General features: G+C 52.0%; 51 protein-coding genes and 1 pseudogene (1 of these 52 running past the window's edge). 32 read left to right on the forward strand and 20 right to left on the reverse strand.

What is annotated here, in order from left to right; genetic code table 11:
• The first annotated feature begins 271 nt into the window (after positions 1-271).
• Positions 272-1570 (forward strand): MFS transporter, encoded by a 1299-nt coding sequence (locus OGX98_RS06160; protein WP_286594981.1) that lies wholly within the window; start codon positions 272-274, stop codon positions 1568-1570.
• Here the strand turns inward: OGX98_RS06160 and OGX98_RS06165 are convergent.
• The 5 genes from OGX98_RS06165 to trxC form a co-directional block, all read right to left on the reverse strand.
• Complete coding sequence (locus OGX98_RS06165) at positions 1567-1890, reverse strand: YfiM family lipoprotein (RefSeq protein WP_045446332.1); 324 nt, start codon at positions 1888-1890, stop codon at positions 1567-1569. The two genes, OGX98_RS06160 and OGX98_RS06165, sit on opposite strands and share 4 nt — an antisense overlap.
• Before the next feature lie 44 nt (positions 1891-1934).
• Positions 1935-3290 (reverse strand): CDP-diacylglycerol--serine O-phosphatidyltransferase, encoded by a 1356-nt coding sequence (pssA, locus tag OGX98_RS06170; RefSeq protein WP_048220784.1) that lies wholly within the window; start codon positions 3288-3290, stop codon positions 1935-1937.
• A gap of 114 nt (positions 3291-3404) precedes the next feature.
• Positions 3405-6065 (reverse strand): peptidyl-lysine N-acetyltransferase PatZ, encoded by a 2661-nt coding sequence (patZ, locus tag OGX98_RS06180; RefSeq protein ID WP_225761279.1) that lies wholly within the window; start codon positions 6063-6065, stop codon positions 3405-3407.
• A gap of 36 nt (positions 6066-6101) precedes the next feature.
• Positions 6102-6800 (reverse strand): tRNA-uridine aminocarboxypropyltransferase, encoded by a 699-nt coding sequence (gene tapT / locus OGX98_RS06185; protein ID WP_286594982.1) that lies wholly within the window; start codon positions 6798-6800, stop codon positions 6102-6104.
• A gap of 69 nt (positions 6801-6869) precedes the next feature.
• Positions 6870-7289, reverse strand: coding sequence for a thioredoxin TrxC (gene trxC, locus OGX98_RS06190; protein ID WP_045446319.1), 420 nt, complete (start codon positions 7287-7289; stop codon positions 6870-6872).
• 207 nt (positions 7290-7496) lie between these two features.
• Between trxC and OGX98_RS06195 the strand changes: the two genes are divergently transcribed.
• On the forward strand, positions 7497-8552 hold the full coding sequence (locus OGX98_RS06195) for a tRNA/rRNA methyltransferase (RefSeq protein ID WP_286594983.1): 1056 nt from the start codon (positions 7497-7499) through the stop codon (positions 8550-8552).
• Between the two features lie 33 nt (positions 8553-8585).
• On the opposite strand, the gene ung is transcribed toward OGX98_RS06195, so the two are convergent.
• A complete protein-coding gene (gene ung / locus OGX98_RS06200) occupies positions 8586-9275 on the reverse strand; it encodes a uracil-DNA glycosylase (protein ID WP_045446313.1) in 690 nt (229 codons plus the stop codon).
• A gap of 319 nt (positions 9276-9594) precedes the next feature.
• On the opposite strand from ung, the gene grcA reads away from it, so the two are divergent.
• Positions 9595-9978 carry an autonomous glycyl radical cofactor GrcA gene (grcA, locus tag OGX98_RS06205; RefSeq protein WP_003037563.1) on the forward strand — a complete coding sequence of 128 codons (384 nt, stop codon included), beginning with the start codon at positions 9595-9597 and terminating at the stop codon, positions 9976-9978.
• Between the two features lie 80 nt (positions 9979-10058).
• Here the strand turns inward: grcA and eamB are convergent, their stop codons facing one another.
• Positions 10059-10646: a cysteine/O-acetylserine transporter gene (gene eamB / locus OGX98_RS06210; protein WP_286594984.1), complete on the reverse strand. Its 588-nt coding sequence runs from the start codon at positions 10644-10646 to the stop codon at positions 10059-10061.
• Positions 10647-10748: 102 nt separating this feature from the next.
• Here eamB and OGX98_RS06215 point away from each other — a divergent pair, with 102 nt between their 5' ends.
• Positions 10749-11645 (forward strand): LysR family transcriptional regulator, encoded by an 897-nt coding sequence (locus tag OGX98_RS06215; protein ID WP_144243081.1) that lies wholly within the window; start codon positions 10749-10751, stop codon positions 11643-11645.
• Positions 11646-11662: 17 nt separating this feature from the next.
• Here the strand turns inward: OGX98_RS06215 and srmB are convergent, their stop codons facing one another.
• Positions 11663-12991 carry an ATP-dependent RNA helicase SrmB gene (gene srmB / locus OGX98_RS06220; protein WP_136345496.1) on the reverse strand — a complete coding sequence of 443 codons (1329 nt, stop codon included), beginning with the start codon at positions 12989-12991 and terminating at the stop codon, positions 11663-11665.
• Positions 12992-13121: 130 nt separating this feature from the next.
• Between srmB and trmN the strand changes: the two genes are divergently transcribed.
• On the forward strand, positions 13122-13859 hold the full coding sequence (gene trmN / locus OGX98_RS06225) for a tRNA(1)(Val) (adenine(37)-N(6))-methyltransferase TrmN (RefSeq protein WP_045446293.1): 738 nt from the start codon (positions 13122-13124) through the stop codon (positions 13857-13859).
• Here the strand turns inward: trmN and nadB are convergent.
• The gene (nadB, locus tag OGX98_RS06230) at positions 13844-15466 is read right to left on the reverse strand and encodes an L-aspartate oxidase (protein ID WP_284097355.1); all 1623 of its coding nucleotides are present in this window, start codon (positions 15464-15466) and stop codon (positions 13844-13846) included. The two genes, trmN and nadB, sit on opposite strands and share 16 nt — an antisense overlap.
• Before the next feature lie 263 nt (positions 15467-15729).
• On the opposite strand from nadB, the gene rseD reads away from it, so the two are divergent.
• The 12 genes from rseD (at position 15730) to acpS (ending at position 25379) form a co-directional block, all read left to right on the forward strand.
• On the forward strand, positions 15730-15894 hold the full coding sequence (gene rseD / locus OGX98_RS06235; RefSeq protein ID WP_136345495.1) for a rpoE leader peptide RseD: 165 nt from the start codon (positions 15730-15732) through the stop codon (positions 15892-15894).
• The gene (gene rpoE, locus OGX98_RS06240) at positions 15891-16466 is read left to right on the forward strand and encodes an RNA polymerase sigma factor RpoE (RefSeq protein ID WP_045446287.1); all 576 of its coding nucleotides are present in this window, start codon (positions 15891-15893) and stop codon (positions 16464-16466) included. The genes rseD and rpoE overlap by 4 nt, the downstream gene beginning before the upstream one ends.
• Positions 16467-16497: 31 nt before the next feature.
• Entirely contained in the window at positions 16498-17148 is a 651-nt protein-coding gene (rseA, locus tag OGX98_RS06245) for an anti-sigma-E factor RseA (protein ID WP_045446284.1), read from the forward strand.
• Positions 17148-18104, forward strand: a complete 957-nt coding sequence (gene rseB / locus OGX98_RS06250) for a sigma-E factor regulatory protein RseB (protein WP_045446281.1) — start codon at positions 17148-17150, stop codon at positions 18102-18104. Before rseA ends, rseB begins: the two co-directional genes overlap by 1 nt.
• On the forward strand, positions 18101-18580 hold the full coding sequence (gene rseC, locus OGX98_RS06255) for a SoxR-reducing system protein RseC (RefSeq protein ID WP_045446278.1): 480 nt from the start codon (positions 18101-18103) through the stop codon (positions 18578-18580). The genes rseB and rseC overlap by 4 nt, the downstream gene beginning before the upstream one ends.
• 275 nt (positions 18581-18855) lie before the next feature.
• Positions 18856-20655 (forward strand): translation elongation factor 4, encoded by a 1800-nt coding sequence (gene lepA / locus OGX98_RS06260; protein ID WP_048220792.1) that lies wholly within the window; start codon positions 18856-18858, stop codon positions 20653-20655.
• Positions 20656-20670: 15 nt separating this feature from the next.
• Positions 20671-21645 carry a signal peptidase I gene (gene lepB / locus OGX98_RS06265; RefSeq protein WP_048220793.1) on the forward strand — a complete coding sequence of 325 codons (975 nt, stop codon included), beginning with the start codon at positions 20671-20673 and terminating at the stop codon, positions 21643-21645.
• 270 nt (positions 21646-21915) lie between these two features.
• Positions 21916-22596: a ribonuclease III gene (gene rnc, locus OGX98_RS06270; protein ID WP_003037579.1), complete on the forward strand. Its 681-nt coding sequence runs from the start codon at positions 21916-21918 to the stop codon at positions 22594-22596.
• Positions 22593-23498 (forward strand): GTPase Era, encoded by a 906-nt coding sequence (gene era, locus OGX98_RS06275; protein WP_045446265.1) that lies wholly within the window; start codon positions 22593-22595, stop codon positions 23496-23498. The genes rnc and era overlap by 4 nt, the downstream gene beginning before the upstream one ends.
• 29 nt (positions 23499-23527) lie before the next feature.
• On the forward strand, positions 23528-24256 hold the full coding sequence (gene recO / locus OGX98_RS06280) for a DNA repair protein RecO (protein ID WP_045449747.1): 729 nt from the start codon (positions 23528-23530) through the stop codon (positions 24254-24256).
• 11 nt (positions 24257-24267) lie between these two features.
• Entirely contained in the window at positions 24268-24999 is a 732-nt protein-coding gene (gene pdxJ, locus OGX98_RS06285) for a pyridoxine 5'-phosphate synthase (RefSeq protein ID WP_048220795.1), read from the forward strand.
• Positions 24999-25379 (forward strand): holo-ACP synthase, encoded by a 381-nt coding sequence (gene acpS / locus OGX98_RS06290; RefSeq protein WP_045446261.1) that lies wholly within the window; start codon positions 24999-25001, stop codon positions 25377-25379. Before pdxJ ends, acpS begins: the two co-directional genes overlap by 1 nt.
• Here acpS and OGX98_RS06295 read toward each other — a convergent pair.
• Both OGX98_RS06295 and OGX98_RS06300 read right to left on the reverse strand, forming a co-directional pair.
• On the reverse strand, positions 25376-25636 hold the full coding sequence (locus tag OGX98_RS06295; RefSeq protein WP_003037590.1) for a YfhL family 4Fe-4S dicluster ferredoxin: 261 nt from the start codon (positions 25634-25636) through the stop codon (positions 25376-25378). The two genes, acpS and OGX98_RS06295, sit on opposite strands and share 4 nt — an antisense overlap.
• A 55-nt stretch (positions 25637-25691) precedes the next feature.
• Positions 25692-26540 carry a MurR/RpiR family transcriptional regulator gene (locus tag OGX98_RS06300; RefSeq protein ID WP_045446258.1) on the reverse strand — a complete coding sequence of 283 codons (849 nt, stop codon included), beginning with the start codon at positions 26538-26540 and terminating at the stop codon, positions 25692-25694.
• Between the two features lie 117 nt (positions 26541-26657).
• On the opposite strand from OGX98_RS06300, the gene murQ reads away from it, so the two are divergent.
• From murQ to tadA, 4 genes are read left to right on the forward strand one after another with little or no spacing between them, the layout of a single operon-like run.
• Positions 26658-27551 carry an N-acetylmuramic acid 6-phosphate etherase gene (gene murQ, locus OGX98_RS06305; RefSeq protein ID WP_286594986.1) on the forward strand — a complete coding sequence of 298 codons (894 nt, stop codon included), beginning with the start codon at positions 26658-26660 and terminating at the stop codon, positions 27549-27551.
• A gap of 8 nt (positions 27552-27559) precedes the next feature.
• Positions 27560-28924 carry a PTS transporter subunit EIIC gene (locus OGX98_RS06310; protein WP_045446252.1) on the forward strand — a complete coding sequence of 455 codons (1365 nt, stop codon included), beginning with the start codon at positions 27560-27562 and terminating at the stop codon, positions 28922-28924.
• A gap of 3 nt (positions 28925-28927) precedes the next feature.
• Complete coding sequence (yfhb, locus tag OGX98_RS06315) at positions 28928-29563, forward strand: phosphatidylglycerophosphatase C (protein ID WP_200010344.1); 636 nt, start codon at positions 28928-28930, stop codon at positions 29561-29563.
• 17 nt (positions 29564-29580) lie between these two features.
• Positions 29581-30117, forward strand: a complete 537-nt coding sequence (gene tadA, locus OGX98_RS06320) for a tRNA adenosine(34) deaminase TadA (RefSeq protein WP_075261753.1) — start codon at positions 29581-29583, stop codon at positions 30115-30117.
• A 27-nt stretch (positions 30118-30144) separates the two neighbouring features.
• On the opposite strand, the gene mltF is transcribed toward tadA, so the two are convergent.
• The gene (gene mltF, locus OGX98_RS06325) at positions 30145-31695 is read right to left on the reverse strand and encodes a membrane-bound lytic murein transglycosylase MltF (protein WP_048220800.1); all 1551 of its coding nucleotides are present in this window, start codon (positions 31693-31695) and stop codon (positions 30145-30147) included.
• Positions 31696-31963: 268 nt separating this feature from the next.
• Here mltF and purL point away from each other — a divergent pair, with 268 nt between their 5' ends.
• From purL to glnB, 5 genes are all read left to right on the forward strand, one after another.
• Entirely contained in the window at positions 31964-35851 is a 3888-nt protein-coding gene (gene purL, locus OGX98_RS06335; protein ID WP_286594987.1) for a phosphoribosylformylglycinamidine synthase, read from the forward strand.
• A gap of 577 nt (positions 35852-36428) precedes the next feature.
• On the forward strand, positions 36429-37859 hold the full coding sequence (qseE, locus tag OGX98_RS06340; RefSeq protein WP_286594988.1) for a two component system sensor histidine kinase QseE/GlrK: 1431 nt from the start codon (positions 36429-36431) through the stop codon (positions 37857-37859).
• Between the two features lie 22 nt (positions 37860-37881).
• Positions 37882-38625, forward strand: coding sequence for a two-component system QseEF-associated lipoprotein QseG (gene qseG / locus OGX98_RS06345; protein ID WP_200010336.1), 744 nt, complete (start codon positions 37882-37884; stop codon positions 38623-38625).
• Complete coding sequence (gene glrR / locus OGX98_RS06350; RefSeq protein ID WP_304413159.1) at positions 38625-39959, forward strand: two-component system response regulator GlrR; 1335 nt, start codon at positions 38625-38627, stop codon at positions 39957-39959. The genes qseG and glrR overlap by 1 nt, the downstream gene beginning before the upstream one ends.
• Positions 39960-40071: 112 nt before the next feature.
• Positions 40072-40410, forward strand: coding sequence for a nitrogen regulatory protein P-II (gene glnB / locus OGX98_RS06355; protein WP_002914032.1), 339 nt, complete (start codon positions 40072-40074; stop codon positions 40408-40410).
• 59 nt (positions 40411-40469) lie between these two features.
• Here glnB and hmpA read toward each other — a convergent pair whose 3' ends face one another.
• Positions 40470-41660, reverse strand: a complete 1191-nt coding sequence (gene hmpA / locus OGX98_RS06360) for an NO-inducible flavohemoprotein (RefSeq protein ID WP_045446225.1) — start codon at positions 41658-41660, stop codon at positions 40470-40472.
• A gap of 326 nt (positions 41661-41986) precedes the next feature.
• On the opposite strand from hmpA, the gene glyA reads away from it, so the two are divergent.
• Together glyA and OGX98_RS06370 are read left to right on the forward strand one after the other, a co-directional pair.
• Positions 41987-43240, forward strand: a complete 1254-nt coding sequence (gene glyA / locus OGX98_RS06365) for a serine hydroxymethyltransferase (RefSeq protein WP_045446222.1) — start codon at positions 41987-41989, stop codon at positions 43238-43240.
• A 150-nt stretch (positions 43241-43390) separates the two neighbouring features.
• Positions 43391-43712: pseudogene (locus OGX98_RS06370) on the forward strand (hypothetical protein); the annotation flags it as partial.
• Here OGX98_RS06370 and OGX98_RS06375 read toward each other — a convergent pair.
• Positions 43676-44869 (reverse strand): ROK family transcriptional regulator, encoded by a 1194-nt coding sequence (locus OGX98_RS06375; protein ID WP_045446219.1) that lies wholly within the window; start codon positions 44867-44869, stop codon positions 43676-43678. The pseudogene OGX98_RS06370 and the gene OGX98_RS06375 overlap by 37 nt on opposite strands.
• A 114-nt stretch (positions 44870-44983) precedes the next feature.
• Between OGX98_RS06375 and OGX98_RS06380 the strand changes: the two genes are divergently transcribed.
• The 4 genes from OGX98_RS06380 to OGX98_RS06395 all read left to right on the forward strand — a co-directional run bounded on the left by OGX98_RS06380 (position 44984) and on the right by OGX98_RS06395 (position 51841).
• The gene (locus tag OGX98_RS06380; RefSeq protein ID WP_286594989.1) at positions 44984-48250 is read left to right on the forward strand and encodes a DUF5107 domain-containing protein; all 3267 of its coding nucleotides are present in this window, start codon (positions 44984-44986) and stop codon (positions 48248-48250) included.
• 72 nt (positions 48251-48322) lie between these two features.
• Complete coding sequence (locus OGX98_RS06385) at positions 48323-49762, forward strand: sugar porter family MFS transporter (protein WP_045446211.1); 1440 nt, start codon at positions 48323-48325, stop codon at positions 49760-49762.
• The gene (locus OGX98_RS06390) at positions 49762-50604 is read left to right on the forward strand and encodes an aldose 1-epimerase (protein ID WP_286594990.1); all 843 of its coding nucleotides are present in this window, start codon (positions 49762-49764) and stop codon (positions 50602-50604) included. Before OGX98_RS06385 ends, OGX98_RS06390 begins: the two co-directional genes overlap by 1 nt.
• A gap of 88 nt (positions 50605-50692) precedes the next feature.
• Positions 50693-51841 (forward strand): 3-phenylpropionate MFS transporter, encoded by a 1149-nt coding sequence (locus tag OGX98_RS06395; RefSeq protein ID WP_286594991.1) that lies wholly within the window; start codon positions 50693-50695, stop codon positions 51839-51841.
• Here OGX98_RS06395 and csiE read toward each other — a convergent pair.
• The 6 genes from csiE to OGX98_RS06425 form a co-directional block, all read right to left on the reverse strand.
• Positions 51836-53113, reverse strand: coding sequence for a stationary phase inducible protein CsiE (gene csiE / locus OGX98_RS06400; protein WP_045446202.1), 1278 nt, complete (start codon positions 53111-53113; stop codon positions 51836-51838). The genes OGX98_RS06395 and csiE overlap by 6 nt on opposite strands.
• 241 nt (positions 53114-53354) lie before the next feature.
• Positions 53355-53960: a KpsF/GutQ family sugar-phosphate isomerase gene (locus tag OGX98_RS06405; RefSeq protein ID WP_045446199.1), complete on the reverse strand. Its 606-nt coding sequence runs from the start codon at positions 53958-53960 to the stop codon at positions 53355-53357.
• Positions 53957-55594, reverse strand: a complete 1638-nt coding sequence (locus OGX98_RS06410; RefSeq protein ID WP_048220814.1) for an FGGY-family carbohydrate kinase — start codon at positions 55592-55594, stop codon at positions 53957-53959. Before OGX98_RS06410 ends, OGX98_RS06405 begins: the two co-directional genes overlap by 4 nt.
• Positions 55595-55611: 17 nt before the next feature.
• Positions 55612-56565, reverse strand: coding sequence for an ABC transporter permease (locus OGX98_RS06415; protein WP_045446193.1), 954 nt, complete (start codon positions 56563-56565; stop codon positions 55612-55614).
• 1 nt (position 56566) lies between these two features.
• Positions 56567-57556, reverse strand: coding sequence for an ABC transporter permease (locus OGX98_RS06420; RefSeq protein WP_225761267.1), 990 nt, complete (start codon positions 57554-57556; stop codon positions 56567-56569).
• Positions 57549-57671 carry the final stretch of a sugar ABC transporter ATP-binding protein gene (locus OGX98_RS06425; protein ID WP_045446187.1) on the reverse strand. 1386 nt of this gene lie beyond the right edge of the window, so 123 of the gene's 1509 nt are visible here — the last part of the coding sequence; its start codon lies off the right edge, out of view; it ends in the stop codon at positions 57549-57551. The genes OGX98_RS06420 and OGX98_RS06425 overlap by 8 nt, the downstream gene beginning before the upstream one ends.

A 57671-nucleotide genomic window follows, 5' to 3' on the forward strand; every position in this document is an offset into this window, starting at 1 on the left:
GAGTAGGGAACTGCCAGGCATCAAACCAGTGAAGAAGCCCATCCTGCCGGATGGGCTTTTTTGCGTCTGCGGACTGCAGGTCTGACAAGCGTAGTTCTATCAGACTCAGGCTTCTTACCCTCCATCATATAAATCTGATTCCTTTCTCTGCTAATTAAAATCGTGATCTAACTCTCGCAATGATGTATAACAATTATGTAACATATTTTTCACTAAAAACACGATACATCATTGTAAGATTCAACAGATCCTTGGCAGGGGCACAATTCTAATGGCTGATAGCAGTGTAACTGAGAATGGGGCGCTGACCGACAGCGATACCCGTCGTCGTATATGGGCAATTGTAGGGGCGTCATCAGGGAATCTTGTCGAATGGTTTGATTTTTACATCTATTCTTTCTGTTCTCTTTATTTTGCTCATATCTTTTTTCCTTCCGGAAATACCACAACACAACTCCTACAAACCGCCGGCGTTTTTGCTGCGGGCTTCCTGATGCGGCCGATAGGCGGATGGCTTTTTGGCCGGATCGCAGATAAACATGGGCGTAAAAAATCCATGCTGTTGTCAGTGTGCATGATGTGTATGGGGTCGTTGGTGATCGCGTGTCTGCCGGGGTATGAAACTATCGGTACATGGGCACCCGCACTGCTGTTGCTTGCCAGATTATTCCAGGGACTGTCGGTTGGGGGAGAGTATGGAACTAGCGCAACCTACATGAGTGAGGTGGCAGTTGAAGGTAAGAAAGGATTTTATGCTTCATTCCAGTACGTTACGTTGATAGGCGGACAATTACTGGCATTACTGGTTGTGGTGATACTGCAGCAAACGTTAGAAGACTCTGCACTCAGAGCGTGGGGATGGCGTATCCCATTTGCGCTGGGGGCAGTGCTGGCGATTGTCGCATTATGGTTACGTCGTCAGTTGGATGAAACATCGAAACAGGATGTTCGTGCGTTGAAAGAAGCGGGCTCCCTGAAAGGATTATGGCGCAACCGTAAAGCTTTTATTATGGTGCTTGGCTTTACCGCCGCTGGCTCACTTTGCTTTTATACGTTTACTACCTATATGCAAAAATACCTGGTAAATACAGCAGGTATGCATGCCAATGTAGCCAGCGGTATTATGACGGCAGCGCTGTGTGTCTTTATGCTGGTGCAACCTATATTTGGTGCTTTGTCAGATAAAATTGGTCGACGTACTTCGATGTTGTGCTTTGGGGTGCTGGCTACGCTGTTCACCGTTCCTATTTTGTCGGCGCTACAGAATGTGACGTCTCCGTATATGGCATTTGGTCTGGTGATGTGTGCTTTGCTAATTGTGAGTTTTTACACTTCTATCAGTGGGATCCTGAAGGCCGAAATGTTCCCGGCACAAGTTCGTGCTCTAGGGGTTGGGTTATCTTATGCAGTGGCAAATGCTTTGTTTGGTGGTTCTGCGGAATATGTTGCGCTGTCGCTAAAGTCGGTCGGGATGGAAACGACATTCTTCTGGTACGTTACCGCTATGGCGGTGGTCGCTTTTTTTGTCTCGCTAATGCTACACCGTAAAGGGAAAGGGCTGCGCCTCTAGCGATGGGCCATTTGCCAGACAGCGTAGCCGGTGGATGCTCCGGCTATATCCCAGGCAAAATCTTTCCAACTCCAGCCGCTTCCTGAGGGGCGGCTGTCCAACAGTTCTTTTGATGCACCGAGGCTGACTGAGAACATAAAACCGATAGCAGCGCTGCGGTCGTTACTATTTCCCTGGTGCTGCGCATACTCGTTTCCGGCTGCAGCCAGCATGGCGGAGGCAATGAAGTGTTGGGCTTTGTCTTGTCCACTCCAGCTATCGTTCGCCATATGGCTACAGCCAGAAAGTGTCAGGATACAGGCAAGGATAAACAGGCGCACCGTTACCTCCACAGGAAAAACCCCGTCACTGGACGGGGTTTTGGTTACAGAATACGGCTGATTAATCTGTCGATTCGAATACGGCGTAGTCGACGGATAAGCTTACGTACTTTTACCGGATAGTCGGCAATACTCTGTAAGTCGCGATAGTGTTTAACGACGGTAGTATGCGTACGGATGAGCTCAAGCTCTTTTTCGCGCTGAAGGGTTAGCTCCTGCTTAGGATCGTGGATAAGAATGGCATTTTCCAGATCCAGGCGCCAGGCTCGGGGGTTAAGGTTGTTGCCGGTTAGCAACATCCATTTGTCATCAACCCACATACCCTTCAGATGATAGGTATTGTCATCATCTTTCCATAAGCGAACGACTAGCTGATCGGTATTAACGTAATACTGTAGACGGCTCAGGAAGCGGCGCAGGTTAATTTCATAAAGGTAGGGAAGTGCCCCGATGATCTTAAACGGCTCATTTTCAGGTATGAAAAAGTCGTTGGCGGTTTTATCGCCCACGATGATTTCTACTTTTTTCCCTTCCCGTAGTAGCTGGATGATATTGCGAACCAGCACAGCAGGCAGGTTGAAATAAGGGGTGCAGATCGTAAGCTTTTGCTCCGCACAAGGCATGAGGTGGAAAATGGTCTTATTTAGCAGACTGGATTTTCCTAGCCCAACCAGAGGAGTAACAGAAAGCTGTTCGTTATCAGCATTCCCCTGGAAATGGAACGAGGCATCACGCAGTTCCTGACGGTACAGACGGATGTCGTTTTTAATTTCCGGGCTTTTAGGACGATGGATATCATCAAGGCGATTAACACCGCGACCGTTCATCAGGTTCTGCGTTACCCAGTCGAACATGATATCGGCCATTTGCGCGTTGCGAATCAGCTGGTAGCGGTCATAGCGGTATTTATCATGCTGGTGCAAGTAAACATCGTTCAGGCTTGCTCCGCTATACAGGACGCTATCATCGATGATAAAGCCTTTGAAGTGCAGGACGCCAAGCGCTTCACGAGTATTAATCGGTACGCCGTAGACCGGAATATCGATCCCTGGGTTTTCTTGCGCCATTCGGCAATACCAGTCAGCGTTGGTATTGGAGGCCGCTGCGCCAATACGCCCTCGCTGGGCACGATGCCAGTCAACAAGTACCCGAATATCCAGTTCGGGACGCTGCCGCTTAGCCGCATAGAGCGCGTCGAGTATGCCTTTGCCACCGTCATCCTGCTCCAGGTACAGAGCTATGATGCAGATCCGTTGCGTCGCGCTGGCTATTTTCTCCAGCAGAGTCTCCCTGAAATTAGCGGGAGCATAAAAGAAATCTACATCATCAACTGACTGAGAAATCTTAGGTAGTTGGGCAAGGTGTTGTTGATGTTTATTACGCTTAAATTTTGACAACATCACAGTGCATTTCTTCTCTGTTCATTGAAGGGTCCTCTGTGCTATGCAGACGACATAAGCGAGCAATGATACCACCAGTACCCATTAATGTGGTCAACATTTCCAGTACCTTACTCACGATTCCTCAAATTGGGCCAGATTAAGCGTTAGCCCAACAATCCCCTCTTCGAGCTGGACGTCAACATCAAACCCGAGCTTCCGGGCCAGGGCGACCATCCCACGATTGTTTGGCATCGTAATACCATTCAGGCGCCTGAGTCCGTGATCTCGGGTATACGTAATTAACTTTTCCATCAATCGACGGCCGAGTCCCAGTCCTTTGAGATCGGATCGAACCAGTACAGCAAACTCTGCATCTACGTTATCAGGATCCGAGATAGCTCGCGTAACACCGAGGATCTCTTCATGGTTATCTCGACAACGTACGGCGACAAAGGCCATTTCCCGATCGTAGTCGATCTGCGTCATATTGGCTAAATCTTCATGGGTAAATTCGTTGATCTCACTGAAGTAGCGGTAATAAAGATCTTCTTTCGTTACCTGTGAAATGAACTGCTGCAGTTGAGGCTCATCCTCCGGCAAAATAGGGCGGAACAGGCAGCGTTCGCCGTTTTTCATCTCAACCCACTCTTCCAGTTGATGGGGGTAGGGGCGTACAGCCAGTCTGCTTTCGTTGTCGCCAGTGAAAGGGGCAATATCCAGCGTGACGTCCAGTGCAGTAAATTCACCGGCAGAGGCCAGAAGCGGATGGATATCCAGACGCTGAATCTCCGGACAGTCGACGATCAGGTTGGATACCTGGACCAGAAGCTGACTTAAACCGGCGATATCTAATGGTCGTAGTGCGCTGCGGGCGCGGATCTTTTTATTTTTGATCCCCTGAATCACCAGATAACGTGCCAGATTCATGTTCAATGGCGGTAATGCCACCACGGCTTGTTCTTCAGGCCTCCACTCAACTCCACCTTCGCCCAGCATAATCAATGGCCCAAATACCGGATCGTGTTCAACAACTACGCGAAGCTCCTGAGCACCAGCGCGGTTGGCCATACTTTGTACCAATAAACCGTGGATACGCGCCTGCGGCCAGGCCATTTTCACCCGATCAAAAATCGCATTAGCGGCCTGCTGCACCTCTGTTGCTGTACGCAGATATAACATTACCCCCTGAACTTCCGATTTATGCGGAATATCAGGGGAACGCAGTTTTAATGCCACCGGGTAGCCGATTTGTTCTGCGATGTGCACGGCCTCTGCGCTGTCACTGGCAATCCAGGTCGGCAGTGTGTGTAAGCCATAGGCTTGCAAAATTGGCTGTACTTCATGTGTATCGAGAGATGTCGCCCCGTCAGCGATCGCCCGCTGCAAAAGATTATGTGCTTCGGCGGTATTGGCGGTCAGGCTGTCGGGCAACGCTGGTGTTTCTCGCAATTGCTTCTGGTTACGCCGATACTCGACCATATGCATAAACGCGGTGATGGTTCCCTCCGGTGTGCGATAGGTGGGTAATCCAGCCTCACTAAACAGCCTGCGTGCCTCCTGGGATGAAAATTCTCCGCACCAGTTCGTCAGCAAGGAAATGAATTTCCCTCTGGGGTGGTGTTTAACTGCTTCGATCAGTGCATGTGCGCTCTCGGTGCCTGGAGCCGCAGCGCTGGGCGAGTGAATCACCATCAGGGCGTCGAAATCCTGGCTGGAGAGTAAAATATCCAGTGTTTTGATGTAGTGTTCGCTGCTGGCGTCGTCACGCAGATCCAGTGGATTTGCGATATCAACATGGACAGGTAAGGCATCGCGTAATTTCTGACAGGTCTCTTCACTCAGCGTGGCCAGCTTGCCGTTTCGTGACCACAACTCATCTAATGCCAGAGCAGCGGGAGCGGCACCGTTGCTGATAATCATTAACCTGTCGCCCCGTAGCGGGCGCATATGGCTCAGGGTTTCTACTGCAGAAAAAAGCTCGTGAGTATCCTGTACGCGTAACAGACCGGCACGCTGGATGGCGGCATCCCAGGCAGGGTCCATTCCCGCACTGGTATGAAGTAAACGCTGGGCTGCCGGACTTCGACCACTTTTAATCACCAAAATAGGTTTATTGCGCGATGCGCTACGTGCCGCAGAGACAAAGCGTCGGGCATCACTCAAATGTTCGAGATAGAGCAAAATTGCGCTGGTTTTACTGTCACGGGCCAGGTAATCAAGTAGCTCATCAACGTCAATATCCAGGCTGTCGCCCAGCGCGATGAAATAGGAAAATCCCATTTCCCGCTGCTGCGCCCAGTCGAGAATAGTATTGGATACAGCGGCAGACTGAGAGATAAAAGCAAGCTTACCGCGCTTAATCGGTACCGGTGAAAAACTGGCGTTGAGTCCCTGCCAGGGGGCGAGAAGTCCCAAACTGTTGGGACCGAGCAGACGTATTTTATGGCGTGATGCGCAAGCTAACAGTTCAGCGTGCTGTGCTGCGGGCGCCGAGAGAATAATGCAGGTTTTACAGCCTTTTTCACCTAACGCTTCAAGCAATGCCAGATTGCGGCTCGCATTGGTGCACAAAACGGCAAGATCGGGAGTAAAAGGCAGGCTGGCGATATCGGGCCAGGCAAGAACACCTAAAACCGCTTTCCAGGCAGGTGTCACCGGTAAAACCGGCCCATTGAAACCTCCAGCCAGTAAGTTACGCATCATCAGGTAACCTGCACGATTGGGTTTCATTGATGCCCCAATCACCGCAATGGATTTCGGTCGCAGCAGTGCTTCCAGACCACGTTGACTCATATCGGCTTCCTTAATGACACCAGTGACCGAATGATTTTAAACGCTTTCTGTTGAATCTGCTGTGACGCTTCCCTGATGTTGAGTTTTTCCTGCCAGATAGCGTGTTTTAAAGCGTGTGAAGTGCCCACCTAATGCTTCTGCTGCTTGCCTGTCACCAGCCAGATCCAGTAAGGCTATCGCCACTTCGGCAGTGCAATACTGCCCCTCAGCATGCGCTTCGCGCAGATGGTAGGCGGAAAGGCGCGATAAATCGACGGAAATCACCGGCAGGTTATCCAGGTACGGACTTTTACGGAACATCTTGCGTGCTTCCGGCCAGGTACCATCGAGCATAATAAACAACGGCGGTTTATCTGCTGGTGGCGTGAAAATTACTTCACGTTCCTCACCTGCATATGAAGCGGGGAACACTACCATGGGGTGATAATCTGGATTTCGTGCCAGCTCAAGTAATGCCTGCGGCGGTTCGGTTCGTGACCACTGAAAGGCAACGGTATCTGGCAAAATATCGGCAATTAAACGCCCCGTATTGCTGGGCTTCATAGGTTCGGTATCAAACATCACCAGACAAAAGCGACTTTTTGCCTGAGAGGGCGCGAGCGTTTCGCAAAGGCAGAACTTTAGTGGCAGCAGGCAACGCTGGCAGCGACGGATGCGATTACCTCTGGCAAGAAAAGGGCGCGTGGCGCGCGCAAGGCGCTCGGCACGTAACTGAAGAACGGCGTTATCTGTCATGGGGAAGCACGTTGAAAAACGCTATTGTCGCAGAGGACAAAACGGGACACAAGACGTGCCCCGGAGAGATTATAATGATTCGTTAAGCCAGCTATCAAATGGGGCTTTTGGTACGGCGCCATTTAACATATCGACGACTTCACCTTTCTTGAAAATCATGATTGTCGGGATGCTGCGGATGCCGAAACGTGCGCTGAGTTCGCGTTCAGCTTCCGTATTCACTTTAACAAAGCGTACTTTACCGCTACGCTCTTCGGCAACATCTTCAAAAATTGGGGCGAAGTTACGGCATGGGCCACACCATGGTGCCCAGAAGTCGACTACCACCGGAAGATCGTCTTTTAATAACTTATCCAGTGTAGCTCCGGTCGCATTGATCACCTCACCATCAAACAGATCGTGACCACAGCGTCCGCATTTGGCCGTATCCTGAACGCGATCTTCAGGGATGCGGTTGATAGCCTGGCAGCTGGTACAAACGGTATTCATAACTAACCTCTGGATGAGTAGGATGGACTTCGCGGCAATGACGCCGGTATGTTTCTATTATGTTACATATTATCGGAGAGACTGTTTTAAACAACAATGCGTTTTATTCAATGAGTACAATAGTCATAAGCTTTTAAATGAAATAATGGCTAACGACGTGCACATCGGGTAATCTGCGCGCTTCGCGCAGCGCTGGTGGAGAAAAGCATGAACGATGAATTGAAGAATAAAAGCGGCAAGGTCAAAGTGATGTATGTCCGCAGTGATGATGATTCTGAAAAACGTACCCAGAACCCGCGTACAGGGAAAGGGGGAGGACGTCCAGGAAAGTCTCGTGCAGACGGTGGCCGTCGCCCCGCCCGCGATGAAAGAAATAATCAGAGCCGCGACCGCGACCGCGATCGTGACCGCAAACGTGAAGACTCACCATGGCGTACTGTATCCCGCGCGCCGAGTGATGATGTCGCGGAAAAGGCCGATCACGGTGGTATTAGCGGCAAGAGTTTTATCGATCCTGAAGTATTACGTCGTCAGCGTGCGGAAGAAACCCGCGTTTACGGTGAAAATGCCTGTCAGGCTCTGTTCCAGAGCCGTCCGGATGCAATTGTCCGTGCCTGGTTTATTCAGAGCGTGACACCACGATTCAAAGAAGCGTTACGCTGGATGGCGGCAAATCGCAAAGCCTACCACGTGGTTGACGAGGCCGAACTGGCGAAAGCTTCTGGTACCGAGCACCATGGCGGCGTTTGCTTCCTGATTAAGAAACGTAATGGTACTACCGTTAAGCAATGGGTCGGTCAGGCGGGCGCGCAGGATTGCGTACTGGCGCTGGAAGATATCGCTAACCCGCATAACCTGGGCGGTATGATGCGTAGCTGTGCGCACTTCGGTGTGAAAGGCGTGGTAGTGCAGGACGCAGCTCTGCTGGAATCTGGTGCAGCGATTCGCACCGCGGAAGGTGGGGCAGAGCACGTTCAACCAATTACTGGTGACAGTATTGTCGATGTGCTGGATGATTTCCGCCAGGCAGGTTATACCGTCGTCATGACCTCCAGCGACAAAGGTAAGCCGTTGTTTAACACAACGCTGCCGGAAAAAATGGTGCTGGTATTAGGCCGCGAACGCGAAGCTCTGCCGGAAGCGGCATGCTCAGCAGACGACCTGTGCGTCGCGATTGACGGCACAGGCAACGTAGAGACACTCAACGTCTCCGTGGCGACAGGCGTACTGCTTGCGGAGTGGTGGCGTCAGAACAAAGCCTGATAATAAAAATGCCAGCGAATCGCTGGCATTTTTTTACTCACTCTCAGCCGGCAGTACCGGCATCCAGTCAATTGTTTTTTCACCTCGTTGTTCCAGCCACGTATTTGCCTGTACAAAGTGATTGCAGCCAAAGAAACCTCGATGTGCCGAGAGCGGTGAAGGGTGCGGCGCTTTCAGGATATGGTGACGCTGCGCATCAATAATTGCCCCTTTCTTCTGCGCGTGCGCGCCCCAGAGCAAAAATACCACCCCTTCACGATGTTCATTGATCAGGCTAATGACTTTATCGGTAAAGGTTTCCCAGCCGAGACTCGCATGTGAATGCGCCTGACCAGCCCTAACGGTAAGGACGGTGTTAAGTAACAGAACACCCTGGCGTGCCCAGCTTTCCAGATATCCGTGTGCAGGTCGCGTAAAACCTGGAATTGTGGCTTCCAGCTCTTTATACATGTTCAGTAATGATGGCGGAATGGCAATGCCAGGACGGACAGAAAAGGCGAGACCATGTGCCTGACCTGGCCCATGGTAAGGATCCTGCCCCAGAATGACGACCTTAACATCGCCCAGCTCGGTAAAACGAAATGCGTTAAACACATCTTTTTGTGGTGGGTAAATTGTCATACCCGACTGGCGTTCGCCGGCGACAGTATGCAGTGTATTAACAAAGTAGGGCTGTTGTTTCTCTTCAGCCAGCACATCGTGCCAGGTTAATTCGGTGGCCATCTCGCTCTCCTGCGAATTTGCAATCGCTATAGCTTAACTGCTTCTTTATGAGGCGCAAAATTCTGTACGTTTCTCAATGAGCTACCCCTTAAAGATAGTTGAAAATTTATGTAAAAAGTTTACCTGAGCACTTGGCGTAAGTTGATGTAAAACAATAAAATCCACCCATCACCACTTTTGATGTGTGGTTTTTGTTGATTTAAATCAAAGATTCAAGGGTGTGTGAGGGGTATATATACACTCAAGCAACAATGGTTTTACCAATTGGCCGGAGAAACGGCCAACCGAAATCAAATAATTTTGCCGGGGAGGCATCAACATGATTACAGGTATCCAGATTACTAAAGCTGCAAATGACGACCTGCTGAACTCTTTCTGGCTGCTGGACAGCGAAAAAGGTGAAGCACGCTGCATCGTTGCGAAAGCAGGTTTCAATGCCGATGAAGTCGTTGCCGTCAGCAAACTGGGTGAAATTGAATACCGTGAAGTTCCAGTAGACGTGCAACCAGAAGTGCGCGTGGAAGGCGGTCAGCACCTGAACGTTAACGTTCTGCGTCGCGAAACGCTGGAAGATGCGGTTAAGCACCCGGAAAAATATCCGCAGCTGACTATTCGTGTTTCTGGTTATGCAGTGCGTTTCAACTCACTGACACCAGAACAGCAGCGCGACGTTATTGCTCGTACCTTTACTGAGAGCCTGTAAGGCTTACGGGGAATCAACCCCGCTAAATCAATAATCAAAAAGCGGAAGATGTCAGTGCATCTTCCGCTTTTTTACATCATTTAATAAAAGATCCTCACAGCGCAGTACACCAGCAGTAATGCCAGAATGACATTCAATTGCCGCCCATAGCTGCGAAAGACGCGTTGGAAAAGATGGCCAGCCAGCGCCCAGCAGGCATTGCCGAATGTTCCTATCAATGCCAGTAATACGCTAACACCAATTATCCAACTCAGCTCTTTTGTATGCGGCAAAACAAACGTGGATAACGCGGTAATGCCGTACAAAATGATTTTGACATTAACAAACTGCAAGCCAAAACTTGCCCAAAAGCTAATCGGTTTTGCCTCAAGGCTATCATTTGAGGTCGGGCTGGTGGCGATTTTTATGGCCAGCCATAAGATATATGCTGCCCCCGCCCAACTGAGCCAGTGGACGATAGCCGGATCAATGACTGCAAGCGAGAATGAAATCCCGGCGCACAGCAACATGACTATCAAAAAGCCCAGGCTCATTCCCGCCAGAACACGCGTACTCTGACGAAAGCCATGTGATGTCGCTGCACTAAGCGCGAGGATATTGTTCGGGCCGGGGGTTAGCGCAGTAATCAGTGTATAGGTCCAGAATGCACTTAAAAGCGTGGGGGTCACTTGTTATCTCCTCTGTTTTAGCAGACAGTACCCGACACAGAACATTTAAAAAAATGAATGTTTTTGCATTCTAAGTTCGATAATTTCGATAGGTTGGTGAAGATGGATTTACGTCGGTTTATTACGCTAAAAACGGTGGTAGAAGAGGGCTCATTTCTTCGGGCTTCGCAAAAACTTTGTTGTACGCAGTCAACCGTTACGTTTCATATTCAACAGCTTGAACAAGAACTCTCGGTGCAGTTGTTCGAAAAAATTGGTCGCCGGATGTGCCTGACCAGTGAAGGGAAGCGGCTGATGCCGCATATACATGACTTGACGCGCGTGATGGCATCGATCCGGCAAACGGCACAACAAGATGCACAACCGAGCGGCGATCTCCGCGTCGCAACCGGAGAAACGCTGTTGGCTTATAAAATGCCTCAGGTTTTACAACGGTTTAAACAACGTGCGCCCAATGTTCGCTTATTCTTACAGTCACTCAATTGTTATGTCATTCGTGATGCTTTGCTGAGTGATGATGTTGATCTGGGAGTATTTTATCGGGTTGGTAATGACGATGCTCTTGAGATGCTGCCATTAGGCGAACAACCTCTTGTCCTGGTTGCTTCTCCGGTTCTTCAGCACGTTAATTTCACCCAGCATAACCAGCACATACCCTGCAGCTTTATCATTAATGAACCGCAATGTATCTTCAGGCAACGCTTTGAAAGTCTGCTGCGAAAGCGACAGATTACACTGGAAAATACCATTGAACTCTGGAGTATTGAGAGCATCAAGCGGTGTGTATCTGCTAATCTTGGTGTTAGCTTTTTACCGCGATTTACCGTTGAGAAGGAGTTGCGTTCAGGAGAATTGATAGCGTTACCGTTTGGTGAAGATCCTGAGTTGATTACCGCATTGTGCGCGCATCATGCCGGAAAAGTCGTCAGCCCGGCTATGCGGGTTTTCATGGATTGTATTGTAGAGAGCTTTGCGAGGCATGAAAAAATGCCGGGCTGACTGGCCCGGCATTCGGTTTATTCTTTGTCGGACTGCTGTGAGGCAGATCCGCTCGGCTTACGACGCTTGCCGATATTCTTGGCATCGCGGTGACGTTTCTTCACACGCGGCTTCTCTTTATCCTTCGCCTTCTTCTCGGCGCGTTTTGCCAGCACTTTCTTGGATGGCTTGCCGTTAGATTTTTCACTTGGCGCACGGGTTGTTGGACGCAGTTCGTCAATAACTCGCGGCTTCAGTGGTTCATCTACATAACGGCTTGCTTTGCCGAGCAGCAGGTGGTCATGCGCTTCAACCAGAGAAATCGCGGTACCTTTACGGCCAGCACGACCGGTACGACCGATGCGGTGCAGATAGGCATCGCCACTGCGCGGCATGTCATAGTTAAACACGTGGCTGACGTCTGGGATATCAATACCACGTGCGGCCACGTCGGTCGCAACCAGTACGTTCACCCGACCATCGGTCAGTCGTTTGATCGCTTCGTTGCGTTTATTCTGTACCATCTCGCCTTCGAGATAGCAGTTATTAATCCCCGCCTGGCGCAGCCAGCCTGCCAGTTCGTGCACACGCTCGCGTTTGCGTACAAAGACAATTGAGCGGGTCGCTTCAGGCTGTTTTAACAGATGGATCAGCAGAGCTGTTTTATGCTCGATGTCATCGGCGCGGTAGTACCACTGATGGATCTTCTTGCGTTCGCGCGTTGACGGATCCGCTGAGACCTCAACCGGATCTTCCAGCAGACGCTCGGCAAAATCTTTAATCGCATCACCTTCCAGCGTGGCGGAGAACAGCATGGTCTGCTTGCGCCAGCGTGTTTCACCGGCGATGTGCTCGATGTCCTGGGCAAAGCCCATGTCCAGCATGCGATCGGCTTCATCGAGGATCAGTGTTTCGACTGCATGGCAGTCGAAGTTCTCTTCTTTAATATATTGCAGCAGGCGGCCTGTGGTTGCGACCACGATGTCCTGGTTTGCGCTGAAGACTTCCATGTGGTTCATGTAAGCCACGCCGCCGGTAATAGTGGCGATATCCAGATGCGTATTTTTGGCCAGTTCACGAGCGTGTTCGGCAACCTGCATCGCCAGTTCGCGCGTCGGCGTCAAAATTAAAATGCGCGGTGGACCGGATTTTTTGCGCGGGAAGTCGAGCAGGTGCTGCAACGCTGGCAGCAAGTATGCCGCCGTTTTACCGGTGCCTGTCGGCGCAGAACCGAGTACATCACGTCCATCGAGCGCAGGCGGAATGGCGGCAGCCTGAATGGCGGTCGGGCGAGTGAAACCTTTTTCCTGGAGGGCATCCAGCAGGCTTTCATCGAGTTCAAGTTCGGAAAAAGTCGTTACAGTCATGTTCTACCTCTGTGTGGGGCGCTGATTATAGACGTTACGGCTGCAATCTTCATCTGTTTGTATGGATATACCTTCTCAGGTATTGTTTTTATCCAATGTTATCGTTTTTTTTCCAGGAAGGTTGTTCTTCATGCCCCAGTCTACATCCGTACTTCGACGTAATGGATTTACTTTTAAGCAGTTTTTTGTGGCACACGATCGTTGTGCAATGAAAGTCGGAACGGACGGTATTTTATTAGGTGCCTGGGCGCCCGTCGCGGGTGTAAAACGGATCCTTGATATCGGTACCGGGAGTGGCCTGCTGGCGCTGATGCTGGCCCAGCGCACGGATGAAAGCGTCATTATTGATGCCGTGGAGCTTGATGTCGATGCCGCGCTGCAGGCTCAGGAAAACATTGTAAAATCTCCATGGATGCATCGTGTGACAGTGCATTCAGAAGATGCGCAGCTGTGGGTACCGCGCCAGACCGTGCGTTTCGATCTGATCATCAGTAACCCTCCCTATTATGAACAGGGGGTAGAGTGTGCCACGCCGCAACGTGAGCAGGCACGCTATACCACCACACTCGATCACGAAGCATTGTTAACACTGGCGGCGAACAGTATTACAGAAGAAGGCTTTTTTTGCGTGGTGCTGCCGGAGCAGATTGGTAACGCATTTACCCAGCAGGCTCTGGGTATGGGCTGGCATCTGCGTCTGCGTACGGATGTTGCAGAAACTGAGGCTCGTCTACCGCACAGGGTATTGCTGGCTTTCTCCCCGCAGGCCGGGGAGTGTTTTATTGACAGGCTGGTGATTCGTGGGCCAGACCAGCGCTATTCAGAAGGCTATACGGCGCTGACCCAGGCGTTTTATCTGTTTATGTGATGGCTTAACGGCGACAGGATAGAAGGGCCTGACTCGGGACGTTGTTCAGGATAATCCAGTGTGTAATGCAGGCCCCGACTCTCTTTACGCATCATCGCGCAGCGCACAATTAATTCGGCAACCTGCACCAGATTGCGCAGTTCCAGTAAATTGTTTGACACACGGAAATGGGCGTAATACTCATCAATTTCCTGTTGAAGCATGGTGATACGCCGCAGGGCGCGTTCCAGACGTTTTGTTGTACGTACAATGCCAACGTAATCCCACATAAAGAGCCGTAGCTCATGCCAGTTATGCTGGATAACAACCAGTTCATCAGGGTTTTCTACCCGGCTCTCGTCCCACCCTGGGAGCGTACTTACGCCGCGCGCGTAAGGCATTCTTCGATCAATATCTTCCGCCGCAGACCAGCCATACACCAGACACTCCAGCAGTGAGTTCGATGCCATGCGATTTGCGCCATGCAACCCGGTATAACTGACCTCTCCGATGGCATACAGACCGTCGACATCGGTACGGCCAAAGTCATCGACCATGACGCCACCGCAGGTATAGTGTGCAGCAGGCACAATCGGAACCGGCTCTTTTGTCAGATCGATCCCCAGGCCCAATAATTTTTCATAAATCATCGGAAAATGCTGGCGGACAAATTCTTCCGGCTTATGGCTGATGTCAAGGAACATGCAGTCCGCGCCAAGGCGTTTCATTTCATGGTCAATGGCGCGAGCAACAATATCTCGCGGAGCCAGTTCTCCACGCTCGTCGAAGTCGGGCATAAAGCGCGATCCATCCGGGCGCTTCAAATGTGCCCCCTCGCCACGTAACGCTTCAGTCAGTAGAAAATTACGCGCTTGCGGGTGATATAGCGCAGTTGGGTGGAACTGGTTAAATTCGAGGTTGGCAACGCGGCAACCTGCGCGCCAGGCCATCGCGATCCCATCGCCCGAAGAAATATCCGGATTAGTGGTGTATTGGTAAACTTTGGATGCGCCGCCGGTTGCCAGTACCACGGATTTAGCGTGGCAGGTTTCGACGGCTTCTTTATTACGGTTCCAGATCCAGGCACCGACAACGCGACGCGTACCCGGCAGGCCGATTTTATCGGAGATAATCAGGTCCACGGCGTTGCTACGCTCCAGAACCTGAATATTGGGATGATTTTGTGCCTGGCTGACCAGCGTGGTTTCGACCTCTTTGCCAGTAGCGTCGGCGGCATGCAGGATACGTCGGTGGCTATGGCCACCTTCTCGGGTCAGGTGATAGCTCTCTTCGCCGTTGGGCTGAACCTGGGTATCAAAAAGGACGCCCTGATCAATCAACCACTGGACGCACGTGCGGGCATTGCTGGCAACAAACTCAACCGCATGTCGATCGCAAAGACCAGCTCCTGCAATCAGCGTGTCTTCAACGTGGGAGTCGATACTGTCAGTTTCATCGAAAACAGCGGCGATGCCACCCTGAGCATAGAACGTTGAGCCTTCACTTACCGGCCCTTTACTCAGCACAATGACCTGATGTTTTTCAGCCAGGCGTAACGCCAGCGAGAGTCCGGCAGCTCCGCTGCCAATGATCAACACATCACAGGATAATTCAGGGGTCGTATTCATGATTTTTGTTTAATTTACTAAACAGTGTTTGGTCACCATAGCACCACATTGCGCGATACTGCACGTTTTATTTTTGATTGTGTTGCAATGACTAAACATTAAAGAAATGTACGATGAGGAGTAAAATACGAAAAATATTTTGCGAAGCAGGCCGTTAGCAACAGATTAGGTGATGAAATAAAGTAGCCGTTGGGTTACTCTGCAAGCGGTTTAATGGGCATTTCTGAACAGATAGTGCGTTGATCGGGTTATGTAGACTTATAATGATAGATAAGACCTGTCTACAACATGACAAACAAAAACAAATGCGTAACGGAACTTTACGAAACTTGAGCACTCTAACTCGTTGCTTGCTCATAGTGCAGCTGATGGAGTGGCGTTTCGAAAGCGCGTGGAAATTTGGTTTGGGGAGACTTTACCTCGGATGAGCGAGCAGTTAACGGACCAGGTCCTGGTTGAACGGGTCCAGAAGGGAGATCAGAAAGCCTTTAACTTACTGGTAGTACGCTATCAGCATAAGGTGGCGAGTCTGGTTTCTCGCTATGTACCATCGGGCGATGTTCCTGATGTGGTACAAGAAGCATTTATTAAGGCCTATCGTGCGCTGGATTCGTTCCGGGGAGATAGTGCTTTTTATACCTGGCTGTATCGTATTGCAGTCAATACAGCGAAGAATTACCTGGTCGCTCAGGGGCGTCGTCCACCTTCCAGTGATATAGATGCGATTGAAGCTGAAAACTACGAAAGTGGCGGAGCACTGAAAGAAATTTCGAACCCTGAGAACTTAATGTTGTCAGAAGAACTGAGACAGATAGTTTTCCGAACTATTGAGTCCCTCCCGGAAGATTTACGCATGGCAATAACCTTGCGGGAGCTAGATGGCCTGAGCTATGAAGATATAGCCGCTATCATGGATTGTCCGGTAGGTACGGTGCGTTCACGTATCTTCCGAGCGAGGGAAGCTATTGATAATAAAGTTCAACCGCTTATCAGGCGTTGACGATAGCGGGATACTGGAAAAGGTATTAGGCATGCAGAAAGAAAAACTTTCCGCTTTAATGGATGGCGAAACGCTGGACACTGAGTTACTCAAAGAGTTGACTCACAACCCGGAAATGCAAAAAACCTGGGAGAGTTATCACCTGATCCGCGATTCCATGCGAGGTGATACTGCCGACGTTCTCCATTTCGATATTTCCGCCCGCGTTATGGCTGCTATTGAAGCTGAGCCAGTACGCCAGACGGCGCCGTTGATCCCTGAGGCCCAGCCCGCACCGCATCAGTGGCAGAAAATGCCATTCTGGAAGAAAATGCGTCCGTGGGCCGCGCAGCTTACCCAAATGGGAGTGGCTGCGTGCGTATCGCTTGCAGTTATTGTTGGCGTCCAGCACTATAATGGACAATCTGAAATGTCCCAGCAGCCCGAAACGCCGGTATTTAATACATTACCGATGATGGGTAAAGCCAGTCCGGTGAGCTTGGGTGTACCTTCTGACGCGACGGCCAGCGGCGGTCAGCAACAGCAGGTACAGGAGCAGCGTCGTCGTATCAATGCCATGTTGCAGGATTACGAACTGCAACGCCGACTGCACTCCGAACAGCTTCAGTTTGAGCAGGCGCAAACACAGCAAGCCGCTGTACAGGTGCCAGGAATTCAAACTTTAGGAACGCAATCGCAGTAATGAAGCAACTTTGGTTTGCCATGTCACTTGTGGCTGGTAGCCTGTTCTTCTCTGTAAACGCCTCGGCCAATCCTGCGTCCGGGGCGTTGTTGCAGCAGATGAATCTGGCCAGCCAGTCGCTAACCTATGAGCTGTCATTTGTCAGCATCAATAAGCAGGGTGTTGAATCCCTACGTTATCGCCATGCACGCCTGGACAACCGTCCTCTTGCACAGTTGTTGCAAATGGATGGACCGCGCCGGGAAGTGGTGCAGCGTGGGAACGAAATCAGCTATTTTGAGCCTGGGCTGGAGCCGTTCACGCTGAACGGTGACTATATCGTCGATTCCCTGCCGTCTCTGATTTATACCGACTTTAAACGCCTTTCGCCCTACTATGATTTTATTTCAGTAGGTCGCACCCGTATTGCCGACAGACTCTGTGAAGTGATCCGCGTGGTGGCGCGTGACGGTACTCGTTATAGCTACATTGTCTGGATGGACACCGAAACCAAGTTGCCGATGCGTGTCGATCTGCTCGATCGTGATGGTGAAACGCTCGAACAGTTTCGTGTTATCTCCTTTACCGTGAATAGCGGTGTCGGTGACAGTATGCAGACGCTGGCGAAAGCGAACCTGCCACCGCTGCTGTCCGTTCCTGCGGGCGAGAAAACGAATTTTAACTGGAGCCCGTCGTGGTTGCCGCAAGGATTCAGTGAAGTATCCAGCAGCCGTCGTCCGCTACCGACGATGGATAATATGCCTATTGAATCTCGTCTTTACTCTGATGGTCTGTTCAGTTTCTCCGTGAACGTTAACCGTGCAATGCAAAACAGTGCCGATCAACTGCTGCGTACAGGACGCCGGACAGTCAGCACCAGCGTGCGTGATAATGCCGAAATCACCATTGTGGGTGAGCTTCCGCCACAGACGGCGAAGCGTATTGCGGACAATATTAAGTTCAGGGCTGCACAATGATTAAAGAGTGGGCAACGGTTGTTTCCTGGCAGAACGGTCTGGCAACGGTCAGCTGTGACGTTAAAGCGTCTTGCAGCAGTTGTGCCTCACGAGCAGGCTGCGGAAGCCGTGTGTTGAACAAACTGGGGCCGCAGACGACGCATACTATTGTGGTGCCCAGCGACGAACCACTGGCTCCAGGTCAGAAAGTTGAACTTGGGATTGCGGAAGGCAGCCTGTTGGGCTCGGCAATGTTGGTCTATATGTCACCATTGGCGGGGCTTTTTGTTTTTGCAGCGCTGTTTCAGGTGCTGTTTGGTAGTGATATCGCAGCGTTAAGCGGTGCGATACTGGGCGGCGTGGGTGGATTTCTGATTGCACGCGGTTTTTCACGAAAACTGGCAGTACGTGAAGCCTGGCAACCGGTTATTTTAAACGTTGCTCTCCCGCCTGGAATACTGCGCGTCGATACATCCTCTACCGAAACAAGCCAGTGATATCTTCGTCTGATCTGGCCTGCAAGTGGCAATAATGTACATATTGTATTTGTCGGCCCGATAAGCGTGCTCCATCGGGCATAACGTTACCCTTGCGAGCTTTGCATTAGAAAAGCGAAGTTGTTTCCAGTTCCCGCTATCCTTGCTCTATGAACATTTCCTCGCCTCAGCGTTGTAGTGTAGAATGCGGCGTTTCACTTAAACAGACGTTAAGCTCAGAACAGCGACTTCTCAGAGCCTGTCGAATCAGGCGTAAGGCACAATAACTACTCTATATGAAGAACATACGTAACTTTTCAATCATAGCTCACATCGACCACGGTAAATCGACGCTGTCTGACCGTATTATCCAGATCTGCGGTGGCCTGTCTGACCGTGAAATGGAAGCGCAGGTTCTCGACTCGATGGATCTTGAGCGTGAGCGCGGTATTACTATCAAAGCGCAGAGCGTGACGCTCGATTTCAAAGCATCTGATGGTGAAACCTATCAGCTTAACTTTATCGACACCCCGGGACACGTTGACTTCTCGTATGAAGTTTCCCGCTCGCTTGCTGCCTGTGAAGGCGCACTGCTGGTTGTCGACGCCGGGCAGGGTGTTGAAGCGCAAACGCTGGCTAACTGCTATACCGCCATGGAAATGGATCTCGAAGTGGTGCCGGTATTAAACAAAATTGACCTGCCTGCCGCTGATCCTGAGCGTGTGGCGGAAGAGATTGAAGATATCGTCGGTATTGATGCGACTGATGCCGTTCGCTGCTCAGCGAAAACCGGGGTTGGCGTGACAGACGTTCTGGAACGTCTGGTACGAGATATTCCACCGCCGGAAGGTGATCCGGAAGGTCCGTTACAGGCGCTGATCATTGACTCCTGGTTCGATAACTACCTCGGCGTGGTTTCGCTAGTGCGTATTAAAAACGGCACTATGCGTAAAGGTGACAAAATCAAAGTGATGAGTACCGGACAGGTTTATAACGCCGATCGTCTGGGGATCTTCACACCAAAACAGGTTGACCGTACCGAACTGAAATGTGGTGAAGTGGGCTGGCTGGTTTGTGCAATTAAAGACATTCTCGGCGCACCGGTTGGCGATACGCTGACACAGGCTCGTAACCCGGCAGACAAAGCGTTGCCAGGTTTTAAAAAAGTGAAACCGCAGGTATATGCCGGTTTGTTCCCGGTCAGCTCTGACGATTACGAAAACTTCCGTGATGCGCTTGGTAAGCTGAGCCTGAACGATGCTTCGCTTTTTTACGAGCCGGAAAGCTCTACCGCACTGGGCTTCGGTTTCCGCTGTGGCTTCCTTGGCCTGCTGCACATGGAGATCATTCAGGAACGTCTGGAACGTGAATACGATCTGGATCTGATCACCACCGCGCCGACTGTAGTCTACGAAGTGGAAACCACGTCGAAAGAAACTATCTATGTCGATAGCCCGTCCAAGCTGCCGCCGCTGAACAACATTTACGAACTGCGTGAGCCGATCGCTGAGTGTCACATGCTGCTGCCTCAGGCTTACCTGGGCAACGTTATTACACTGTGTATTGAGAAGCGTGGTGTACAGACCAACATGGTTTACCACGGTAACCAGGTTGCGCTGACCTATGAAATTCCGATGGCAGAAGTGGTGCTCGACTTCTTCGACCGTCTGAAGTCGACCTCTCGCGGCTATGCGTCGCTGGATTATAACTTCAAACGCTTCCAGACCTCTGACATGGTGCGTGTTGATGTACTCATCAACAATGAACGTGTCGATGCGCTGGCGCTGATTACCCATCGCGATAACTCTCAGAGCCGTGGTCGCGAACTGGTAGAGAAGATGAAAGATCTGATCCCTCGCCAGCAGTTTGATATCGCGATTCAAGCGGCCATTGGTACGCACATTATCGCGCGTTCAACGGTTAAGCAGTTGCGTAAAAACGTTCTGGCGAAGTGCTACGGTGGTGATATCAGCCGTAAGAAAAAGCTGCTGCAGAAACAGAAAGAAGGTAAAAAACGTATGAAGCAGATCGGTAACGTCGAACTGCCGCAGGAAGCGTTCCTCGCCATTCTGCATGTCGGTAAAGACAGTAAATAATCCTAAGGAGTTGGCATGGCGAATATGTTTGCCCTGATTCTGGTGATTGCCACACTGGTGACGGGCATTTTATGGTGCATTGATAAATTTGTCTTTGCACCAAAACGCCGGGAGCGTCAGGCGGCGGCACAAGCTGCAGCGGGTGATTCACTGGATAACGCAACGCTGAAAAAAGTCTCCCCTAAGCCGGGCTGGCTGGAGACGGGGGCATCTGTTTTTCCGGTGCTGGCGATTGTGCTGGTGGTGCGCTCGTTTATTTATGAACCGTTTCAGATCCCGTCGGGTTCGATGATGCCGACACTGTTAATTGGCGACTTTATTCTGGTAGAGAAATTTGCCTACGGAATTAAAGATCCGATTTATCAGAAAACGTTAATTGAAACAGGCCATCCGAAACGTGGTGATATCGTGGTGTTTAAATACCCGGAAGATCCGCGTCTGGATTACATCAAACGCGCTGTCGGTTTACCGGGAGACAAAGTGACGTACGATCCAGTGGCTAAAGAGGTCACCATTCAGCCCGGGTGCAGCTCCGGTCAGGCATGTGAAAACGCATTGCCGGTAACGTATTCTGATGTTCAGCCGAGTGATTTCGTGCAGACGTTTGCTCGTCGTAATGGCGGAGAAGCGACCAGTGGTTTCTTCGAGGTTCCGCTGAACGAAACAAAAGAAAACGGGATTCGTCTGACCGAGCGTAAAGAGACTCTGGGTGATGTAACGCATCGCATTCTGACCGTGCCGATCGCGCAGGATCAGGTGGGGATGTATTTCCGTCAGCCAGGGCAGCAACTCGCGACCTGGATAGTCCCGCCGGGACAATACTTCATGATGGGTGATAACCGTGATAACAGCGCGGACAGCCGTTACTGGGGATTTGTACCGGAAGCGAATCTGGTGGGTAAAGCGACAGCTATCTGGATGAGCTTTGATAAGCAGGAAGGTGAGTGGCCGACCGGTGTTCGTTTAAGCCGTATTGGTGGTATTCACTAATCTCTGATAATCGTTCACGTTGTCGTCATTATGGCGACAGCGTGAATTATTTCTTGGATAAATTCCCGCAGACTAACGACATCCCTTGTCGTTGTGTATAGAATATTCCCCCGAAGTTTTAGGTTGGCAGCGTTAGGTTGCCACGGCACACGAAACAGCGTTGGTTCGTATACATAAGCATTCTGGCTATGCCGAAACGGCTACCCGGATTGTGTATATCAGGTCTGTTTCGTGTGCTGGATTGTTGACGCATTCATTTATTGGTATCGCATGAACCCCATCGTAATTAATCGGCTTCAACGGAAGCTGGGCTACACTTTTAATCATCAGGAGCTGTTGCAGCAGGCATTAACTCACCGTAGCGCCAGCAGCAAACATAACGAGCGTTTAGAATTTTTAGGCGACTCTATTTTGAGCTTTGTTATCGCTAATGCGCTATATCATCGTTTCCCTCGTGTGGACGAAGGTGATATGAGCCGCATGCGTGCCACGCTGGTACGTGGTAATACGCTGGCGGAATTAGCCCGTGAGTTTGACCTCGGTGAATGTTTACGTTTGGGGCCAGGTGAGCTGAAAAGCGGCGGTTTTCGTCGTGAATCTATCCTGGCGGATACTGTCGAAGCATTGATCGGCGGTGTCTTCCTCGACAGCGATATTCAGACTGTTGAACAACTGATTCTTAACTGGTATCAAACCCGTCTGGATGAAATTAGTCCCGGCGATAAACAAAAAGATCCGAAAACGCGTTTGCAGGAATATTTGCAGGGTCGCCACCTGCCGCTGCCGTCTTATCTGGTAGTACAGGTCCGGGGCGAAGCGCACGATCAAGAATTTACTATCCACTGCCAGGTTAGCGGCCTGAGTGAACCGGTGGTTGGCACAGGTTCAAGCCGTCGTAAGGCTGAGCAAGCTGCCGCCGAACAGGCGTTAAAAAAACTGGAGCTGGAATGAGCGAAGAAAAAACCTATTGCGGATTTATTGCCATCGTCGGTCGTCCGAACGTTGGTAAATCCACCCTGTTGAATAATCTGCTTGGGCAGAAGATTTCCATCACCTCACGTAAGGCGCAGACAACACGTCACCGTATTGTCGGGATCCATACTGAAGGCGCGTATCAGGCTATTTATGTTGATACCCCGGGCCTGCATATGGAAGAGAAACGAGCCATCAACCGTCTGATGAACAAGGCTGCCAGCAGTTCTATTGGCGACGTTGAGCTGGTTATTTTTGTCGTGGAAGGCACTCGTTGGACGCCGGACGACGAGATGGTGCTGAATAAACTGCGTGACGGTAAAGCACCGGTTATCCTGGCGATCAACAAAGTTGATAACGTACAGGAGAAGGCCGATCTGCTGCCGCACCTGCAGTTCCTGGCAAGCCAGATGAACTTCCTGGATATCGTCCCCATTTCTGCCGAAACCGGCATGAATGTCGATACCGTTGCAGGTATCGTGCGTAAGCATCTGCCAGAAGCGATTCATCACTTCCCGGAAGATTACATTACCGATCGCTCTCAGCGCTTTATGGCTTCAGAAATCATTCGCGAAAAGCTGATGCGTTTTCTGGGGGCTGAACTGCCGTATTCCGTTACCGTTGAGATTGAGCGTTTTGTCTCTAACGAACGTGGCGGCTACGATATCAACGGCCTGATCCTTGTTGAACGTGAAGGGCAGAAGAAGATGGTGATTGGCAACAAAGGGGCCAAAATCAAAACCATCGGTATCGAAGCGCGTAAAGACATGCAGGAGATGTTCGAAGCGCCTGTGCACCTTGAACTGTGGGTGAAAGTAAAATCTGGCTGGGCTGATGACGAGCGAGCACTGCGCAGTCTCGGTTACGGCGACGACGTTTAATTCCCTGTTCTGAAAAGACGGCGGGTATGATGGAAGGATGGCAACGAGCCTTTGTCTTACATAGCCGCCCGTGGAGCGAAACCAGCCTGGTGCTGGACGTCTTCACGGAAGAGTCGGGTCGCGTGCGCCTTGTGGCTAAAGGCGCACGTTCCAAACGTTCCAATCTTAAAGGCGCACTTCAGCCTTTTACGCCGCTATTACTTCGCTTTGGTGGACGTGGTGAGGTCAAAACCCTGCGTAGCGCTGAAGCCGTCTCTCTGGCGCTTCCTCTAAGTGGTATCACGCTTTACAGCGGTCTTTATATCAACGAACTCATTTCTCGGGTGCTTGAGTACGAGACCCGCTTTTCCGAACTCTTCTTCGACTACCTGAATTGCATTCAGGCGCTGGCTGGCGCGACTGGCTCACCTGAGCCCGCCTTGCGTCGTTTTGAGCTGGCTTTACTTGGTCATCTGGGCTATGGCGTGGATTTCACCCACTGTGCCGGTAGCGGCGAGTCGGTCGAAGACACCATGACCTACCGTTATCGTGAAGAAAAAGGATTTATCGCCAGTGTGGTGATCGATAACAGCACCTTTACCGGGCGGCATTTGAAAGCACTTGAGTCGCGAGAATTTCCGGATGCTGATACGCTACGTGCCGCGAAACGCTTTACCCGCATGGCGTTAAAGCCGTATCTTGGTGGTAAACCGTTAAAAAGCCGGGAACTGTTCCGGCAATTTATGCCAAAACGCGCAGTAAAAACAAATAATGATTAACGAGGATTGTCATGGCTGAATTACTGTTAGGCGTCAACATTGACCATATTGCCACTTTACGTAATGCACGCGGCACCGCATATCCGGATCCGGTTCAGGCGGCGTTTATCGTTGAGCAAGCAGGTGCGGATGGTATTACCGTACATCTGCGTGAAGATCGACGCCATATTACCGACAGAGATGTGCGTATACTGCGTCAAACGCTGGATACGCGCATGAACCTGGAAATGGCTGTGACGGAAGAGATGCTGGCCATCGCCGTTGAGACAAAGCCGCATTTTTGCTGCCTGGTGCCGGAAAAACGCCAGGAAGTTACCACCGAAGGTGGCCTGGACGTAGCAGGTCAGCGTGACAAAATGCGTGATGCCTGCAAACGACTTGCGGATGCGGGGATCCTGGTATCGCTGTTTATTGATGCCGACGAAGATCAGATTAAAGCAGCCGCAGAAGTGGGCGCGCCGTACATTGAAATTCACACTGGTTGCTATGCCGATGCAAAAACCGACGCTGAACAGGCCAATGAACTGGCGCGTATCGCTAAGGCTGCGACCTTCGCAGCCAGTCTGGGGCTGAAGGTTAATGCTGGTCACGGTCTGACTTACCATAACGTCAAAGCGATTGCACGGATCCCGGAAATGCACGAACTGAACATCGGCCATGCGATCATCGGACGCGCGGTAATGAGCGGCCTGAAAGATGCGGTTGTGGAAATGAAACGCCTGATGCTGGAAGCGCGTGGCTAATGGCAATTCTGGGATTAGGTACGGATATCGTGGAGATTGCTCGCATTGAGGCGGTGATCTCTCGTACCGGCGATCGTCTTGCCAGACGGGTTCTGAGCGATAACGAATGGGCTATCTGGGAAACGCATCAGCAACCGGTGCGTTTTCTGGCAAAGCGGTTTGCGGTAAAAGAGGCGGCGGCAAAAGCTTTTGGTACCGGTATCCGCAACGGACTGGCGTTCAATCAGTTCGAGGTGTTTAACGATGAACTTGGCAAACCGAGTCTGCGGTTGTGGGGAGAGGCGTTAAAGCTGGCAGAAAAGCTCGGTGTGGCGCATATGCATGTGACGCTGGCCGATGAACGTCACTACGCCTGCGCCACGGTGATTATCGAGAGTTAAAGTTTGTCTGCGTGGTGCATTAATACAAACTTATCCCACAGCTGTTCTTCTGTTTCGACATGTGCCGGATCTTTCAAAATAGTATTGGGGATTGGGCACACTTTCTGGCAGGTCGGCGTGTCGTAATGTCCTACACATTCGGTACATTTGTCGCTGTTAATCTCGTAGATGCTGTCACCCATCGAAATCGCCTCGTTCGGGCATTCGGGTTCGCACATATCGCAATTGATACACTTTTTAGTGATTAACAGGGCCATCAGGAAACTCTCAAAACATCACAAATCGGGCGGGCATTATACGCGCATTCTTTGCTCAGACCAGTTTTTTTACCAACGCTTCGCTGTGACGGATACGCTCCGGCGCGTGCTCCAGATCCTGCTGAACCAGCGCCATAAACAACAAATCGGTAAGCATCATTTGCGCATGAGTGGATGAAATCGCAGCGCTCCGGGTGGCCTGCTCCTCTGCAATGGTGTACAGGCAACGGGTTGCACGTTGCTGCAGAGCATTGGGGGTAAATCCGGTGATGGCGAGGATTTTTGCTCCGGTGCGTAATGTTTCATCGGCAGCCAGATTGAGCTCGCGTCGTTCCCCTGTATACGAAATTGCCAGCAAGAGATCGTTTGGTGACATTGCCTGTACGGTCGCCAGCAAGGCGTGCATATCGCGTTCAACTACCGCATTAAATCCAATCTTCAACAGCTTCCAGGCAAAATTCTGCGCGACCAGACCGGATGCGCCAATACCTGTCAGTACAATGCGACGGGCAGACCGCAGCATTGTAACGCTTTCCATCAGCTTCTCTTCACTGTTGATATCCAGAGTTGCATGCATTGCTGCCACATTCTCTTTAATCAGTTTATCTCCGACCAGAAGCATGGGATCGTCACCGCGGATCTGATTGTGCACTGGAACAGAATGTGGATTGGGATTACTGGCCAGCGCTTCGCTGATCGCCAGTTTTAGTGCCGGAAATCCTTTGAATCCCATTTTCTGTGCGAACTTCACGACGCTGGACTGGCTGACGCCTGCCTCGCAGGCCAGTTGCTGTGAGCTGAGATGACGCGCATCATCCGGATGAGCAAGGAGGTAATCCGCAAGCTTTTTATCGCTTTGCGCGAGATCCGGGTAACGCTGACGAATGCGAATCAAACAGTTCATGCTGTCTCCTGGCGAAAACGTGATGGCGATTACAAAACAAAATTTCACTCGCCTGGGTGAATATAATATTCCATTATGGCGGATTATTATGAATTAAAAATTCCTAAGGAACAAAAAATGAATCTCGGTGCGTTAGTGTCAGAAACCCGCAATCCACAGACGATGGATCTCGATGCTTTATCCACGCTTGAGCTGGTTCATCGTTTTAATCAACAGGATACGCTGGTAGCGGAAGCAGTAAAAGCAACGCTTTCTGAAGTTGCGCATGCGGTCGATGCGGCAGCTGACGCGTTAAAAGCAGGCGGGCGGATTATTTACATGGGGGCAGGCACCAGCGGTCGTCTTGGCGTGCTGGATGCTTCTGAATGTCCACCGACCTTTGGTGTGCCACATGGTCTGGTTGTCGGGCTTATTGCCGGAGGTCCGGGCGCGTTGCTGAAGGCGGTTGAAGGCGCGGAAGATAACCCTCAGTTGGGAGAAGATGATCTTCGGGCACTCAATCTTCGCATGCAGGACCTGGTTGTTGGTCTGGCGGCGTCAGGACGTACGCCGTACGTGATAGGCGGTCTGCAATATGCTCGCAAAGTGGGCTGCACGACGGTGGCGATCTCCTGTAATCCGGATTCCCCTGTCGCCCGTGAAGCTGATATCGCCATCTCTCCGGTTGTAGGTCCGGAGGCCCTGACGGGGTCAACGCGTCTGAAGTCAGGTACTGCGCAAAAGCTGGTGCTCAATATGATCTCCACCGGGGCAATGGTGAAATTTGGCAAGGTATATCAGAACCTGATGGTGGATATGAAAGCGACCAACGTCAAGCTGGTAGACCGGGCGTGTCGCATGGTGGTGGAAGCTACCGGCATTGCGCGTGAAGAGGCCGAGGCACTGCTGAAACAGACTGACTTTGATGTTAAACCCGCCATACTGATGGCGCTAACCGGGTTGGATGCTACCGCAGCCAGAGCCAAACTTTCCGCTCACCAGGGTTTTTTGCGCGCGGCGTTAGAACACTAGAGGTGCATATGGACAAAACGGCGGTTCTTGCCAGCGACATCCTGCTGGGGATTGGCGGAGAGAAAAATATTCTGCGCCTGGAAAACTGTATGACGCGCGTCAGGGTGGAAGTGCAGGATGACGACCAACTGGACATTTCCCGGCTGAAGCAGTTACCCGGTGTCAGTGGCTATGTGAAGCAGGGGGCGCAGCATCAGATTATTGTTGGTCCCGGTAAGGCCGCCAAAGTGGTGGATGCCATGCGTTCTCTGATTGCTGATGACGGCGAACGTCCGAATGTAAATGACATTGAACGCACGAAGTCTCAGGTGAAAGCGAAGTACAAAGCGCCAATGAGCGATGCGCTGCGCAAGCTGGCGAATGTCTTTATTCCGCTGATCCCGGCGTTTATCGCCTCCGGTTTGATTACCGGCATCATTAACATCCTCAAACGACCGGATATTGTGGGTGATTTTGCTACTCACTATCCGAATATGCTGGGGTTGATGGGTATCTTCGGTAGCGCCGTATTTGCCATCATGAACATCCTGGTCGGGGTAAACACCGCCAAAGTGTTTGGCGGTTCGTTAGCGATGGGCGGCGTAATGGCTGGGATCCTCTCCAGTCCGCAGCTGGCACAGATTACTCTGTTTGGCGAAGCACTACAGCCTGGCCGCGGTGGAGTTATCGCGGTGTTGTTAGTGGTCGCGCTGATGTGCTGGATTGAGCGTAAATTTCGTGAGGTGCTGCCGGGCTCGTTGGAGCTTATCCTGAACCCTTTGCTGACGACTATCATCACCGGGACAATCGCGATTGTGGCACTGCAACCGCTCGGTGGCTGGATTTCGGAATCCATTGCTCATGGCGCATCCTGGGCTATCGATCGCGGCGGTTTCCTCGTCGGCGCGGTACTGGCGGGAACATTTCTACCGCTGGTACTCACCGGTTTGCATCAGGGGCTGGTGCCCATCCATGTTGAGCTGGTGCAGGCACATGGCTATAACGCGCTCTTTCCCATTCTGGCGATGGCGGGAGTGGGGCAGATTGGTGCCGCGATTGCTGTTCTGATGAAAACCCGTAACGCACGGCTGAAAAAAGTGATTAAAGGTGCGTTACCAGTAGGATTACTGGGGATCGGTGAGCCGCTGATTTTTGGTGTGACGTTGCCGCTGGGTAAGCCATTTATTGGCGCTTGTCTTGGCGGAGCGGTCGGCGGGGCGCTGATCAGTTACTGGAAGGTCGCGACGGTTATTACTTTTGGGATCTCAGGGTTACCGCTGGCTCTGACGATTGTTGCCGGAAAAGTGATGTTCTATCTGTTAGGCTATCTGGTAGCGGTTATCGCCGGGTTTCTTTTTACCTGGCTATTGGGGTTCAACGATCCAGAGGAATAAGGTTTGACCAATCACGAGCGTCGCGTTGTCTTTTTTGATTTGGATGGTACGTTACACCAGCAGGATATGTTCGGCAGTTTTCTGCGCTACCTGCTACGTCGCCAACCGCTGAATGCGTTGCTTGTGCTGCCCCTGCTACCGATTATTGCGCTGGGGTTGTTGATTCAGGGGCGCGCCGCCCGCTGGCCGATGAGCTTGCTCCTTTGGGGATGCACTTTTGGTCGGAGTGAAGCGCGCCTGAAATCTCATCAGGCCGATTTCGTGCGCTGGTTTCGACAGCACGTAACGGCTTTTCCGGCCGTGCAACAGCGTCTAACGACTTACCTGTTAAGCTCTGACGCTGATATCTGGTTGATTACCGGATCCCCAAGGTCACTGGTCGAACAGGTCTACTTCGACACCCCATGGCTACCGCGCGTTAATCTTATCGCCAGCCAAATTGAGCGGGGGTACGGCGGTTGGGTGCTACCTCTGCGCTGCCTGGGCCATGAGAAAGTGACGCAACTGGAACGTCATATTGGCGCTCCGCTGCGCCTTTACAGTGGCTATAGCGATAGCAAACAGGACAATCCGCTGCTTTCATTTTGCCAGCATCGCTGGCGCGTTACGCCACGCGGTGAGCTTCAGCAACTCGAATAGAGTAAACGATAGCGTCTGTGTATAATGCGCCCGCTTTGATTACCGGAGTTCTGCCTTTGTCTGATGTTGAATTTAGCCATGAGTACTGGATGCGCCACGCCTTAACGCTGGCTAAACGCGCCTGGGATGAGCGGGAAGTCCCGGTAGGTGCGGTATTAGTACATAACAATCGCGTTATTGGCGAAGGCTGGAACCGGCCGATTGGTCACCATGATCCAACAGCCCACGCTGAAATTATGGCGCTGCGTCAGGGCGGTCTGGTGCTACAAAATTACCGCTTACTGGACGCCACTCTGTACGTCACCCTGGAGCCGTGCGTTATGTGCGCTGGCGCGATGGTACACAGTCGTATCGGACGCGTAGTATTTGGTGCGCGCGATGCGAAAACGGGGGCCGCAGGTTCGCTGATGGATGTGCTACATCATCCGGGAATGAACCATCGGGTTGAGGTCACTGAGGGTATACTACGGGATGAATGTGCCACGCTGCTTAGTGATTTCTTCCGTATGCGTCGTCAGGAAATCAAAAACCTGAAAAAGTCTGCAAGTGAGTGATTACGTGTTCCAGCAAGCCGGATGCGGCTATTTTTCCTCTTTCTTCTGTGAGGAAAACAGCAGTGAAGGGGAGTGCGTCAGGTAATTAGACGATGTCTGAGACAGAAACGCAGAGAGAGGAAATTTCTCCTGGTCTAATAATTCTGCCAGAGATACCGCCGGGTAATCCTGTGCCAGTTGCTGCGTTTCTGTCGCCTGTTTTTCTTTCTCTTGCAGATATCCCACCAGGCTTATCTGGTATTTACGAATATTTTCTACATATGCGTAGGCTTCGTGGCCACGAGCATAGCCATACGTCAGCTTGTTGTAATATGGCTTCTGGCTGAGCAGTGGCAGGCGTTGCTTCACATCGGCCCAGCTGTCCGGGTTGCCTTTGGTTTTAACCGTTAAGGCCCGGGCATCCAGCATATGTGCATATCCCATATTATATGCGGCAAGCGCAAACCAGATGCGCTCTCCTTCCGGTACGGTATCCGGCACTTTACTCATCATGTCCTGTAGATAACGCGCTCCACCGCTGATGCTCTGTTCAGCGTCGGTCCGGTCGGTCAGCCCCAGGCTTTGGGCGGTATTTTTGGTTAACATCATCAGGCCACGTACGCCGGTCGGGGAAGTAGCCTGCGCATCCCAATGGGATTCCTGATAGGAAATAGCCGCCAGCAGCCGCCAGTCTATCTCTTGTGCATATTTTTCAAACAATGGTTTGAGATCCGGCAGTACGCTATCTACAGCGCGTAAAAAAGTGCGGGTATCGACATAATCGAAATCATCGCCATGTCCGAGATACTTTTCTTCCAGTCGCGCCAGTGAACCGTCTTCATTAATGGTGTTAAAGAAATCCAGCAGGGCAGCGGAGAGTGTGTTGTCGTCATCCAGAGGACTAAACCAGGTTACTGGCTGTTCGTCTGAAACATCCAGCGCCACGGCAAGCTCCGGGTGCACGCGTTGGTACAGGCTGATAGCGACTGAATCGGCAATGGTATAGTCGAGCTTACCGGAGATGACATCATCAAGCAGTTCTGTCGTTCCTTTTTTGTCATCGATCTTCCAGCTCAGTTCGGGAAATTTTTTCGCTTTCAGCTGCTGCAAATCATTCACCACGACATGTCCGGGGGCGATAGTCAGCTGATTTTCATTCACGCTGGCAAGGGTGCGAGGGCGATATTTTCCGACCCGATACACCAGTTGCTGCGAAACCGAATAGTAAGTCGGACCCGGCTGGTAGTTTTTAACGCGTTCGCTGTTATAGACCAGGCCTGCGGCTAACAGATCGGCATCGCCGTTATCCAGGTCGTCAAAAAGTTGGCTGATATTCTGACGTACAGTGACTTTTAACTTCACCCCTAAATAGCTGGCGAACTGTTGGGTCAGCTCATAATCCAGACCAAAGGTTTTCCCGTTAAGGGTGGAGTGCGTTAAAGGCGAGTCGATTGTACTGACGCGCAATTCTCCCCGAGCTTGAATCGCGGCGATACGATTGTCGGCTTTACCGAACCAGGGGATAGATGGCCAGAGGGCCGCTGCCAGCAGCAGCGTCAATATGCCGATGAACAGATAATTAATCTTTAATTTTTTCAATTAGTTAATTCTCTGAATCGTGCGTAATCTTAGCCTGCTGTGATATTGATTAAGAAGTGAAGTAGTCATTAATGAGCGGCATTTTGCTTAAACTTGCGCCAGTTGGCAACTTATTCAGAAAACTGACCGCATTTGATGATAAGAGAAAGTCGTGATTTTATTTCGACGCAAACGGTTTCGTCTCCGCGGTAGATTCTTTATAATGACGCCCGTTTCCCCCCTTGCGCACACTTATAAGCGCCTCAGGCGCTTCGAAGACGAGAGACTTATGATGGAAATTCTGCGTGGTTCGCCTGCACTGTCTGCATTCCGTATTAACAAACTGCTGGCGCGTTTTCAGGCGGCCAATCTTCAGGTCCACAATATTTACGCCGAGTATGTCCATTTTGCTGACCTGAATGCCCCGTTAAACGAGGATGAGCATGCGCAACTTGCACGCCTGTTGAAGTATGGTCCTGTTCTTCGCAGCCATGTCCCTGAGGGCAAACTGCTGCTGGTAACGCCTCGCCCTGGCACCATCTCCCCCTGGTCTTCTAAAGCGACTGATATTGCCCACAACTGCGGCCTGCAGCAGATTAGCCGTCTGGAACGTGGCGTCGCCTATTATGTTGAAGCCTCTACGCTGACTGCTGAAGAGTGGCAGGACGTTGCTGCCGTACTGCATGATCGCATGATGGAAACGGTATTCTCTTCGCTGGACGAAGCAGAAAAACTGTTTGTGCATCACCAGCCGGCACCGGTTTCTAGTGTCGATCTGCTGGGTCAAGGCCGCCAGGCGCTAATTGACGCTAACCTGCGCCTGGGTCTGGCGCTGGCGGACGACGAAATTGATTATCTGCAGGATGCGTTTACCAAACTGGGACGCAATCCGAACGACATCGAATTGTATATGTTTGCGCAGGCCAACTCTGAGCACTGCCGTCATAAAATTTTTAACGCCGACTGGGTTATCGACGGAAAACAACAGCCGAAGTCGCTGTTCAAGATGATTAAAAACACCTTCGAAACCACACCGGATCACGTGCTGTCTGCTTATAAAGACAACGCGGCGGTGATGGAAGGTTCTGAAGTGGGCCGCTACTTTGCCGACCATCAAACGGGTCGCTATGACTTCCATCAGGAGCCGGCACATATCCTGATGAAAGTAGAAACTCACAACCACCCGACGGCGATCTCGCCATGGCCGGGCGCGGCGACCGGTTCCGGTGGCGAAATTCGTGATGAAGGCGCAACCGGACGCGGCGCAAAGCCGAAAGCGGGCCTGGTTGGTTTTTCCGTCTCCAACCTGCGAATTCCTGGCTTTGAACAGCCGTGGGAAGAAGATTTCGGTAAACCAGAACGTATTGTTACCGCGCTGGATATCATGACCGATGGTCCTCTGGGGGGCGCGGCGTTTAACAATGAATTTGGTCGTCCGGCGCTGACCGGTTACTTCCGTACCTACGAAGAAAAAGTTAACAGCCACAACGGCGAAGAGCTGCGCGGTTACCACAAGCCAATCATGCTGGCCGGTGGGATCGGTAATATCCGCGCCGATCACGTACAGAAAGGTGAGATCGTCGTGGGTGCGAAACTGATCGTCCTCGGAGGCCCGGCAATGAACATCGGTCTTGGCGGCGGTGCGGCCTCTTCGATGGCTTCCGGCCAGTCCGACGCCGATCTCGATTTTGCTTCCGTGCAACGTGACAATCCGGAAATGGAACGTCGTTGCCAGGAGGTTATTGACCGTTGCTGGCAGATGGGCGATGCCAACCCGATTCTGTTTATCCACGATGTGGGGGCAGGCGGACTGTCTAATGCTATGCCTGAGCTGGTCAGCGACGGCGGGCGCGGTGGTAAGTTTGAACTGCGTGATATCCTCAGCGATGAGCCGGGCATGAGCCCGCTGGAAATCTGGTGTAACGAATCTCAGGAACGTTACGTGCTGGCGGTTGCCGCTGACCAGTTAGCGTTGTTTGACGAGCTGTGTAAGCGTGAGCGCGCACCATATGCAGTGATCGGTGAAGCCACCGAAGAACAGCACCTTTCTATGAATGACCGTCATTTTGACAATCAGCCGATCGATCTGCCACTCGATGTATTGCTCGGCAAGACACCGAAAATGACCCGCGATGTACAGACGCTGAAAGCGAAAGGCGATGCGTTAAATCGAAGCGATATCACGATTGCAGATGCGGTCAAACGCGTGCTGCACCTGCCCGCAGTTGCAGAAAAAACTTTCCTGGTGACAATTGGCGACCGTACCGTTACCGGCATGGTTGCACGTGATCAGATGGTGGGGCCGTGGCAGATCCCGGTCGCGAACTGCGCGGTGACGACTGCCAGCCTTGACAGCTACTATGGCGAAGCGATGTCAATCGGCGAGCGCGCACCGGTTGCGCTGCTGGACTTCTCCGCTTCGGCACGCCTCGCGGTAGGTGAAGCGCTGACCAACATTGCGGCAACGCAAATAGGTGATATCAAACGTATCAAACTGTCCGCAAACTGGATGGCGGCCGCCGGTCACCCTGGTGAAGATGCCGGGTTGTACGAAGCGGTAAAAGCGGTAGGGGAAGAATTATGCCCTGCACTTGGCCTGACCATCCCGGTGGGCAAAGACTCCATGTCGATGAAAACCCGCTGGCAAGAAGGTAACGAACAGCGTGAGATGACCTCGCCGCTGTCGCTGGTGATTACCGCCTTTGCCCGCGTGGAAGATGTGCGTCATACCATTACACCGCAGCTCTCGACCGAAGAGAATGCGCTGCTGTTGATTGACCTGGGCCTTGGCCACAATGCACTGGGTGCGACATCACTGGCGCAGGTTTACCGCCAGTTGGGTGACAAACCGGCTGATGTACGCGACGTCGCGCAACTGAAGGGCTTCTATGACGCCATTCAGGCGCTGGTGGCGCAGCGTAAGCTGCTGGCCTACCATGACCGTTCAGACGGCGGTCTGTTGGTGACTCTGGCTGAGATGGCATTTGCCGGTCACTGTGGTATTCAGGCTGAAATCAGCACACTTGGCGATGACGCTCTGTCTGCTCTGTTTAATGAAGAGCTGGGTGCAGTGATTCAGGTGCGTGCGACAGATCGCGATGCAGTAGAGGCTGTTCTCGCAGCTAACGGTCTGACAGATTGTGTACATTACCTCGGACAGGCAGTCGCAGGTGATCGTTTCACTCTGACAGCCAACGGCCAGTCCGTATTCAGTGAAAGCCGCACTACGCTTCGTATGTGGTGGGCAGAAACCACCTGGCAGATGCAGCGTCTGCGTGACAACCCGGAATGTGCCGATCAGGAACACGATGCCAAGGCGAACGATGCGGATCCAGGCCTTAACGTAAAACTGTCGTTTGATATCAACGAAGATGTTGCCGCGCCGTATATTGCCACCGGTGCGCGTCCAAAAGTGGCTGTGTTGCGTGAGCAAGGTGTTAACTCCCACGTTGAGATGGCCGCGGCTTTCCACCGTGCTGGCTTTGACGCCATCGACGTTCACATGAGCGATCTGCTGGGCGGACGTATCGGCCTGGGGAACTTCCAGGCGCTGGTTGCCTGTGGTGGTTTCTCTTACGGTGATGTACTGGGTGCCGGTGAAGGCTGGGCGAAATCAATACTGTTCAACAACCGCGTGCGTGATGAGTTTGAAACCTTCTTCCATCGCCCACAGACGCTGGCGCTTGGTGTATGTAACGGCTGTCAGATGATGTCCAACCTGCGCGAATTGATCCCGGGTAGCGAACTGTGGCCGCGCTTTGTACGTAACCACTCTGATCGTTTCGAAGCTCGCTTTAGCCTGGTGGAAGTGACGCAAAGCCCGTCTCTTCTGTTGCAGGGAATGGTCGGGTCAATGATGCCGATTGCCGTTTCTCATGGTGAAGGGCGCGTGGAAGTACGTGATGATGCACATCTGACGGGGCTGGAAAGCAAAGGTCTGGTAGCGCTGCGCTATGTTGATAACTTTGGCAAGGTGACTGAAACCTATCCAGCGAACCCGAATGGCTCGCCAAACGGGATCACTGCGGTGACGACCGAAAATGGTCGTGTGACGATTATGATGCCGCATCCGGAACGAGTATTCCGTACTGTGAGCAACTCCTGGCACCCGGAAAACTGGGGCGAGGACAGCCCGTGGATGCGTATCTTCCGCAATGCGCGTAAGCAACTCGGCTAATCATAACGATAGACATCAAGCCCCTCTTCGTGAGGGGTTTTTTTTGTCTGGTCCAGTTGAGCGACGTAAATCCTGTTAGGGGATGAGGCGTTTACACCTCCAGGGTGTCGGCAAATGCCGACAATGGCACGACCGGGGTGTCGCCTAAAAGAGACAGTTAATTAATTGATTTATATATTATTTATTTTTTAGTGTTATATGTGTTGCTAATTAGCGACAAAAGGTGCAAAAAACAGACGGAAAACTTTTTAGCATATTTAAACATATTTCTTATATTTATCATTGTGTTAATAAAATGTTTTGATTGTTGGCACAGTTGCTGCATAATAATAACCAGTGGCTCATTCACCCTCTTATGTCAGCCCCTTCGGGACGTGCTACATAAACTTCGAATGACGCACAACAAGGTGCCTGCCGTCCAACTTCTGATATTAGCGTTGCTCATATCAATCTCCGGGCGAAACGTCGAGTTAGGCACCGCCTTATTCCATAACAAAGCCGGGTTAATCCCGGCTTTGTTGTATCTGGCGTTTCCCTCAGTTAGCATCTTCTTATTCGTGTCCGTTGAGGTAACGCCTTGAAGCGCTGGTCTGTTTTCCCCCGTTCTTTACGTCAGTTGGTGACGTTGGCTTTTTTGCTGATCCTGCTGCCTTTGTTAGTGCTGGCCTGGCAGGCATGGCAGAGTCTGAACGCGCTTAGCGCCCAGGCTGCGTTAACGAACCGAACGACGTTGATTGATGCCCGACGAAGCGAGGCGATGACCAATGCGGCACTGGAGATGGAACGCAGCTATCGGCAATACTGCGTGCTTGATGATCCGACCCTGGCGAAGGTCTATCAAAGTCAGCGCAAACGCTACAGCGATATGCTGGATGCGCATGCGGGCGTTTTACCGGATGACAAACTCTATCAGGCGTTGCGGCAGGATTTAAACGACCTCGCGCAGCTACAGTGTAAAAATAGCGGCCCTGATAGCGTGGCGGCGGCACGACTTGAAGCTTTTGCCAGCGCCAATACGGAGATGGTTCAGGCAACGCGTACGGTGGTTTTCTCTCGCGGGCAACAATTACAACAAGATATAGCGGAGCGTGGGCAGTTCTTTGGCTGGCAGGCACTGATGCTGTTTCTCGTCAGCCTGGCGATGGTGTTGCTGTTCACGCGGATGATTATCGGACCAGTTAAAGGTATAGAACGGATGATCAACCGCCTGGGGGAAGGGCGCTCGCTGGGTGATAGCGTACTGTTCACCGGCCCTCGGGAACTGCGCTCGGTTGGTCAGCGAATTATCTGGCTGAGCGAGCGCCTTTCATGGCTGGAGTCTCAGCGGCATCAGTTTTTACGCCACCTTTCACACGAGCTGAAAACACCGCTGGCAAGTATGCGTGAGGGAACAGAACTGCTGGCAGATCAGGTGGTTGGTCCTCTGACTGCGGAGCAGAAAGAGGTTGTCGGTATTCTGGATGACAGCAGCCGCAATCTGCAGAAACTGATTGAGCAGTTGCTGGATTACAACCGGAAACTGGCTGATGAGGTGATTGAGCTTAAGAACGTTGAGATAGCGCCGCTGGTGGATGGCGTTGTTTCTGCACATAGCCTGCCCGCTCGCTCAAAAATGATACATACTGATGTTGCGCTGGCTGCGAGTTCCTGTCTGGCAGAGCCTGGGCTGTTAATGAGCGTGCTGGACAATCTTTATTCCAATGCGGTGCACTATGGGGCTGAATCCGGTACCATTTGTATCCGCAGCAGTTTGCATGGCTCTACGGTATATATAGATATAGTGAATACCGGCACACCGATTCCAGAAGCAGAAAAGACCATGATCTTCGAGCCTTTTTTCCAGGGGAGTCATCAGCGGAAAGGGGCGGTAAAAGGAAGCGGGTTGGGGCTTAGTATCGCCAGAGATTGCATCCGCCGTATGCGGGGAAAACTGTATCTGGTCGATGATAATGCGCAAGGTGTTTGCTTTCGCATAGAACTGCCGCTATCTGCAACGAAAAAACACTAAAATCAACCTAAGTCTGGTGAGTATGCCACACGTTGTTGTCCGAATGCTTAAACGACATTTTTTCCGCCGCGCCTTATGGGTGAGCCTGCCGTGCCTGGCGCTGGTAGGGTGTGTACCGAATGCGGTGAATCATATTATCGGTGATCCTTCGCAGGAGAAAATTCCTCCTCATCAATTGGCCGATTACCTTTCAACAGAATGTGCGGATATCTGGTCACTACAGGGTCAGTCCACAGAATCTAATCCGCTGTATTGGCTGCGGGCAATGGATTGTGCCGATCGCATGATGGCGGTTCAGGCGCGCAGTGAAGCCAGTGCCATGCTGGCGGATACCTGGCAGGGCGCTTTCAAACGTGGGATCCTGCTAGGCAGTGCCAATATTACCCCACCAGAACGGCGGGACGCGATTACGCGCCTTGATGCGTTAAGCCCGCAAATCCCCGCTCAGGTACGACCGCTTTATCAGGTCTGGCGCAGCAGCCAAACGCTGCAGTTACAGCTTGCAGAAGAACGCATGCGCTATAGCAAACTCCAGCAGGCATCAGACAGCGATCTTGATACGCTGCGTTTACAACAACAGCATTTGCAAGCCCAGCTCGATCTGACTACCCGCAAACTGGAGAATCTGACGGATATTGAACGCCAGCTTTCTACCCGCAAACCTGCCGGTAACTACAGTCCCGATACGCAGCATGGGAGTGATAAACTCACCACACCTGACAACGGGGATGGTGCGGTGTCGTCATCTGATGAGGTAACGCCATGATAAGCCGTAAACCCGCGCATTTACTGCTTGTAGATGACGATCCTGGGTTGTTGAAATTGCTCGGAATGCGACTGACCAGCGAAGGTTACAGTGTCGTAACGGCGGAAAGCGGGCTGGAAGGACTGCGGATCCTGAACCGTGAAAAGGTGGATCTGGTTATTAGCGATCTGCGCATGGATGAAATGGACGGTATGCAACTGTTTACTGAAATCCAGAAAGTCCAGCCTGGGATGCCGGTTATTATTCTTACGGCTCATGGTTCTATTCCTGATGCTGTTGCCGCCACTCAGCAGGGTGTTTTCAGTTTTCTCACTAAGCCGGTCGATAAAGACGCGTTATACAATGCCATTGACGGGGCGCTGGAACAGTCTGCGCCCGCCACTGATGACCGCTGGCGTGAATCAATCGTTACCCGCAGTCCGCTGATGTTGCGTTTGTTGGAGCAGGCACGGATGGTGGCGCAATCAGACGTCAGCGTACTGATCAACGGTCAAAGCGGTACCGGAAAAGAGGTTTTCGCTCAGGCTATTCACAACGCCAGCCCGCGAAGCCACAAACCTTTCATTGCGATTAACTGCGGCGCGTTGCCGGAACAACTGCTCGAGTCTGAACTGTTTGGTCATGCGCGCGGCGCCTTTACCGGCGCGGTGAGCAACCGTGAAGGGTTATTTCAGGCCGCTGAAGGCGGGACGCTGTTTCTCGATGAGATAGGTGACATGCCCGCGCCATTACAGGTCAAATTATTGCGTGTGTTGCAGGAGCGTAAAGTCCGCCCCCTTGGTAGCAATCGTGATATCGACATTGATGTGCGGATCGTTTCTGCGACGCACCGTGATCTGCCCAAAGCGATGGCGCGGGGTGAGTTTCGCGAAGATTTATTCTATCGCCTCAATGTCGTGAGTTTGAAGATCCCGACGCTGGCCGAGCGTACTGAAGACATCCCACTACTGGCAAACCATCTGCTACGCCAGTCTGCTGAGCGGCACAAACCGTTCGTGCGTGCATTTTCGACTGACGCGATGAAACGTTTAATGACAGCCAGTTGGCCAGGAAACGTGCGTCAGTTGGTCAACGTGATTGAACAGTGTGTGGCGCTAACTTCTTCACCGGTAATCAGTGATGCGCTGGTGGAGCAGGCGCTGGAAGGCGAAAATACTGCGCTGCCAACCTTTGTCGAAGCGCGTAACCAGTTTGAACTCAACTACTTGCGTAAGTTGTTGCAAATTACCAAAGGCAACGTTACTCATGCGGCGAGAATGGCGGGGCGCAACCGAACGGAGTTCTATAAGTTGCTCTCTCGACACGAACTGGATGCGAACGATTTCAAAGAATAATTTTACACTGCATCATTCAAGCTGCTGCCAGGCATCATGAATGATTTTGTGTAATCGTTTAATGTGTTAGGTTTATCCGATCAAAAGACAGGCGACCTTTTCAAGGAATAGCATGAAAAAGATTGATGCGATTATTAAACCCTTCAAGCTGGACGACGTCCGCGAAGCGCTGGCAGAAGTCGGCATTACCGGTATGACTGTGACGGAAGTGAAAGGATTTGGCCGTCAGAAAGGCCATACCGAACTGTATCGCGGCGCGGAATATATGGTGGATTTTCTGCCGAAGGTGAAAATTGAAATTGTGGTAACTGACGATATTGTTGATACCTGCGTCGATACCATTATTCGTACTGCACAAACGGGTAAAATTGGCGACGGCAAGATTTTTGTCTTTGACGTGGCACGCGTTATTCGTATTCGTACCGGTGAAGAAGACGACGCGGCAATTTAAGTCGGGTCTGCTTAGCAGGCCTGACAGGCGTAGCGCCATCAGGCCTGCTTTATAACGAACTACAGCACTTTATGTGGACCGAAACATTCGTAGTGAATGTTTTCGTTCTTCACGCCCAGACCGACCAGTTGCTTCGCGGCAAACTGCATAAAGCCAACCGGACCACACAGATAAAACTGCATTGACGGGTCGCTGATTGCACCTTCCATCTTGTTTAAATCCATCAGTCCTTCGCTGTCATATCCACCTTTTTCGCGATCCGCTTCGTTCGGCTCACGATACCAGGTATGTGCGGTAAAGCGCGGCAGCGTTTTACCCAGTTCACTTACTTCATCGGCAAAAGCATGCACATCGCCGTTTTCTGCCGCGTGGAACCAGTTAACCTGTGCGGTGTGCCCGGATTTTGCCAGCGTATCCAGCATGGCCAGCATCGGCGTCTGACCAACACCCGCAGAAATCAGAGATACTGGCGTATCGGTTGCCACATCCATGAAAAAATCGCCCGCTGGTGCGGCTAAATGAACGATGTCACCGATATTCGCGTGGTTATGCAACCAGGTAGAAACCTGGCCGCCGTCTTCGCGTTTAACGGCAATACGATAGCCTTTACCATCCGGTTTGCGGGTCAGAGAGTACTGACGAATTTCCTGATGCGGGAAACCTTCCGGCTTCAGCCAGACGCCCAGATATTGCCCCGGATGGTATTCTGCCACCGCACCGCCATCGACCGGCTCAAACTCAAAGCTGGTGATCAACGCGCTACGCGGGGTTTTTGCCACGATACGGAACGGACGAGTACCTTCCCAGCCACCATTTTTGTTGGCGTTTTCACTGTAAATCTGTGCTTCGCGGTTGATGAAGACGTTAGCCAGCACGCCATACGCTTTTCCCCAGGCATCCAGCACTTCCTGACCTGGACTGAACATTTCGTCCAGCGTTGCCAGCAGGTGACCGCCCACGATGTTGTACTGCTCGGGCTTAATCTGGAAGCTGGTATGCTTCTGGGCTATTTTCTCAACCGCAGGCAGCAACGCCGCCAGGTTTTCGATATTGCTGGCGTAAGCGGCGATGGCGTTAAATAATGCTTCACGTTGATCGCCATTACGCTGGTTACTCATGTTGAAAATTTCTTTGAGTTCGGGGTTATGCGTAAACATGCGATCGTAGAAATGGGCGGTCAGCTTCGGGCCTGTCTCAACCAGCAGGGGAATGGTGGCTTTCACTGTAGCGATGGTTTGTGCGTCAAGCATACTGTCTTCCTTTATCTGAGACTTTAATGATGTATGTCAAATACATCTTATAAAAAATACCCCTGCATTGTAAATGGTTCTTTGTAACTTTGCGTTGTAATGGTTACAACGTGAAAAATCTGCATCACAAACCTGAAAAGAAATCCGTTGAAATTAAGCAGACCTTTGTTCTCCAAAGCCTTGCGTGCTCTGAAGGTAATCGTTTGCGTAAAATCCTTTGTCAAGACCTGTTATCGAAGAATGATTCGGTTATACTGTTGGCCGAAGTCCAACGGGACTGCCTTTTTAGGCCGAAATTCTATTGTTAGCTGAGTCAGGAGATGCGGATGTTAAAGCGTGAAATGAACATTGCCGATTATGATGCCGAACTGTGGCAGGCTATGGAGCAGGAAAAAGTACGTCAGGAAGAGCACATCGAACTGATCGCCTCCGAAAACTACACCAGCCCGCGCGTGATGCAGGCGCAGGGGTCTCAGCTGACCAACAAATACGCTGAAGGTTATCCGGGCAAGCGTTACTACGGTGGTTGTGAATACGTTGATATCGTTGAGCAACTGGCGATTGATCGCGCCAAAGAGCTGTTTGGCGCAGACTACGCTAACGTCCAGCCGCACTCCGGTTCTCAGGCTAACTTCGCTGTCTACACTGCTCTGCTGCAACCGGGTGATACCGTTCTGGGTATGAACCTGGCGCAAGGCGGTCACCTGACTCACGGTTCCCCGGTAAACTTCTCAGGTAAACTGTACAACATCGTCCCTTACGGTATCGATGAATCCGGCAAGATTGACTACGAAGACATGGCGAAGCAGGCTCAGGAGCACAAACCGAAGATGATTATCGGTGGCTTCTCTGCTTACTCCGGAGTGGTTGATTGGGCAAAAATGCGTGAAATCGCCGACAGCATTGGCGCATACCTGTTCGTCGACATGGCGCACGTTGCCGGTCTGATTGCCGCGGGCGTGTACCCGAACCCGGTTCCGCATGCTCATGTTGTTACCACCACTACCCACAAAACCCTGGCGGGTCCGCGCGGCGGCCTGATCCTGGCAAAAGACGGTAGCGAAGAGCTGTACAAAAAACTGAACTCTGCTGTATTCCCTAGCGCGCAGGGCGGCCCACTGATGCACGTTATCGCGGCGAAAGCGGTGGCACTGAAAGAAGCGATGGAGCCAGAGTTCAAAGTCTACCAGCAGCAGGTTGCGAAAAATGCTAAAGCGATGGTGGAAGTATTCCTGAACCGTGGTTACAAAGTGGTTTCTGGCGGTACTGAGAACCACCTGTTCCTGCTGGATCTGGTTGATAAAAACCTGACCGGTAAAGAAGCTGACGCTGCGCTGGGCCGTGCTAACATCACCGTTAACAAAAACAGCGTACCGAACGATCCGAAGAGCCCGTTCGTCACTTCCGGTATTCGTATCGGTTCCCCGGCTGTGACCCGTCGTGGTTTCAAAGAAGCCGAAGTGAAAGAGCTGGCTGGCTGGATGTGCGATGTTCTGGACAACATCAATGATGAAGCTGTAATCGAGCGCGTCAAAGCGAAAGTCCTGGATATCTGCGCACGCTTCCCTGTTTACGCGTAAGTCATTTTTATTGCCGGATGGTGGTTTAACATCACATCCGGTAGTTATATCGATTTAAGCGTCACTGACTCATCTAATAAAGCCGCTATCTGCGGCTTTTTTTCTGCCTGAATCCACTGCCTCAGTAATTGCATTTTACGCCCCTGATTTTTGAGTTATGTCAGTATTGCTCCGCCCTGTTCCGGCTCGTTAGCGATAGCTGTGAAGGCGTGGTTTAAACAGCAACAAAGTCAGCCCATTATTGTTCAGGTCTCTACGAATATTCAGGTGATCATGAGCCTGGCCGGTACAGGAGAGGCTTTGATGCCCGGTTATATGAATAATTTTAATACCGAGCTGGTGGTTTTCAGGCCAAAAGTCGGCGATAAAATCTGCGCTGGCGGATTTTATCGCTACGGTACAGGGATGTTTGGCAGTGACTATGACGGGTAATGACTACAGCTCGCTAAGCTGTGATTCCACATACAGATAACCAATTCCCATCAATTGCTGAGCGCGGTTAAGTTGACCGAAGCTTATCTGTGTTGCTCTGGCACGCGGATTATCGCCGTGGTCGAACGGATTAAATCCGGTTTGCTGTACCAGAGTATGTAACCAACTATCACCAAAGGCGCAGCTACGGCCGTACAGCCATATTTGATTAATATTCAATATATTCAGAAAGTTATACAGACTCAGTCCAATTGCACTGGCTGCGTGTTCGGCCCAGGCCTGAATACGCACATCTCCGTGTTTCCAGGCATCAATTAGTTGATCGGTAGTCAGTGTTTCCGGATCATAATGGGGTGCCGGTTGAGATTTCATCCACACTCTGGCCTGTTTTTTCAGTGCACTAAGAGATGCCACTGTCTCCAGACAACCGTAACGCCCACAGTCACAGGCAATCCCATCGGGATCAATGATGGTATGACCAATCTGGCCGCTGCCATACAAACTGCCACGCCAGATACTGTCGTTGATCACGAACGATGAACCAATCCCGTAATCGACGTTAATGACACAAAAGTCGCCGTTAGCTGCCGGATTCTGCCACTTTTCAGCCAGTGCCAGCATGACACAGTCATTATCCAGACGTACCTGTACACCCAGCATTTCCTCCAGCAGATATTTTATTTCAACCGGTGTTTTCCACGGTGCCTGCGGCATCGTTTTGGAGGCACCGGTAACAGGATCAACCTGCCCGTGAACGCCCAGAGCGAGGTTAATGGTCACCTCGGGATACTGCCGACGATACTCCCGCCAGTGTGTCGCTAATGCAGCCAGTAACGCTTTTGGCGTCTCTGGAGTGATAACTTCATGTCGCCAGTCACCGACGGCCATCAACCGTGCGTCCGCCAGTTGGCTGATGATGCTGGTGGGAGTGACGTTAATACACAACGTCCAGGCGCCTTTTTCCGGCAAATGATAGCTGCCGCTGCTCAAACCGCGCTGGCTTAACGTTTCCCGGGAGTGGCTGATTCTCCCTTCATCCATTAACTCTTCGAGGATGTTGCTCACCGCCGGGATCGACAGACTGGTGAGCTGCGCCAGCTGTGACTTACTGAGCTGTTTTTCCCGCCACAGATGCGACAAAAAAATCTGTTTATTCGCCTGGCGAACTCTGGCGTTATTGAATCCCGGTCGCTGCATTCACTTAACTCCCTTAACTGTATTGCGTGAGCATTGCGCATTTTAACGCCACTTAACTGCCGCAGAATAGCATCAGGTTAAGTTTTTACTTTTGTTTATTGAGTGGAGAGCGGCATGTACGGTTCAGTTAAGGTTTGGCAGGAAACGATCACCCTCCCAACATGGACTGCGGGCGAGGAAGACGCTAACCCGATGTTTCTGGAGAAACGGGTTTATCAGGGGTCTTCAGGCGCGGTTTATCCCTATGGCGTGATTGATACGCTGACTGGTAAGCGTGAAATGCGCGATTACCAGGCGGTGTGGATGGAGAATGATTTCATTCGCATTATGCTGTTACCGGAGCTGGGCGGGCGCATTCACCGTGCATATGACAAAGTGCAGCAGCGCGATTTCGTTTACTACAACGAAGTGGTCAAGCCTGCGCTGGTAGGACTGCTCGGGCCATGGATTTCTGGCGGTATTGAATTTAACTGGCCGCAGCACCACCGCCCAACCACGTTTATGCCGGTTGATTTTACGCAACAGCAAGGTGAGCAGGGTGAATACACCGTGTGGATGGGAGAAGTTGAACCCATGCGTGGTTTACAGGTCATGACCGGATTCACGCTGTACCCGGATCGCGCTCTGATTGAAATAACCGGTAAGGTGTTTAATGGCAATGCCACTCCGCGCCACTTTTTATGGTGGGCGAATCCGGCAGTGAAGGGCGGTGACGATCACCAGAGCGTTTTCCCGCCGGATGTGACCGCAGTTTTCGATCATGGTAAGCGCGATGTGTCTGCGTTCCCTATCGCTACGGGTACTTACTACAAAGTGGATTACTCCGCTGGCGTGGATATCTCCCGCTACAAAAACGTCCCGGTTCCAACCTCCTATATGGCTGAAAAATCAAACTATGATTTTGTCGGCGCATGGCATCACGGGGAACGTGGAGGATTGTTGCACGTTGCAGATCACCACGTTTCACCGGGGAAAAAGCAGTGGACCTGGGGATACGGTGATTTTGGCGTCGCCTGGGATCGTAACCTCACCGATGACAACGGTCCGTATATTGAACTGATGACAGGGGTCTTTACCGATAACCAGCCTGACTTTACCTGGCTTGCTCCGTACGAAGAGAAAGTCTTCGTACAAAATTTTCTGCCCTACAGTGAACTTGGCATGGTGCAAAACGCCAGCACGCAGCTGGCGCTTCGTCTGGAGCGTGATGGCAGCCAGCTCTCTATTGGTGTCTATGCCATTGCGCCGCTGCGGGATGTGCAGGTTACGCTTTCTGCAAAGGGAGAACCATTCTATGAAAATACGCTGACCCTGGCGCCTGGGCAAAGCTGGCTGGTTGACGTGTCTGATGGCGGTCATACTCGGGTGATGATGAGCGTGACGCGGGCTGATGGTGTTACGCTTCTGGATTATGAAGAGCACATTGCCGAAGAGCTACCACTGCCTAAGGCGGCTGTTGCCCCTGCGCAACCAGAAGCATTGTCCAATACCGATGAGCTCTATTTTATTGGGCAGCATCTGGAACAGTACAATCACGCCAGCCGCTATGCGGAGGACTATTATCGCCGTGCGCTCGAGGTAGACCCACAGGACTATCGCAATAATGTGGCGCTGGGAACGCTGGCACTAAACCGTGCTGACTGGATCCTGGCCGAACGTTGCGCGCGCAAGGCGCTGGAACGTGCGCATAAGCTTAATAAGAATCCGCGCGATGGTGAAGCGAGCATGTTGCTGGCCGCTGCGCTGGAGCGTCAGGGTGACGATGACAGCGCCTGGGAAAACTACTATAAGGCAAGCTGGAGCGGCAACTGTCGCGATGCGGCGTTCTGGTCATTATCACGCCTGGCGATGAAACGCCAGGACTACGCCTGTGCGCTGGAAAAGGTAGAACAGAGCCTGCGTTTTAACGGTAGTAATAACCTCGCCATGGGGTTGAAAGCCCTCGCGCTGGCAAAACTGAATCTTCCTGCGAAAGCACTGGACTATATTACCCAACAGCTTGTTGATTATCCGCTGAGTTATACCCTGCACTACGCGCGCTGGGCAATCAGCCAGGATGATGACTCAGCACAAGCGCTTATCTCCATTACCGGTCGACGTGGCACGAATGCCTGCGAGCTGGCAGGATGGCTGACCTCATTTGGTCAGCAGGATGCCGCCCGTGATGTGCTGGAACTGCTCGACAGCCAGGAAACATTACCGATGTTGTGGCGAGCCTCACTGAGCGAGGATCCGCAGCCTTTCATTGACCGTGCCCGTAAGTGTCTGCAAAAACGCGTGCGTTTCCCTAATACGCTGGATGAAGTGCAGATGCTGCAAACGCTGGTGCAGAGTGCCTTTGCCCGCTACTTGTTGGGGTGTTTCTGGTACAGCAAACGGCGTTATACCGAAGCGGTTTCTTGCTGGCAATTTACCCTTGAGCAGGAGCCGGATTTTGCCCCGGTGCACCGATTACTGGGGATTTACGCCTGGAACAAACAGCACGATGCATCGCTGGCGAAACGCTATCTGTCTCAGGCTGTGGCGCTGGAGCCACAAAATGCGCGTTTCCTGTTTGAACTCGATTATCTCAATAAGCTGATGGCGCAACCGGCTGAACAGCGTTTAGCAAAACTTGAAGCCAGTAAAGACGTGGTATTCCATCGCGATGATCTGACGGTAGAACTGCTCAGTCTGTGGAATGGGCTGGGGCACTATGATGCTGCTGCGGCAGTGCTGAGTGAGCGCGTATTTCACCCCTGGGAAGGTGGTGAAGGCAAAGCCACCGGACAATATCTGCTTAATCAACAACATCGGGCGCTGGCTGCTATTCAGGCAGGCGACTACCAAACTGCCATCATTTTGTTGCAGCAGGCATTGCACTACCCGCAGAACCTGGGGGAAGGACGTTTACCCGGACAAACGGATAATGACATCTGGTATTTGCTGGGTTATTGCACCAAACAGCAGGGATATATCGAAGAAGCCCGGCAGTATTTTGTGCGAGCAACTCGCGGTGGCAGTTCGCTTGATGCCGGACGCTATTACAACGATCAGCCGGTGGATTATCTCTTCTGGCAGGGTATGGCATTGAGAGCGTTGAGCGATAACGCAGAAGCAGACAACCTGTTTCACAGCTTCCTGCAATGGGTCGAGTCGCAACACGACAAGGTTCCTGAAGTCGATTTCTTTGCAGTATCGCTTCCCGATCTTGTAGTGCTGGACACCTCTGCACAAGCGAAACACCAGCAACACTGTCTGTTCATCAATGCGCTTGGGCATCTGGGACTGGGAAATATTCCTGACTCCCGGCACTTCCTGGATGCGCTTCTGCAACTCAATCCGGCGCATGACAAGGCGCAACTGCTGCGTCACGCCATTAACGTAAAGCTATTCCTGTAACGCTCTGATCGGGTGGGGGCGACTCCACCCGAAACCTTCTGTCCCCTGCGTTTCCCTGAAAGAGGAATCATAATGAATAACGCGCAGACACATTTAAAGATTGGCTATGTCTGGACTATCTGCCTGGTTGCGGCTTGCGGTGGTTTACTGTTTGGCTATGACTGGGTGGTGATTGGCGGGGCAAAACCCTTCTATGAAGCTTACTTCTCTATAACCGATCCGGCACAGTCTGGTTGGGCGATGAGTTCGGCGCTGGTGGGCTGTATCTTTGGTGCGTTGATTTCCGGTTGGTGCGCCGACAAGTTCGGCCGCAAAATGCCGCTTATTCTCTCAGCGATACTCTTCAGCGCTTCGGCCTGGGGTACCGCCGTAGCCAGCAACTTCGACATGTTTATTGTCTATCGAATTGTTGGTGGTGTAGGGATTGGTCTGGCGTCGGCGCTCAGCCCACTTTATATCGCCGAGGTCAGCCCGGCTGAAAAGCGCGGTCGCTTTGTGGCGGTCAACCAACTGACCATCGTAATTGGCGTGCTGGCAGCACAACTGATCAACCTGATGATTGCGGAACCGGTTGCAACCGGCGCCACGCAGCAGGCGATTGTTGAAAGCTGGAATGGCCAGATGGGCTGGCGCTGGATGTTTGGCGCCGAGTTAGTGCCTGCGGTGGTGTTCCTGGTTTTGATGTTCTTTGTACCGGAATCACCGCGCTGGCTGGTGAAGGCTGGGAAGGTCGAGCGTGCGCGAGCTATGTTGCAACGGATTGGTTCTGCCGAATATGCCGGACAAACTTTGCAAGAGATCGAACATACTCTGCAAAAAGATAATCATAGGGTGGCCTGGTCCACGCTATTACAACCGCAGATCAAACCGATCGTCATTATTGGAATGGTACTGGCTGTATTCCAGCAATGGTGTGGGATCAACGTTATCTTCAACTATGCCCAGGAGATCTTTGCGTCCGCCGGGTTCGATATCAATGGGACACTAAAATCTATTGTGGCGACGGGGATTATTAACCTGGTCTTTACCCTGGCCGCGTTACCGCTGGTGGATAAAATTGGTCGCCGTAAACTGATGCTGTTTGGGGCCTCTGGACTTACGGTCATCTACGTGTTGATTGCCGGTGCGTATGGGTTAGGTATTCTCGGCTGGCCGGTCCTGGTCCTGGTGCTGGCAGCGATTGCCATTTATGCCCTGACGCTGGCTCCGGTTACCTGGGTATTACTGTCAGAAATTTTCCCTAACCGTGTGCGTGGGCTGGCAATGTCGCTGGGCACACTGGCGCTGTGGATTGCCTGTTTCCTGCTGACTTACACTTTCCCGTTGCTTAATGCGAGTCTCGGCGCATCAGGAAGCTTCCTGCTCTACGGTGTTATTTGTGCCATGGGTTATGTTTATGTGCTACGCAATGTGCCGGAAACTAAAGGCGTAACGCTGGAGGCACTGGAAGAAAAACTGGCGGCACAGCATACGAAGGTTAGTGCATCAGCCCAACAACGAAGCGCCCGATAATGAACGACGCGCTGACGTTGCAAAACGCACATCTGCGGATGTGCGTTGACCCTCAGGGCGGTTCGTTGCTGAGTCTGGTTTCGTTACAACATCAACAACCTGTCTTACGTGAAGGGCAAGGCAAGAAGCCTGGTGATTGCGGCCTGTTCCCTATGCTACCTGTTGCTAATCGTGTGGCGGACAATCGTTTTCTGCTGTGTGGAAACCGGGTGGTTTTACCCCAACATGATGCGGACGATGTTTTCTTTTTACATGGTGACGGTTGGCTGAAACGCTGGGAGGTTGTTGCTGCTACCGAAAGTCATTGTTTACTGCGGTTGCGCAGCCAGCACGCATGTGGCTATGACTATATAGCGGATCTTTGCTATCAGTTGGAAGAGTCAAGCCTTTACGCCTCGTTAACGATAACCCATTGCGGCGTGCAGTCGATGATCTATGGCTGTGGGTTCCATCCGTTTTTTGCCTTTGATTCGCACAGTACGGCGCAGTTTACCGCCAGTGGTTACTGGCCGGAGGGGGAGCAGCACCTGCCACTGAGCTGGCAAAGTGATATTCCGCCGCCTGCAGATTTCATACACGCGCAATATGGCGAAGATGACTGGTTAAATGTGGGATATTCCGGCTGGAGCGGACGGGCTGTTATCCAACATGATGTGATGAAAGTCACGCTTTTAGCGCAAACTCCCTGGCTGATGCTGTTCAGAATGTCGGGTGGCGAGTTCCTTTGCCTTGAGCCGCAGACGCATCCGGTGAATGCCCACAACATGCAGGGACAGCCGGGATTAAGGGTACTAGGCCAGGGAGAACAGTGCCATTTTTCGATGCAAATTTGCGTAGAGTAGGGCAAGAATCATGTTATCTGCCTGTTAATGCTCTCTTGCGCCAGCCCGTGTTTATCGCCAGACTATCGCCACCAAACGGGAGGGAATCATGGCTTTGCATTCCACGCGCTGGCTGGCGCTCGGTTATTTCACCTACTTTTTTAGCTACGGTATTTTTCTGCCTTTCTGGAGCGTCTGGCTCAAAGGTTTGGGGCTGACGCCGGAAACCATCGGTTTGCTGCTGGGCGCGGGGCTGATTGCACGTTTTCTCGGTAGTTTGCTGATTGCGCCGCGCGTGAGTGATCCCTCTCGTCTGATTACCGCTTTACGTATTCTGGCGCTGCTGACGCTGGTGTTTGCTCTGGCATTTTGGGCGGGTACGCATGTGGCATGGCTGATGGTGGTGATGGTCGGGTTTAACCTGTTTTTCTCACCGCTGGTGCCGCTAACGGATGCGCTGGCTAACACCTGGCAAAAACAGATCACCATGGATTATGGTCGGGTACGTTTGTGGGGATCGGTGGCCTTTGTGATTGGTTCGGCGCTAACCGGTAAACTGGTGAGCCTGTTTGATTACCGGGTTATCCTGGTGCTGCTGACGCTTGGGATGGCTTCAATGCTGCTGGGTATGATGATTCGTCCGAGCGTGCAGCCGCAGGGTGAAAACCGCCAACAGGAGAGTGCCGGATGGCCTGCCTGGCGTTTGCTGATCACGCAGAGTTGGCGTTTTCTTGCCTGTGTGAGCCTGCTGCAGGGCGCACATGCTGCCTATTACGGTTTTAGCGCAATTTACTGGCAGTCCGCCGGGTATTCCGCCTCGGCGGTCGGTTATTTATGGTCGCTGGGCGTGGTTGCCGAAGTGATTATCTTCGCACTGAGCCACAAGCTGTTCCGCCGCTTTAGCGCTCGTGATCTGCTACTGCTTTCTGCTGTTTGTGGCGTTGTACGTTGGGGACTGATGGGTTGGAGCACAGAATTACCGTGGCTGATTGTGGTGCAGATCCTGCATTGCGGTACGTTTACCGTCTGCCACCTGGCGGCCATGCGTTATATTGCTGCGCGCCAGGGCAGTGAAGTGATTCGCCTGCAGGCGGTTTACTCTGCTATTGCGATGGGGGGGAGTATCGCCATCATGACCGTGTTCGCAGGCTTCCTGTATCAGCATTTGGGTAGCGATGTATTCTGGGTGATGGCGCTGGTTGCTCTGCCTGCCATCGTCTTGCGACCTAAAGTGCAGGCGCAATCTCCGGCGTTATGATTCCAGTATTTTGCGGATCTGTTGTTGCTGATGAGGCGTAAGCGCCAGGTCCGCATGAATTAACGGCGGTGAAAACAGTGGTAGCGGCGTGGTGTACGGTGTGATAATCAGCGCCACGCCACGCGGTGAACCCTGTTTCTGAAAATCCTGCATCGGCATATGTTTTACGTTCAGCGGCAGCAGGGTCAGCTCACGTAGCTGTTGTTCAATATGCGTCTCAAGCCGTTCATTATTGCCCGTCAGCAGGATAATTTGCTTCTCGTGTAAATCCTTCTCCTGCATCAGCCATGCGCCGAAAATCACCGCGACCAGCCCCGCTTCTTCCTCTGAAAACTGCACATCGTATTCCGCTTCGAACCCGTTTAATGCCTCGCGTGTGGTGCGCACCAGCCGGGGATAAAGCCGGCTGAACTCTTCCGGCAGGGTGTTATCAATACCGATGGCAAATAAGCTTCGGTTAAGCGCCTGAGCAAGGTGTATATACAACTGGTCGTTCAGTCCTTGCTCGTCGCTGAAGCGAACGTTGCCATACTCGCGAAAACGCAGTACCAGCCGGGCGATGGCCAGACGCAGACGGCGGTCCTGCTGATGGTTATCACGAATAGGGTCAGGAATACGGATCATCGAAAATAGCAGCGCCATGAACAGCGACTCGCCCAGGGGGGCAGTCTGCATTACGTGGCGTTGCCAGTGACGGCCAATTTCTTCGGCGAGCGGATACTCGGCGCAAGATTGTGCCCAGACCTGCTGTACCGGATTAAACTCCGGGGTGATCCCTGTATGGTGTTGCAGCAGGCAATACTGCAAAAAAAGCCGCAGGAACTGGATATCACGACACTCAAATGGTTTCTGCAACCGCCGGGAACAGAGGTTGATGAGCGCCTGCAAATTAGTATCGTCATACAGCTGGCGTGCGATACCCTGTTGTTTCAGCTCCATTTTTAATGCTGGTGTAAATTGTTGGTTGATAAACGTCGGACACAGGCGCAGTCCACGTCGAAGCCAATGTAACAGGCACAGGCGTTGATTCAGCGGGGTCCCTTCGATTTGATAGCGACCGTTTTGAGTAGAGGTAATCGCGAGCCGGTGATAGCGCTGGATTTCGAGGCCCGCGCCAATGATATCCTCGCGGACAATATTGTCATCGACGCCATTGAGACTGCTGAAGGTCTGCGCGGTGGCGCTTTGTCCCGGCAGAAAAAGCGTCAGCAACATCTGGCAGCGACGTTGGGGAGCAGAAAGTACAGATGGCGGGGCAAGCGTTGACATCATCTGTAAGGTCTCCCGAAAGTATTTTTGATAAGAATAGCTAAAGTTTGCTGATAGAAATGGAGAATGGAATCCTTTCCGCCAGGAATGCTGGGAGACGTCACAGAATTTTTAACGTAAGGAACAGAAGGTCGTAGTTAAACGCAGCGCGTTAACCTGTTTTTTCGCTGTTTTATCTTTGTTTAAACAACAAAAAACCCGCCAGCGGGTGACGGGGTTGGAAAAGTTAGCGGAAATGCGCGGTTTAGACTTTCTGCTTCTGACTTAGCGTTAATCCTACATCACCGCCTGGATGCACCGCCAGCAGGGTTTCTTTTGAGTATCCACTCTCGCTCATCAGACAGGCACAGGCGGCATCAAAGATAGCCAGAACCAAAATAATAGATGTGGTTGCCAGCATATTCAGCGGATCGGCCTCGCGCTGCACGCCCGTGGAAATCACCAGTCTGGAAGCGCTGGCGATGGCTGAATTCGCGTTTTCAGTTACGCTCAGAATCGGTACCTTTCTCGCTGCCAGCCCAGGCAGCAGTCGGGTGAGTTCATCGGAGTTGCCTCCGCGCGACAGCATAATGACCAGATCGCCAGTATCCAAAAAACCCAGGTCGCCATGAGCTGCATCGGTGGCATTGAGGTATATCGCCGGACGCTCAACGCAGGCAAGCATATGCGCCACTTTGCGCGCCGCAATGCCAGAAGTACCCACGCCGGTTACCACTATTTTACCTTTGCAACTGCGCAGTTCTGTCAGCAGATCTTGCCAGACCTGTTCATTCAAATGATGTTGAAGACCTGCGAGGGCATCGCTGTAGAGATGCCACACGTGGGTGGCCTGAGACCATGAATCACTCATGCGTCCTCCTGCATCAGCTTGCGGTATTTCATATGATCCTGATACATCTCGTGGAAGACGCGATATTTACGGTCATAGTACTGCTTAATCCGGTTGGTCTGTGGCGTGACTGTTTTACCAATGCGGCTCATTGCCGACATTGCTTCCGGGAAAGTTTCGAATACCCCTGCCGCGATAGTTCCCATCATTGCGCTGCCCAGCAGCATGGCTTCGCTCTCTTCCGGCAGCAGCATGGCGCAGCCGGTGGCATTGGCATGTTCCTGAACAAAGATTGGGTTTTTCGTGCCGCCGCCACTGGCCATAATCGTATCGATGTTGTAACCGCTTTGATTCATCGTTTCGATAATATGACGCGTTCCCAGGGCAATGGACTGGATGGTTGCCAGATACTGCAACGCCATATCCTCGGGCGTGCGGGACAGCTTCAGCCCGGTGATAGCGCCGGTGAGTGTCGGGTTCGCGCGCGGTGAGCGGTTGCCGTGGAAATAGGGAAGAATATGCATATCACGGGTCAGGAACGCGATGTCCTCCGGTTCGCCAGCCATTTTACGTAGCAATGAATTCAGTACTTCGTAAATAGTCTGTCCCTGAGATTTTGCCTGTGCCAGCAGCGTTTCGTAGCATGGGTGCGACTGAATGACGTGGTCGATTAACGCTCCTGTTGCAGACTGCCCGCCTTCGTTGAGCCAGTATTCCGGCAGCACAGCAGAGTAGTAAGGCCCCCAGACGCCGCCGATAAAACGCGGCTCTTTGGAAATCGCCATATGCCCGGTAGATGTGCCGCCAATTAGCGCAACGCGGCGGTCAAAATCAGCCACTTCTCCAGAAACGCCGCAGGCCCCAAGCGTGCCGAGCGTACCAGCGTGCGCATCGATAATTGATACGCTGACCGCAGTCCCCGGGATCAGACCCAGTTCGCTGGCGGCACGTGCTGACAGCCCGTGCCCGAGCGGTTCGCCCATGGTTTTCACGTAACGACCAATTTTGGCGGCATCGTGCTCCAGCAGATCTTCCAGCCCAATCTGGCGGAAATAGCTGGCGTCCCATTTGTCTTCATGACCCATGTAGGTCCATTTACACACGGTTGAACACAGTGAGCGCGTGTCATCTCCGGTGGCGCGCCAGGTCAGGAAATCAGGCAGATCAAAATAGTAACCCGCGTTTGCCCAGGTGTTGGGCATATGCTGTTTCAGCCATAGCAGTTTTGGGGTCTGCATTTCCGGAGAAATAATTCCTCCGACGTAGTCCAGCACCCGATGGTGCAGGGCGTTAATACGCTCGGCCTGGGTAATGGCCCGGTGATCCATCCACACAATAATGTTCTGCTCGCTGCGCCCGGAAGGGCTGATAGTCAGCGGCTTACCTTCTTTATCCAGAACCACCAGTGAACAGGTAGCGTCGAAACCCAGACCTTTAACCTGGATAGGGTTTATATCTGACTGGTTAATCGCGTCGCGAACCGCGTTACACACAGCCTGCCAGATATTATCAGAGGACTGCTCAACGAAATCAGCTTGCGGACGGTAGATCTCAATGGCCCGACTGGCCTGCCCGACCATCCTGCCGTTGAGATCAAATACCCCTGCGCGGGCGCTTCCGGTTCCGACATCCACACCAATAAAGTAACTTGCCATAATTTTTTCTCCTGAAATCAGGCTTTACGATTCTGTAATGCGATAAAGAGGATCAGTACTGCGCCCCAGAGAGCCATCGTCAGATAGCTACTGATCCCCAGCAAGTTAAGGCCGCTTTCCAGCATTTGCAGCACAATGAGCGCCAGCACCAGGCCGATAATGCGCCCAAAGCCACCATCCGGATTGATACCGCCAAGCACGGAGGCGAGGATGGTTACCAGCAGGTATGATTCACCGTATCCGGCTTTTGCCGAGTTGAATTTCGCCATCATCAGAATGGCCGCTACCCAGCCGAGCAGAGCAGATATGACATACACGGAAATTTGTACGCGAACGGTATTCACACCGCTGTAGCGGGTAGCCTGTTCATTGGAGCCGACAAGATACAGGCTGCGTCCCAGCGTGGTGTGCTCCAGCAGTACCCACAGCAATATGGCAACCAGGAAAAAGAGCAATAGCGCCACGGGGATACCGGCAATGGTGGCATTACCGAGATATTGAATGACCGGCGGGAATCCGGAGATCACCGTCCCGTTGGAGAGCAGAATATTCAGCCCTGAGATAAGCGTCATCGTGCCGAGGGTGGCGAGAATCGGTGAAACGCCCACCCAGGCGATCAGCGCGCCGTTCAGTGTGCCAATGGCAACTGCTACCGCGGCGCCCGCCAGCAGAGCGAGAACCAGAAACAGCGGATTATCCGGGTGGGTGACAATCACCGCAGCCATTACCAGCGAGCAGGCGTTAGCACCGGCAATAATCGACAGGTTAATGCCCCCGGTCAGCATGGTCATGCCCATCCCGAGCGCCAGCATCCCGAGGATCGGTAATTGTGAGCCAATAGACTGGAAGTTAGCGACGCTGAAAAAGCGGCTACCCAGCAGGGCCGAGAAAACCAGCGCCACGACCACAATAATGACGCATTGCAGGCGAATGATGGCATCACCGGGTAAAAATCTGGCGAATGTTTTCATCTCAAAGCTCCTTTGCCAGTTTGCGTTTTTCGTTCCAGGCCGTGGCGCTAATACTGACCAGGATAATGGCGCCGCTGAAAACAGTGTGCCAGTAAGAGGAGACGCTCAGCAGCGTCAGGCCATTTTGTAAGAAAGCCAACAGGACAACGCCGAGCAGAGTTCCCGTCAGCGTACCGCGCCCGCCGCTCATGCTGGTTCCGCCGAGAACGACCGCCGCCAGAACGGTTAGCTCAAAGCCGAGCAGTGAATTGGGAGCGACCGATTGAGTGATTTGTGCCTGAACCACTGCGGCGATGCCTGCGAGAATACCCATATAGCCATACACGTAGAAATGCAGCTTCAGTAGGTTCAGCCCCAGGCGTGAAGCCGCGTCGCGGTTGCCGCCCATGGCGTAAACCTGGCGACCGAGGCGGGTATAGTTCATTAGCACGGCAGTAAAAATAATCACTGCTGCCAGACACAACAAAGGGAGAGTAAGGCCGTAGTCGTAGCCGTCCGCAGCAGTGAACGAGAACCAGTTGATACCGTTCATAAACCAGTCTGGAAAACCGTACAGCCAGGTGCCCTTCGTTGTGTAAACCAGCAGACCGTAGTAGACGTTCAGCGTGGCAATGGTAATGATGATCGCCGGAACACGCAGCCAGTAGACCAGAAAACCGTTGATAAGCCCGAGCAGTAGACCGACAGCAATCGCGATAACCAGCGCCAGCGCGAAGTTGCCGCCGTGGCCGATAATCCAACTGGCCATCGCGTATTGGGCAATGGCGGTCATAGCAGGGAATGAAATATCGATTCCGCCGGAAATCAGTACTACAAACAGCCCACAGGCAAGGATGCCGAGAATGGCGTAGCTGGTGGCGACGTCCGTCAGGTTCCCCAGTGACAGGAACTCATCGGTGCTGACGCTCAGTCCGACGGCAAGGGCAACCACCAGCAGCCCCAGCCAGAACTCATGTTGCCCGATCAAGCGGGAGATACGCATACTATTCATTGATTACCTCAACCACTTCAGCAATCTCCTCTTCACTACAGTGATGAGGATTAAATTCCGCCACCAGCTTGCCGCGGCGCATCACCAGCACGCGGTGGCTGTTGTAATACGCTTC

It is taken from the genome of Citrobacter sp. Cm046 (genome assembly GCF_030333065.1).
GTDB lineage: Bacteria > Pseudomonadota > Gammaproteobacteria > Enterobacterales > Enterobacteriaceae > Citrobacter > Citrobacter murliniae.

Excerpts from the sequence above, each read along its gene's own strand:
- OGX98_RS06160 (WP_286594981.1), top strand. The coding sequence starts at position 272 with ATGGCTGATAGCAGTGTAACTGAGAATGGGGCGCTGACCGACAGCGAT.
- pssA (WP_048220784.1), bottom strand. The coding sequence starts at position 3,290 with ATGTTGTCAAAATTTAAGCGTAATAAACATCAACAACACCTTGCCCAA.
- patZ (WP_225761279.1), bottom strand. The coding sequence starts at position 6,065 with ATGAGTCAACGTGGTCTGGAAGCACTGCTGCGACCGAAATCCATTGCG.
- tapT (WP_286594982.1), bottom strand. The coding sequence starts at position 6,800 with ATGACAGATAACGCCGTTCTTCAGTTACGTGCCGAGCGCCTTGCGCGC.
- trxC (WP_045446319.1), bottom strand. The coding sequence starts at position 7,289 with ATGAATACCGTTTGTACCAGCTGCCAGGCTATCAACCGCATCCCTGAA.
- OGX98_RS06195 (WP_286594983.1), top strand. The coding sequence starts at position 7,497 with ATGAACGATGAATTGAAGAATAAAAGCGGCAAGGTCAAAGTGATGTAT.
- ung (WP_045446313.1), bottom strand. The coding sequence starts at position 9,275 with ATGGCCACCGAATTAACCTGGCACGATGTGCTGGCTGAAGAGAAACAA.
- grcA (WP_003037563.1), top strand. The coding sequence starts at position 9,595 with ATGATTACAGGTATCCAGATTACTAAAGCTGCAAATGACGACCTGCTG.
- OGX98_RS06215 (WP_144243081.1), top strand. The coding sequence starts at position 10,749 with ATGGATTTACGTCGGTTTATTACGCTAAAAACGGTGGTAGAAGAGGGC.
- srmB (WP_136345496.1), bottom strand. The coding sequence starts at position 12,991 with ATGACTGTAACGACTTTTTCCGAACTTGAACTCGATGAAAGCCTGCTG.
- trmN (WP_045446293.1), top strand. The coding sequence starts at position 13,122 with ATGCCCCAGTCTACATCCGTACTTCGACGTAATGGATTTACTTTTAAG.
- nadB (WP_284097355.1), bottom strand. The coding sequence starts at position 15,466 with ATGAATACGACCCCTGAATTATCCTGTGATGTGTTGATCATTGGCAGC.
- rseD (WP_136345495.1), top strand. The coding sequence starts at position 15,730 with ATGATAGATAAGACCTGTCTACAACATGACAAACAAAAACAAATGCGT.
- rpoE (WP_045446287.1), top strand. The coding sequence starts at position 15,891 with ATGAGCGAGCAGTTAACGGACCAGGTCCTGGTTGAACGGGTCCAGAAG.
- rseA (WP_045446284.1), top strand. The coding sequence starts at position 16,498 with ATGCAGAAAGAAAAACTTTCCGCTTTAATGGATGGCGAAACGCTGGAC.
- rseB (WP_045446281.1), top strand. The coding sequence starts at position 17,148 with ATGAAGCAACTTTGGTTTGCCATGTCACTTGTGGCTGGTAGCCTGTTC.
- rseC (WP_045446278.1), top strand. The coding sequence starts at position 18,101 with ATGATTAAAGAGTGGGCAACGGTTGTTTCCTGGCAGAACGGTCTGGCA.
- lepA (WP_048220792.1), top strand. The coding sequence starts at position 18,856 with ATGAAGAACATACGTAACTTTTCAATCATAGCTCACATCGACCACGGT.
- lepB (WP_048220793.1), top strand. The coding sequence starts at position 20,671 with ATGGCGAATATGTTTGCCCTGATTCTGGTGATTGCCACACTGGTGACG.
- rnc (WP_003037579.1), top strand. The coding sequence starts at position 21,916 with ATGAACCCCATCGTAATTAATCGGCTTCAACGGAAGCTGGGCTACACT.
- era (WP_045446265.1), top strand. The coding sequence starts at position 22,593 with ATGAGCGAAGAAAAAACCTATTGCGGATTTATTGCCATCGTCGGTCGT.
- recO (WP_045449747.1), top strand. The coding sequence starts at position 23,528 with ATGGAAGGATGGCAACGAGCCTTTGTCTTACATAGCCGCCCGTGGAGC.
- pdxJ (WP_048220795.1), top strand. The coding sequence starts at position 24,268 with ATGGCTGAATTACTGTTAGGCGTCAACATTGACCATATTGCCACTTTA.
- acpS (WP_045446261.1), top strand. The coding sequence starts at position 24,999 with ATGGCAATTCTGGGATTAGGTACGGATATCGTGGAGATTGCTCGCATT.
- OGX98_RS06295 (WP_003037590.1), bottom strand. The coding sequence starts at position 25,636 with ATGGCCCTGTTAATCACTAAAAAGTGTATCAATTGCGATATGTGCGAA.
- OGX98_RS06300 (WP_045446258.1), bottom strand. The coding sequence starts at position 26,540 with ATGAACTGTTTGATTCGCATTCGTCAGCGTTACCCGGATCTCGCGCAA.
- murQ (WP_286594986.1), top strand. The coding sequence starts at position 26,658 with ATGAATCTCGGTGCGTTAGTGTCAGAAACCCGCAATCCACAGACGATG.
- OGX98_RS06310 (WP_045446252.1), top strand. The coding sequence starts at position 27,560 with ATGGACAAAACGGCGGTTCTTGCCAGCGACATCCTGCTGGGGATTGGC.
- purL (WP_286594987.1), top strand. The coding sequence starts at position 31,964 with ATGATGGAAATTCTGCGTGGTTCGCCTGCACTGTCTGCATTCCGTATT.
- qseG (WP_200010336.1), top strand. The coding sequence starts at position 37,882 with ATGCCACACGTTGTTGTCCGAATGCTTAAACGACATTTTTTCCGCCGC.
- glnB (WP_002914032.1), top strand. The coding sequence starts at position 40,072 with ATGAAAAAGATTGATGCGATTATTAAACCCTTCAAGCTGGACGACGTC.
- hmpA (WP_045446225.1), bottom strand. The coding sequence starts at position 41,660 with ATGCTTGACGCACAAACCATCGCTACAGTGAAAGCCACCATTCCCCTG.
- glyA (WP_045446222.1), top strand. The coding sequence starts at position 41,987 with ATGTTAAAGCGTGAAATGAACATTGCCGATTATGATGCCGAACTGTGG.
- OGX98_RS06375 (WP_045446219.1), bottom strand. The coding sequence starts at position 44,869 with ATGCAGCGACCGGGATTCAATAACGCCAGAGTTCGCCAGGCGAATAAA.
- OGX98_RS06380 (WP_286594989.1), top strand. The coding sequence starts at position 44,984 with ATGTACGGTTCAGTTAAGGTTTGGCAGGAAACGATCACCCTCCCAACA.
- OGX98_RS06385 (WP_045446211.1), top strand. The coding sequence starts at position 48,323 with ATGAATAACGCGCAGACACATTTAAAGATTGGCTATGTCTGGACTATC.
- OGX98_RS06390 (WP_286594990.1), top strand. The coding sequence starts at position 49,762 with ATGAACGACGCGCTGACGTTGCAAAACGCACATCTGCGGATGTGCGTT.
- OGX98_RS06395 (WP_286594991.1), top strand. The coding sequence starts at position 50,693 with ATGGCTTTGCATTCCACGCGCTGGCTGGCGCTCGGTTATTTCACCTAC.
- csiE (WP_045446202.1), bottom strand. The coding sequence starts at position 53,113 with ATGATGTCAACGCTTGCCCCGCCATCTGTACTTTCTGCTCCCCAACGT.
- OGX98_RS06405 (WP_045446199.1), bottom strand. The coding sequence starts at position 53,960 with ATGAGTGATTCATGGTCTCAGGCCACCCACGTGTGGCATCTCTACAGC.
- OGX98_RS06410 (WP_048220814.1), bottom strand. The coding sequence starts at position 55,594 with ATGGCAAGTTACTTTATTGGTGTGGATGTCGGAACCGGAAGCGCCCGC.
- OGX98_RS06415 (WP_045446193.1), bottom strand. The coding sequence starts at position 56,565 with ATGAAAACATTCGCCAGATTTTTACCCGGTGATGCCATCATTCGCCTG.
- OGX98_RS06420 (WP_225761267.1), bottom strand. The coding sequence starts at position 57,556 with ATGAATAGTATGCGTATCTCCCGCTTGATCGGGCAACATGAGTTCTGG.